54 protein-coding genes and 1 tRNA gene (2 of these 55 cut by a window edge) are annotated in these 55,174 nt (G+C 72.5%); 27 read left to right on the forward strand and 28 right to left on the reverse strand.

The window, feature by feature from the left end; genetic code table 11:
- The 3 genes in view from ACYVGN_RS04025 to paaZ are tightly spaced (each overlapping or abutting the next) and all read left to right on the forward strand, a layout consistent with a single transcriptional unit that may run on beyond the window.
- A protein-coding gene (locus tag ACYVGN_RS04025) for an enoyl-CoA hydratase/isomerase family protein (RefSeq protein WP_134745196.1) crosses the window boundary here: on the forward strand, window positions 1–370 show its end. Its footprint begins 371 nt before the window's first position; the window shows 370 of its 741 coding nt (coding positions 372–741); its start codon lies off the left edge, out of view; it ends in the stop codon at window positions 368–370.
- The gene (locus ACYVGN_RS04030; protein WP_460788922.1) at window positions 367–1,254 is read left to right on the forward strand and encodes a 3-hydroxyacyl-CoA dehydrogenase family protein; all 888 of its coding nucleotides are present in this window, start codon (window positions 367–369) and stop codon (window positions 1,252–1,254) included. Before ACYVGN_RS04025 ends, ACYVGN_RS04030 begins: the two co-directional genes overlap by 4 nt.
- Complete coding sequence (gene paaZ / locus ACYVGN_RS04035) at window positions 1,251–3,320, forward strand: phenylacetic acid degradation bifunctional protein PaaZ (RefSeq protein ID WP_460788924.1); 2,070 nt, start codon at window positions 1,251–1,253, stop codon at window positions 3,318–3,320. Before ACYVGN_RS04030 ends, paaZ begins: the two co-directional genes overlap by 4 nt.
- Before the next feature lie 184 nt (window positions 3,321–3,504).
- On the opposite strand, the gene ACYVGN_RS04040 is transcribed toward paaZ, so the two are convergent.
- From ACYVGN_RS04040 to paaI, 3 genes are read right to left on the reverse strand one after another with little or no spacing between them, the layout of a single operon-like run.
- Window positions 3,505–4,131: a TetR/AcrR family transcriptional regulator gene (locus tag ACYVGN_RS04040; protein ID WP_055991073.1), complete on the reverse strand. Its 627-nt coding sequence runs from the start codon at window positions 4,129–4,131 to the stop codon at window positions 3,505–3,507.
- 43 nt (window positions 4,132–4,174) lie between these two features.
- Complete coding sequence (gene paaK / locus ACYVGN_RS04045; protein ID WP_460788926.1) at window positions 4,175–5,521, reverse strand: phenylacetate--CoA ligase PaaK; 1,347 nt, start codon at window positions 5,519–5,521, stop codon at window positions 4,175–4,177.
- 35 nt (window positions 5,522–5,556) lie between these two features.
- On the reverse strand, window positions 5,557–6,009 hold the full coding sequence (paaI, locus tag ACYVGN_RS04050; protein WP_134745198.1) for a hydroxyphenylacetyl-CoA thioesterase PaaI: 453 nt from the start codon (window positions 6,007–6,009) through the stop codon (window positions 5,557–5,559).
- A 135-nt stretch (window positions 6,010–6,144) separates the two neighbouring features.
- Here paaI and paaA point away from each other — a divergent pair, with 135 nt between their 5' ends.
- The 11 genes from paaA to ACYVGN_RS04105 all read left to right on the forward strand — a co-directional run bounded on the left by paaA (window position 6,145) and on the right by ACYVGN_RS04105 (window position 16,335).
- The gene (gene paaA / locus ACYVGN_RS04055; protein ID WP_460788928.1) at window positions 6,145–7,113 is read left to right on the forward strand and encodes a 1,2-phenylacetyl-CoA epoxidase subunit PaaA; all 969 of its coding nucleotides are present in this window, start codon (window positions 6,145–6,147) and stop codon (window positions 7,111–7,113) included.
- A 30-nt stretch (window positions 7,114–7,143) separates the two neighbouring features.
- Window positions 7,144–7,449, forward strand: a complete 306-nt coding sequence (paaB, locus tag ACYVGN_RS04060; protein ID WP_460788929.1) for a 1,2-phenylacetyl-CoA epoxidase subunit PaaB — start codon at window positions 7,144–7,146, stop codon at window positions 7,447–7,449.
- Window positions 7,446–8,300 carry a 1,2-phenylacetyl-CoA epoxidase subunit PaaC gene (gene paaC / locus ACYVGN_RS04065; RefSeq protein WP_460788930.1) on the forward strand — a complete coding sequence of 285 codons (855 nt, stop codon included), beginning with the start codon at window positions 7,446–7,448 and terminating at the stop codon, window positions 8,298–8,300. The genes paaB and paaC overlap by 4 nt, the downstream gene beginning before the upstream one ends.
- A 20-nt stretch (window positions 8,301–8,320) precedes the next feature.
- Window positions 8,321–8,845, forward strand: a complete 525-nt coding sequence (paaD, locus tag ACYVGN_RS04070; protein WP_055991455.1) for a 1,2-phenylacetyl-CoA epoxidase subunit PaaD — start codon at window positions 8,321–8,323, stop codon at window positions 8,843–8,845.
- Window positions 8,845–9,957: a 1,2-phenylacetyl-CoA epoxidase subunit PaaE gene (paaE, locus tag ACYVGN_RS04075; RefSeq protein WP_055991061.1), complete on the forward strand. Its 1,113-nt coding sequence runs from the start codon at window positions 8,845–8,847 to the stop codon at window positions 9,955–9,957. Before paaD ends, paaE begins: the two co-directional genes overlap by 1 nt.
- Window positions 9,958–9,981: 24 nt before the next feature.
- On the forward strand, window positions 9,982–10,755 hold the full coding sequence (locus ACYVGN_RS04080; protein ID WP_134745201.1) for an enoyl-CoA hydratase/isomerase family protein: 774 nt from the start codon (window positions 9,982–9,984) through the stop codon (window positions 10,753–10,755).
- Between the two features lie 11 nt (window positions 10,756–10,766).
- On the forward strand, window positions 10,767–11,213 hold the full coding sequence (locus ACYVGN_RS04085; protein ID WP_055991055.1) for a PaaI family thioesterase: 447 nt from the start codon (window positions 10,767–10,769) through the stop codon (window positions 11,211–11,213).
- Between the two features lie 107 nt (window positions 11,214–11,320).
- Window positions 11,321–12,949, forward strand: coding sequence for an ABC transporter substrate-binding protein (locus ACYVGN_RS04090; protein WP_460788933.1), 1,629 nt, complete (start codon window positions 11,321–11,323; stop codon window positions 12,947–12,949).
- On the forward strand, window positions 12,930–13,988 hold the full coding sequence (locus ACYVGN_RS04095; protein WP_460788935.1) for an ABC transporter permease: 1,059 nt from the start codon (window positions 12,930–12,932) through the stop codon (window positions 13,986–13,988). Before ACYVGN_RS04090 ends, ACYVGN_RS04095 begins: the two co-directional genes overlap by 20 nt.
- Before the next feature lie 5 nt (window positions 13,989–13,993).
- The gene (locus ACYVGN_RS04100) at window positions 13,994–14,824 is read left to right on the forward strand and encodes an ABC transporter permease (protein ID WP_055991049.1); all 831 of its coding nucleotides are present in this window, start codon (window positions 13,994–13,996) and stop codon (window positions 14,822–14,824) included.
- Window positions 14,821–16,335 carry an ATP-binding cassette domain-containing protein gene (locus ACYVGN_RS04105; protein WP_460788938.1) on the forward strand — a complete coding sequence of 505 codons (1,515 nt, stop codon included), beginning with the start codon at window positions 14,821–14,823 and terminating at the stop codon, window positions 16,333–16,335. The genes ACYVGN_RS04100 and ACYVGN_RS04105 overlap by 4 nt, the downstream gene beginning before the upstream one ends.
- Here the strand turns inward: ACYVGN_RS04105 and ACYVGN_RS04110 are convergent.
- The 4 genes from ACYVGN_RS04110 to glgC all read right to left on the reverse strand — a co-directional run bounded on the left by ACYVGN_RS04110 (window position 16,332) and on the right by glgC (window position 20,048).
- Window positions 16,332–17,226 (reverse strand): IS5 family transposase gene (locus ACYVGN_RS04110; RefSeq protein WP_460788940.1). Its coding sequence is split into 2 segments (ribosomal slippage): window positions 16,332–16,874 and window positions 16,876–17,226, totalling 894 coding nucleotides; the frame shifts between segments, so codons are not numbered across the junction. The genes ACYVGN_RS04105 and ACYVGN_RS04110 overlap by 4 nt on opposite strands.
- Before the next feature lie 53 nt (window positions 17,227–17,279).
- On the reverse strand, window positions 17,280–17,780 hold the full coding sequence (locus tag ACYVGN_RS04115; protein WP_460788942.1) for a DUF2004 domain-containing protein: 501 nt from the start codon (window positions 17,778–17,780) through the stop codon (window positions 17,280–17,282).
- Window positions 17,781–17,888: 108 nt separating this feature from the next.
- Window positions 17,889–18,770 carry a signal recognition particle-docking protein FtsY gene (ftsY, locus tag ACYVGN_RS04120; RefSeq protein WP_055991040.1) on the reverse strand — a complete coding sequence of 294 codons (882 nt, stop codon included), beginning with the start codon at window positions 18,768–18,770 and terminating at the stop codon, window positions 17,889–17,891.
- A gap of 30 nt (window positions 18,771–18,800) precedes the next feature.
- Window positions 18,801–20,048, reverse strand: coding sequence for a glucose-1-phosphate adenylyltransferase (gene glgC / locus ACYVGN_RS04125; protein ID WP_460788944.1), 1,248 nt, complete (start codon window positions 20,046–20,048; stop codon window positions 18,801–18,803).
- Window positions 20,049–20,190: 142 nt separating this feature from the next.
- On the opposite strand from glgC, the gene glgA reads away from it, so the two are divergent.
- Window positions 20,191–21,393, forward strand: coding sequence for a glycogen synthase (gene glgA, locus ACYVGN_RS04130; RefSeq protein WP_460788946.1), 1,203 nt, complete (start codon window positions 20,191–20,193; stop codon window positions 21,391–21,393).
- A gap of 7 nt (window positions 21,394–21,400) precedes the next feature.
- Here glgA and ACYVGN_RS04135 read toward each other — a convergent pair whose 3' ends face one another.
- Both ACYVGN_RS04135 and smc read right to left on the reverse strand, forming a co-directional pair.
- The gene (locus ACYVGN_RS04135) at window positions 21,401–22,546 is read right to left on the reverse strand and encodes a class I SAM-dependent methyltransferase (RefSeq protein ID WP_460788948.1); all 1,146 of its coding nucleotides are present in this window, start codon (window positions 22,544–22,546) and stop codon (window positions 21,401–21,403) included.
- A complete protein-coding gene (smc, locus tag ACYVGN_RS04140) occupies window positions 22,543–26,100 on the reverse strand; it encodes a chromosome segregation protein SMC (RefSeq protein ID WP_460788950.1) in 3,558 nt (1,185 codons plus the stop codon). Before smc ends, ACYVGN_RS04135 begins: the two co-directional genes overlap by 4 nt.
- Window positions 26,101–26,648: 548 nt before the next feature.
- On the opposite strand from smc, the gene ACYVGN_RS04145 reads away from it, so the two are divergent.
- The 4 genes from ACYVGN_RS04145 to cofD all read left to right on the forward strand — a co-directional run bounded on the left by ACYVGN_RS04145 (window position 26,649) and on the right by cofD (window position 30,230).
- Window positions 26,649–26,987 (forward strand): hypothetical protein, encoded by a 339-nt coding sequence (locus tag ACYVGN_RS04145; protein ID WP_055991025.1) that lies wholly within the window; start codon window positions 26,649–26,651, stop codon window positions 26,985–26,987.
- 71 nt (window positions 26,988–27,058) lie between these two features.
- A complete protein-coding gene (locus ACYVGN_RS04150) occupies window positions 27,059–28,156 on the forward strand; it encodes a GNAT family N-acetyltransferase (protein WP_460788952.1) in 1,098 nt (365 codons plus the stop codon).
- Window positions 28,156–29,226: a GNAT family N-acetyltransferase gene (locus ACYVGN_RS04155; RefSeq protein WP_460788954.1), complete on the forward strand. Its 1,071-nt coding sequence runs from the start codon at window positions 28,156–28,158 to the stop codon at window positions 29,224–29,226. The genes ACYVGN_RS04150 and ACYVGN_RS04155 overlap by 1 nt, the downstream gene beginning before the upstream one ends.
- 35 nt (window positions 29,227–29,261) lie before the next feature.
- Window positions 29,262–30,230, forward strand: coding sequence for a 2-phospho-L-lactate transferase (gene cofD / locus ACYVGN_RS04160; protein ID WP_460788956.1), 969 nt, complete (start codon window positions 29,262–29,264; stop codon window positions 30,228–30,230).
- A 6-nt stretch (window positions 30,231–30,236) separates the two neighbouring features.
- On the opposite strand, the gene ACYVGN_RS04165 is transcribed toward cofD, so the two are convergent.
- From ACYVGN_RS04165 to ACYVGN_RS04195, 7 genes are all read right to left on the reverse strand, one after another.
- Complete coding sequence (locus ACYVGN_RS04165; RefSeq protein ID WP_460788958.1) at window positions 30,237–30,896, reverse strand: SatD family protein; 660 nt, start codon at window positions 30,894–30,896, stop codon at window positions 30,237–30,239.
- Window positions 30,897–30,941: 45 nt separating this feature from the next.
- A complete protein-coding gene (mutM, locus tag ACYVGN_RS04170) occupies window positions 30,942–31,871 on the reverse strand; it encodes a bifunctional DNA-formamidopyrimidine glycosylase/DNA-(apurinic or apyrimidinic site) lyase (protein ID WP_055991450.1) in 930 nt (309 codons plus the stop codon).
- Window positions 31,872–31,879: 8 nt separating this feature from the next.
- Window positions 31,880–32,578 carry a ribonuclease III gene (gene rnc / locus ACYVGN_RS04175; RefSeq protein ID WP_055991009.1) on the reverse strand — a complete coding sequence of 233 codons (699 nt, stop codon included), beginning with the start codon at window positions 32,576–32,578 and terminating at the stop codon, window positions 31,880–31,882.
- Window positions 32,579–32,588: 10 nt separating this feature from the next.
- Window positions 32,589–32,798, reverse strand: coding sequence for a 50S ribosomal protein L32 (gene rpmF, locus ACYVGN_RS04180; protein ID WP_050721097.1), 210 nt, complete (start codon window positions 32,796–32,798; stop codon window positions 32,589–32,591).
- A 3-nt stretch (window positions 32,799–32,801) separates the two neighbouring features.
- A complete protein-coding gene (locus tag ACYVGN_RS04185; protein ID WP_055991447.1) occupies window positions 32,802–33,290 on the reverse strand; it encodes a YceD family protein in 489 nt (162 codons plus the stop codon).
- A gap of 139 nt (window positions 33,291–33,429) precedes the next feature.
- The gene (gene coaD, locus ACYVGN_RS04190) at window positions 33,430–33,930 is read right to left on the reverse strand and encodes a pantetheine-phosphate adenylyltransferase (RefSeq protein ID WP_055991006.1); all 501 of its coding nucleotides are present in this window, start codon (window positions 33,928–33,930) and stop codon (window positions 33,430–33,432) included.
- 114 nt (window positions 33,931–34,044) lie between these two features.
- On the reverse strand, window positions 34,045–36,225 hold the full coding sequence (locus tag ACYVGN_RS04195) for an ATP-dependent DNA helicase RecG (RefSeq protein ID WP_460788960.1): 2,181 nt from the start codon (window positions 36,223–36,225) through the stop codon (window positions 34,045–34,047).
- 60 nt (window positions 36,226–36,285) lie between these two features.
- Here ACYVGN_RS04195 and ACYVGN_RS04200 point away from each other — a divergent pair, with 60 nt between their 5' ends.
- Complete coding sequence (locus tag ACYVGN_RS04200) at window positions 36,286–36,870, forward strand: RsmD family RNA methyltransferase (protein WP_460788962.1); 585 nt, start codon at window positions 36,286–36,288, stop codon at window positions 36,868–36,870.
- On the opposite strand, the gene thiL is transcribed toward ACYVGN_RS04200, so the two are convergent.
- On the reverse strand, window positions 36,840–37,844 hold the full coding sequence (gene thiL, locus ACYVGN_RS04205; protein ID WP_460788963.1) for a thiamine-phosphate kinase: 1,005 nt from the start codon (window positions 37,842–37,844) through the stop codon (window positions 36,840–36,842). The genes ACYVGN_RS04200 and thiL overlap by 31 nt on opposite strands.
- A gap of 156 nt (window positions 37,845–38,000) precedes the next feature.
- On the opposite strand from thiL, the gene ACYVGN_RS04210 reads away from it, so the two are divergent.
- Window positions 38,001–38,480 (forward strand): DUF3515 family protein, encoded by a 480-nt coding sequence (locus ACYVGN_RS04210; RefSeq protein WP_460788965.1) that lies wholly within the window; start codon window positions 38,001–38,003, stop codon window positions 38,478–38,480.
- A 30-nt stretch (window positions 38,481–38,510) separates the two neighbouring features.
- Here ACYVGN_RS04210 and ACYVGN_RS04215 read toward each other — a convergent pair whose 3' ends face one another.
- The 7 genes from ACYVGN_RS04215 to ACYVGN_RS04245 form a co-directional block, all read right to left on the reverse strand.
- Entirely contained in the window at window positions 38,511–39,605 is a 1,095-nt protein-coding gene (locus ACYVGN_RS04215) for a D-alanine--D-alanine ligase family protein (protein ID WP_460788966.1), read from the reverse strand.
- A complete protein-coding gene (locus ACYVGN_RS04220) occupies window positions 39,505–40,635 on the reverse strand; it encodes an NAD(P)H-dependent glycerol-3-phosphate dehydrogenase (protein ID WP_134745215.1) in 1,131 nt (376 codons plus the stop codon). Before ACYVGN_RS04220 ends, ACYVGN_RS04215 begins: the two co-directional genes overlap by 101 nt.
- On the reverse strand, window positions 40,632–41,375 hold the full coding sequence (locus ACYVGN_RS04225) for a lysophospholipid acyltransferase family protein (protein WP_055990986.1): 744 nt from the start codon (window positions 41,373–41,375) through the stop codon (window positions 40,632–40,634). The genes ACYVGN_RS04220 and ACYVGN_RS04225 overlap by 4 nt, the downstream gene beginning before the upstream one ends.
- A gap of 11 nt (window positions 41,376–41,386) precedes the next feature.
- Window positions 41,387–42,754, reverse strand: coding sequence for a UDP-N-acetylglucosamine 1-carboxyvinyltransferase (murA, locus tag ACYVGN_RS04230; RefSeq protein ID WP_055990983.1), 1,368 nt, complete (start codon window positions 42,752–42,754; stop codon window positions 41,387–41,389).
- Between the two features lie 113 nt (window positions 42,755–42,867).
- Window positions 42,868–43,464 (reverse strand): 3-isopropylmalate dehydratase small subunit, encoded by a 597-nt coding sequence (gene leuD / locus ACYVGN_RS04235; RefSeq protein WP_055990980.1) that lies wholly within the window; start codon window positions 43,462–43,464, stop codon window positions 42,868–42,870.
- A 1-nt stretch (window position 43,465) separates the two neighbouring features.
- Window positions 43,466–44,971: a 3-isopropylmalate dehydratase large subunit gene (gene leuC, locus ACYVGN_RS04240; RefSeq protein WP_134745217.1), complete on the reverse strand. Its 1,506-nt coding sequence runs from the start codon at window positions 44,969–44,971 to the stop codon at window positions 43,466–43,468.
- 257 nt (window positions 44,972–45,228) lie between these two features.
- A complete protein-coding gene (locus ACYVGN_RS04245) occupies window positions 45,229–46,227 on the reverse strand; it encodes a TerC family protein (RefSeq protein ID WP_055990973.1) in 999 nt (332 codons plus the stop codon).
- A gap of 292 nt (window positions 46,228–46,519) precedes the next feature.
- On the opposite strand from ACYVGN_RS04245, the gene ACYVGN_RS04250 reads away from it, so the two are divergent.
- The 3 genes from ACYVGN_RS04250 (at window position 46,520) to ACYVGN_RS04260 (ending at window position 50,058) form a co-directional block, all read left to right on the forward strand.
- Window positions 46,520–47,074 carry an RNA polymerase sigma factor gene (locus ACYVGN_RS04250; RefSeq protein WP_055990970.1) on the forward strand — a complete coding sequence of 185 codons (555 nt, stop codon included), beginning with the start codon at window positions 46,520–46,522 and terminating at the stop codon, window positions 47,072–47,074.
- Window positions 47,071–48,186 carry a DUF4349 domain-containing protein gene (locus ACYVGN_RS04255; protein WP_460788970.1) on the forward strand — a complete coding sequence of 372 codons (1,116 nt, stop codon included), beginning with the start codon at window positions 47,071–47,073 and terminating at the stop codon, window positions 48,184–48,186. The genes ACYVGN_RS04250 and ACYVGN_RS04255 overlap by 4 nt, the downstream gene beginning before the upstream one ends.
- Before the next feature lie 120 nt (window positions 48,187–48,306).
- Window positions 48,307–50,058, forward strand: coding sequence for a long-chain-fatty-acid--CoA ligase (locus ACYVGN_RS04260; RefSeq protein WP_460788971.1), 1,752 nt, complete (start codon window positions 48,307–48,309; stop codon window positions 50,056–50,058).
- 57 nt (window positions 50,059–50,115) lie between these two features.
- Here ACYVGN_RS04260 and ACYVGN_RS04265 read toward each other — a convergent pair.
- Window positions 50,116–50,188 (reverse strand) — tRNA-Glu (locus ACYVGN_RS04265).
- Between the two features lie 181 nt (window positions 50,189–50,369).
- On the opposite strand from ACYVGN_RS04265, the gene ACYVGN_RS04270 reads away from it, so the two are divergent.
- Window positions 50,370–51,008: an MBL fold metallo-hydrolase gene (locus ACYVGN_RS04270; RefSeq protein WP_055990962.1), complete on the forward strand. Its 639-nt coding sequence runs from the start codon at window positions 50,370–50,372 to the stop codon at window positions 51,006–51,008.
- A 1-nt stretch (window position 51,009) separates the two neighbouring features.
- Here ACYVGN_RS04270 and ACYVGN_RS04275 read toward each other — a convergent pair whose 3' ends face one another.
- Complete coding sequence (locus tag ACYVGN_RS04275; RefSeq protein WP_460788973.1) at window positions 51,010–51,765, reverse strand: hypothetical protein; 756 nt, start codon at window positions 51,763–51,765, stop codon at window positions 51,010–51,012.
- A gap of 135 nt (window positions 51,766–51,900) precedes the next feature.
- On the opposite strand from ACYVGN_RS04275, the gene ACYVGN_RS04280 reads away from it, so the two are divergent.
- Window positions 51,901–54,219: a zinc metalloprotease gene (locus ACYVGN_RS04280; protein WP_460788975.1), complete on the forward strand. Its 2,319-nt coding sequence runs from the start codon at window positions 51,901–51,903 to the stop codon at window positions 54,217–54,219.
- On the forward strand, window positions 54,216–54,506 hold the full coding sequence (locus tag ACYVGN_RS04285) for a hypothetical protein (protein ID WP_460788976.1): 291 nt from the start codon (window positions 54,216–54,218) through the stop codon (window positions 54,504–54,506). Before ACYVGN_RS04280 ends, ACYVGN_RS04285 begins: the two co-directional genes overlap by 4 nt.
- Before the next feature lie 26 nt (window positions 54,507–54,532).
- On the opposite strand, the gene ACYVGN_RS04290 is transcribed toward ACYVGN_RS04285, so the two are convergent.
- Both ACYVGN_RS04290 and ACYVGN_RS04295 read right to left on the reverse strand, forming a co-directional pair.
- A complete protein-coding gene (locus ACYVGN_RS04290) occupies window positions 54,533–54,883 on the reverse strand; it encodes a DUF7882 family protein (protein ID WP_460788978.1) in 351 nt (116 codons plus the stop codon).
- Window positions 54,884–54,975: 92 nt separating this feature from the next.
- Window positions 54,976–55,174 carry the 3' end of an acetyl-CoA C-acetyltransferase gene (locus ACYVGN_RS04295; RefSeq protein WP_460788980.1) on the reverse strand. Its footprint extends 986 nt past the window's final position, so the window shows 199 of its 1,185 coding nt (coding positions 987–1,185); its start codon lies beyond the right edge, outside the window; its stop codon occupies window positions 54,976–54,978.

Consider the following 55,174-nt stretch of genomic DNA (forward strand, 5'->3'; position numbering starts at 1 on the left):
CGGCAACCCCGAGACCGGACTCGGCATCATCGCCGCGGCCGGCGCGACCTGGCGCCTGCGGGAGATCGTCGGCGAGCCGCTCGCCGCCGAGATCCTGCTCACGGGACGCGTGCTCGACGCCGACGAGGCGCTCGCGGCGGGACTGGTGACGCGCGTGGCGGAGCCGACCGAGGCGATGGCCGAGGCGGAGGGCATCGCCCGGCGGATCGCCGCGCTCGACCCCGCCGCGACGCAGGCCACCAAGCGCGCGCTGCTCGCCCCGCGCGAGGCGCACCCCGACATCGACCTCGAGGAGCAGGCCGTGCTGTTCGAGAGCCCCGAGAAGGAGCGCCGGATGACCGCGTTCCTCGAGAGGAAGAAGGCCCGATGACCCCTCACACCCCCGCCCGCGTGGGCGTGCTCGGCGGCGGCCGCATGGGCGGCGGGATCGCCCACGCGTTCCTGCTGGCCGGATCCGACGTCACGGTCGTGGAGCGCGACCTCGACGCCGCGGACGCCGCACGCGCCCGGATCGAGGAGAGCATCGACCGCTCCATCGCCCGCGGCTTCGATGGCAACGCCGCCGAGCTGCGCGGCCGGCTCACGGTCACGACCGACGCGGCCGCGTTCGCGGCCCACGGGCTGGTGATCGAGGCGGTGCCGGAGGATCTCGACCTCAAGCTCGAGGCGCTCGCGCGCGTCGAGGCCGTGCTCGCGGCCGACGCCGTGCTCGCGTCGAACACGTCGTCGATCCCGCTCGCACGCCTGACCGACGGCCTGGAGCGTCCCGAGCGGCTGATCGGCCTGCACTTCTTCAACCCGGTGCCGGCGTCGTCTCTGGTCGAGATCGTGGTCGGCGCGCAGACCGCGCCCGAGCTCCCCGAGGCGGCGCGCAGCTGGATCGAGGCCCTCGGCAAGACGCCCATCACGGTGACCGACTCCCCCGGCTTCGCGTCGAGCCGCCTCGGGGTCGCGATCGCGCTGGAGGCCATCCGCATGGTCGAGGAGGGCGTGGCGAGCCCCGCCGACATCGACCTCGCCATGGAGCTCGGCTACCGCCACCCGACCGGGCCGCTGCGCACGACCGACATCGTGGGCCTCGACGTGCGGCTCGGCATCGCCGAGCAGCTCGAGCGCGAGCTCGGCCCCCGCTTCGCCCCGCCCCGGCTGCTGCGCGACATGGTCGCCGAGGGCAGGATCGGCCGCAAGGCCGGACGAGGGTTCTACGACTGGACCGAGGGCGGCGACGCCGCCGCGAAGGAGACGACACGATGAGCGCTTCGACGACCGCGACCCGGATGCTGCAGAGCTACGTGCAGGACGGCTGGTGGAGCCCCGCCGAGGGCGCCGCCGGCGCCGAGGTGCGGGACGCCTCGACGGGCGAGGTGGTCGCGGCGGTCTCGAGCGAGGGCCTGGACCTCGGCGCCGTGCTGGAGCACGGCCGCACCGTCGGTCAGGCGAGCCTCGGGGCCCTGACGTTCCACCAGCGCGCCGTGCTGCTGAAGAAGATGGCGCTCGCGCTGCAGGAGCGCAAGGACGAGCTGTACGACCTGTCGTACCGCACGGGCGCGACCAAGACGGACTCCTGGGTCGACGTCGAGGGCGGCATCGGCGTGCTGTTCACGTACTCGGGCAAGGGCCGCCGCGAGCTGCCCAACGCGACAGTCCAGCTCGACGGTCCGCTCGAGGTGCTCGCCAAGGACGGGTCGTTCCTCGGCCGCCACATCCGCACGACCCTGCCCGGCGTCGCCGTGCAGATCAACGCGTTCAACTTCCCGGTCTGGGGCCCGCTGGAGAAGCTCGCGCCTGCGTTCCTCGCCGGCATGCCGAGCGTGATCAAGCCCGCCACCCCGACCGCGTACGTCACCGAGCACCTGGTGCGGATCCTGGTGGAGTCGGGCCTGCTGCCGGCCGGATCCGTGCAGCTCGTGTCGGGATCCGTCCGCGAGCTGTTCGAGCACACGCGCCTGGGCGACGTGGTGTCGTTCACGGGATCGGCGTCGACCGCCGACTCGCTGCGCCGGCACGATGCGGTCCAGCGCGGCGGCGTGGTCTTCAACGCCGAGACCGACTCGATCAACGCGTCGGTGCTGGGGCCGGATGCCGCGCCCGGCACGCCGGAGTTCGACGCGTACGTGCGCCAGCTCGTGACGGAGATGACGGCGAAGGCCGGCCAGAAGTGCACCGCCATCCGCCGCGCGATCGTGCCGGCCGCCACCGCGGACGCCGTGATCGACGCGGTCCGCGCCCGGATCGACGAGAAGGTCGTCGTGGGCGACCCGCGCGCCGAGGGCGTGACGATGGGCGCGCTCGCCTCGGTCGAGCAGCGCGACGAGGTGCTGCGTCAGGTGCGCAGGCTCATCGAGGGCGGGGGCGAGGTCGTCGTGGGCGACGCCGACGGCGGGTCGGCGGGCGAGGGAGCTTTCCTCTCCCCCATCCTGCTGCGGTTCGCGGACCCGCTCGCCGAGCGCGTGCACGACACCGAGGCGTTCGGGCCGGTGTCGTCGATCATCGCGTACGAGACGCCCGAGCAGGCCGCCGATCTCGTGGTGCGCGGCGGCGGCTCGCTGGTCACCAGCGTGGCGTCGGCGGATCCGGCCTTCGTGGCGGCTCTCACACGCCGCGTGGCGTCGGCGAACGGCCGCATGCTGCTGCTCGACCGCGACGACGCCCGGTCGTCGACAGGCCACGGCTCGCCGCTGCCGATGCTGGTGCACGGCGGCCCGGGCCGCGCGGGCGGCGGTGAGGAGCTGGGCGGCATCCGGAGCGTCTTCCACTACATGCAGCGCACGGCCATCCAGGGATCGCCCGAGATGCTCACGGCCGTGACCGGGGTGTGGCACACCGGAGCGCGCGCCAACGCCGACGGGGTGCACCCGTTCCGCAAGTCTCTCGAGGAGCTGCGCATCGGCGACCAGGTCGTCTCGGCCGAGCGCGAGGTGACCCTGGCCGACATCGAGCACTTCGCGGAGTTCACGGGTGACACGTTCTACGCCCACATGGACGAGGAGGCCGCCGCCGCCAACCCGTTCTTCCCGGGCCGCGTCGCGCACGGCTACCTGCTGGTGTCCTTCGCCGCCGGCCTGTTCGTCGACCCCGAGCCGGGCCCGGTGCTCGCGAACTACGGGCTCGAGAACCTGCGCTTCCTCACGCCGGTCTCCCCCGGCGACCGCATCCGCGTCACGCTCACGGCCAAGCAGATCATCCCGCGCGAGACCGACGAGTACGGCGAGGTGCACTGGGACGCGGTCCTCACCAACCAGGACGGCGAGAGGGTCGCCACCTACGACGTGCTGACGCTGGTGTCGAAGTCTCCTGTTCTTTCGCCGCTTCGCGGGTAGTGCAGTGAACGTCATCGATCCTTCGCCCGACGCTTCGCGCCGGGACTCGGGATCGATCGCTGTCGCTGCGCTCCATCGACGAGGGACGTCGCGGATTCGAGGTGGTCGGCAGTCGCTGCGCTCCACGCTCGCTTCGCTCGCACGGCGGAACAGGTCCGCAGGCCGCAGCGTGTGACCCGAATATTCAGCGGAAGTCGCGGGTCTCGCTGACGCGGAGGCCGCTGCGGACGAACGCGACGACCGCGTCGGCGAGCTGGTCGGGGTTCATGGGGCCGTCGGGGCGATACCACTCGACGATCGAGTTCACGAGGCCGAACGTGAGCCGCTCCGCGACGCCCGGATCCATGTCGTCGCGCAGCGAGCCCTCCTCGCGGGCGAGCTCGAACAGGCGGCGCAGCCGGTGGTCGAGCTCGCGCCGGCGCTCCATCGCGCGCCGCTGCACGTCGGTGTTGCCGCGCAGGCGCAGCAGCAGCGTCAGATAGGGCAGCTGCTCGCACGCGACCGTGACGGCGCCGCGCAGCACGAACCGGATGCGCAGGTCGACCGGCCCCTCGTTCGCCTCGGGCGCCTCGAACACGGCCTGCAGCTCGCCGAGCGCCTTCTCGAGCGCGAGCTCGAGCATCTCCTCCTTCGAGGCGAAGTGGTGGTACACCGCCGACTTCGACAGGCCGAGGCGCTGGGCGATGATGCCGAGCGACGTGGCGTCGTAGCCGTGGTCGTTGAACGCCGCGACGATGACCTCAAGCATGCCGTCGCGGTCGTACCCCGGGCGCCCGCGGCGGGCGGGAGGGACATCCGTGGTCGTGCTCATCGTCCCATCCTGCCGCACATCGCCGCGGGCACCCGGGAGCCGCTCACGCCTGGTCGCGGAGGTCGTAGACGCGCTTGTACTTGCCCTCGGACCGCGGCAGCGATCCGGTCGACACGATCACGACGTCGACCGTCGTGCCGATGCGCTCCTTGACCCGCGCCTGCAGGATCTTCGCGGCCGCCTCGGACGTCTCCTTCTCGATGCCCGGCGTGCACTCGATCTTGACGGTGAGCTCGTCCATCCGGCCGCGCTTGGTCAGCTCCAGGATGAAGTGCGGCGTGAGGTGCTCGATCTCGAGCGCGATCTCCTCGATCTGCGTCGGGAACAGGTTCACGCCGCGGAGGATGATCATGTCGTCGTTGCGGCCGGTGATCTTCTCGATCCGCCGCATCGCCGGGTATGCCGAGCCCGGCATGAGGCGCGTCAGGTCGCGCGTGCGGTACCGGATGACGGGGAACGCCTGCTTCGTGAGCGTCGTGAACACCAGCTCGCCGCGCTCGCCGTCCGCGACCCGCTGCAGGTCGTCGCCGACGATCTCGGGCAGGAAGTGGTCCTCCCAGATGTGCGGACCGTCCTGCGTCTCGACGCTCTCCTGGCCGACGCCGGGGCCCATCACCTCGGACAGCCCGTAGATGTCGACGGCCTTCAGCCCCATGCGCTGCTCGAGCTCGCGGCGCATCTCGTTGGTCCACGGCTCGGCGCCGCACACGGCGACCTTGAGCGACGTCTCGCGCGGATCGAGCCCCTGCTCCTCGAACGCGTCGGCGATCGTGAGCAGGTAGCTCGGCGTGCACAGGATGGCGTCGGGCTCGAAGTCCCGGATGAGCTGCACCTGCCGCGCGGTCTGCCCGCCCGACACGGGGATCGCCACGCAGCCGAGGCGCTCGATGCCCCAGTGCGCGCCGAGCCCGCCCGTGAACAGGCCGTAGCCGTACGCGTTGTGCACCTTCCAGCCCGGCTGCACGCCCGCGGCACGCAGCGACCGCGCGATCAGGTCGGCCCATCGGTCGAGGTCGCCCTCGGTGTAGCCGACCACGGTCGGACGGCCGGTCGTGCCGGACGACGCGTGGATGCGGCGGACGTCCGTCATCGGCACCGCGAACATCCCGAACGGGTAGCTCCGTCGCAGGTCCTCTTTGGTCGTGAAGGGCAGCTTCTCGACGTCGGCGAGCGTCCGGATGTCGTCGGGGTGCACGCCTGCCGCGTCGAACTTCTCGCGGTACAGCGGCACGTTCTCGTAGGCATGGTGCACGGTCCACTGGAGGCGCTCGAGCTGGAGCGCCTCGAGCGCGGCGCGGTCGAGCGTCTCGGGCGCGGCCGGGCCGGCGGGCGCCTCGGTGTACGCGGGCGCCGCCTCGACCGGAGCAGGCGGGGTGATGGTGTCGGTCATCTCGGACTCCTTCGTCACTGGATGTCTTCGGTCGGTCAGTCGCCGCGGCCCGGCGCGAGCGCCCGGGAGCGGCCGCGGAACTCGGCGACGGGCTCGCCGGAGTCGTCGGTCACGGTGATGTCGTAGATGCCGTTGCGGCCGCCGACCCAGCGGCGCTCCGCCGTGGCGGTCAGCCGGTCGCCGGCGCGCGTCGCGCGCAGGAACGTGATGTCGGCCGCCTGCGCCACCACCATCGCCTCGCCCTCGTTGCACGCGTACGCGAAGGCCGTGTCCGCGAGCGTGAACACCATGCCGCCGTGGGTGATCCCGAAGCCGTTGGCCATCCAGTCGAGCACGGTCATCGACAGCACGGCCCGGCCGGGCTCCAGCGCCTCGATCTCGATGCCGAAGTGCTGCTTCGTGTAGTCCGTCGGCGCCATCGTGGTCGCACGCCAGGCCGGATCCGGCGTGATCGTGTCCTCGAACGTCTCCACCTGCTCGGCAGTCATGCACGCTCCTTCGCGTTCCGCACCCGCCGTGTTGCGGGCCGACCTGTGGCGAGTATACTCACTGAATGTTCGGTAAGTAATTACTGGAAGCGAACTTCCCGGATCCGATCCGGGACGACGGCGAGGAGGCCAGCGATGTCGACGACGACCGCACCGGAGCTGGACGCCCAGGAGGCGCAGGCGCAGTTCGACGCCCTGATCGAGGCGGACCAGCGAATCGAGCCCCGGGACTGGATGCCCGACGCGTACCGTCGCACGCTCATCCGCCAGATCTCGCAGCACGCGCACTCGGAGATCATCGGCATGCAGCCCGAGGCGAACTGGATCACCCGCGCCCCGAGCCTGAAGCGCAAGGCCATCCTGATGGCCAAGGTGCAGGACGAGGCCGGTCACGGGCTCTACCTCTACTCGGCCGCCCAGACGCTCGGCATCACGCGCGACGAGATGACGCAGCAGCTGATCGAGGGCCGCGCGCGCTACTCGTCGATCTTCAACTACCCGACCCCGACGTGGGCCGACATGGGTGCGATCGGCTGGCTGGTCGACGGCGCCGCGATCTGCAACCAGGTGCCGCTGTGCCGCGCGTCGTACGGACCGTACGGCCGCGCGATGGTGCGCATCTGCAAGGAGGAGTCGTTCCACCAGCGCCAGGGCTTCGAGATCCTGCTCGAGCTGTCGCAGGGGACCCCCGAGCAGAAGCAGATGGCGCAGGACGCCGTGAACCGCTGGTACTGGCCCTCGATCATGATGTTCGGCCCGCCGGACGACGACTCGCCCAACTCGGCGCAGTCCATGGCGTGGAAGATCAAGCGGTTCTCGAACGACGAGCTGCGCTCGCGCTTCGTCGGCATGCTCGTGCCCCAGTTCGAGGCGCTGGGCCTGGAGTGCCCCGACAAGGACGTGCGCTTCGACGAGGAGACCGGCCGCTGGATCTCGGGCCCGATCGACTGGGACGAGTTCCACGCCGTGCTCGACGGCCGCGGCCCCATGAACACCCACCGGCTGCGGCACCGCCGCGACGCCCACGAGGACGGCGCGTGGGTCCGCGAGGCCGCCGCCGAGTACGCCCGCAAGCAGCAGGAGAAGGCCCGCTTCGCGGCCTGATCCCCGCCACCCCGCTACGAGGAGACGACGATGTCCACCCCCGGTGACTCCCCCGCCGAGACCTGGCCCCTCTGGGAGGTCTTCGTCCGCGCGAACCGCGGCCTGAGCCACGTGCACGTCGGGTCGCTGCACGCGCCCGACGAGCAGATGGCGCTGCGCAACGCGCGCGACCTGTACACCCGGCGCGGCGAGGGCGTGTCGATCTGGGTCGTCCCCGCCGCCGCCATCACGACCAGCGACCCCGACGCGAAGGGCTCCTTCTTCGAGTCGCCCGCGGGCAAGAACTACCGGCACGCGGTGTACTACACGCGCGCCGAGGGGGTGAAGCACCTGTGACCGCCGAGGCGCCCGTCGACCACGGGCACGACGGGGAGTTCGACCACCACGGCGACGTGGCGGTCGACGCCCTGGACCTCGCCGACGAGCTCCCCGGGGCCGGCGGGATCGCGTCGCCCGACGTGGCCGAGTACGCCCTGCGGCTCGGCGACGACGCGCTCATCCTGTCCCAGCAGTTCGGGTGGTGGATCTCGCGCGCGCCGGAGCTGGAGGAGGACCTCGCGCTGGGCAACATCGGGCTGGATCTGCTCGGGCACGCCCGCGCCCTGCTCCGCTACGCCGGGACCGCGTCGGGCCGCACCGAGGACGACCTCGCGTACTGGCGGGACGAGCACGAGTTCCGCTGCTGCTGGCTCGTGCAGCAGCCCAACGGCGACTTCGCCGACACGATCGCGCGGCAGCTGCTGTTCTCGACCTATCAGGTCGAGCTCTACGACGCGCTCGAGCACAGCCCCGATCCCGGCCTGCAGGCGATCGCGGCCAAGGCGGCCCGAGAGGTCGCGTATCACCGGGACCACGCGGTGCAGTGGACGCTGCGCCTGGCGGGCGGCACGGACGAGTCGCGGCGCCGGATCGTCCGCGCGCTCGGCGACATCTGGGCGTACGCGGACGAGCCGTTCCAGGACGACGAGCTGATCGACCGCCTCGGCGACGTCGTGCCGCGGCCGTCGACGCTGCGCGCCGGCTTCGACGCCGCGATCGACGCCGTCTTCGCGGAGGCGGAGCTCGAGCGTCCGGCCGCCAAGCCCGCGATGGCACGCGGCCGCTCCGGCTCCCACACGTCGTACCTGGGCTACATCCTCGCCGAGATGCAGTGGCTCGCGCGGCGTCATCCCGGGGCGAAGTGGTGAAGGGCGAAGTGGTGAGCGCCGTGGTCACGCAGTCCGACGCCACGGGCGTCCGCCCGGCCGACCCCGCGTCGGCGGCCGCCTGGGACATCGCCGCGAAGGTGGCCGACCCCGAGGTCCCGGTCCTCACGATCGAGGACCTCGGCGTGCTCCGCTCGGTGCACTCCGACGGGCATCGGGTGCAGGTCGTGCTCACGCCGACGTACTCCGGATGCCCCGCGATCGAGCAGATGCGCGACGACGTCATCCTGCAGCTCACGGCGGCGGGCTACGACCGCGTGGACGTCGCGTTCACGCTCTCGCCGGCCTGGACCACGGACTGGATGAGCGAGGCCGGCCGGGTCAAGCTGGAGCGCTACGGCATCGCCCCGCCCAACGGCCGCGCGCCCGTCCGCCGGGGCCCGCTGCCCGTGCCGGTCGCGGTCAAATGCCCGCGATGCCACTCCCTCCGCACGCGCGAGGTCTCCCGCTACGGCTCGACCTCCTGCAAGGCCCTGTACGAGTGCCTGGAGTGCCAGGAGCCGTTCGACTTCTTCAAGGTGCACTGATGCCCGCCACCGACATCGGCGCGAAGAAGCGCGCCACGTTCCACCGCCTGCGCGTCCAGGACGTGCGCCCGCTGACCGAGTCCGCGGTCGAGGTCACGTTCGCCGTGCCGCCGGAGCTCGAGGGCGAGTACCGCTACCTGCCCGGCCAGTACCTGGCGCTGCGCGCGACCATCGACGGGCACGAGGTGCGCCGATCGTACTCGATCTGCCGCCCGCCGGCGCCCGGGCGCGTGTCGGTCGCGGTCAAGCGCGATGACCACGGCGTCTTCTCGCCGTGGGCCAACGAGCAGCTGCGGCCCGGCGACGAGCTCGACGTCATGAGCCCCCAGGGCACCTTCACGTCGAACCTCGCGGACCTCGAGGGCCGGCACGTCGTCGGCATCGCCGCCGGATCGGGCATCACGCCCGTGATCACGATGGCGCACCGCGTGCTCGAGGACAGCGCGACCGGGCGGTTCACCCTGCTCTACACGAACCGCTCGTCGCTCGACGTCATGTTCGTCGAGGAGCTCGCCGACCTGAAGGACCGCTTCCCCGACCGGCTGGCCCTGCACCACGTGCTCTCGCGCGAGCAGCGCACCGCTCCCCTGCTCTCCGGTCGCCTCGACGAGGCGAAGCTCCGGACGATCCTGGACGTGCTCATCCCCGTGCACACGGTCGACGAGTGGGCGCTGTGCGGGCCGTTCGAGCTCGTGCAGCTGTGCCGTGACCTGCTCGAGGAGCACGGCGTCGACCCGAAGCACATTCGGTACGAGCTCTTCACGACCGGCGAGCCGGGCCAGGCGCCGCCCGAGCGCGGACGCCCCGTGCAGGTGCGGGAGGGCGAGAAGACGTTCCGCATCGACTTCACACTCGACGGCACGTCGGCCTCGGTCGAGAGTCCCGTGAGCGCCAATGAGTCGATCCTCAACGCGGCGCTGCGCGTGCGGCCCGACGTCCCGTTCGCCTGCGCGGGCGGCGTGTGCGGCACGTGCCGGGCCCGCGTGCTCGACGGCAGCGTCACGATGCGCGAGAACTACGCGCTCGAGCCCGACGAGATCGAGCGCGGCTACGTGCTCACCTGTCAGTCCCACCCCACGTCCGACCGCGTCGTCGTCGACTACGACGTCTGACGGGCGCAGAACCGAGGAGTCCGGATGATCGACCTGACGATCGAGGGCGGCGTCGCCGAGGTCACGCTGAACGCGCCCGCGAAGCTCAACGCGCTGGGCCCCGAAGACCTCGACGCGCTCGGCGCCGCGTACAGCGAGGCCGAGGCGGCGGGCGTCCGCGCGCTCGTGCTGCGCGGCGAGGGCCGGGCGTTCTGCGCGGGCCGCGACATCGCGGGCGTGGATCCGCGCGAGGACGACGTGCTCGGGTACCTCGAGGGCCGGGTGGAGCCGGTGATGCGACGCATCGCGGAGTTCCCGGCCCCGACGTTCGCGGTGGCGCACGGTGCGTGCCTCGGCGTCGGCCTGGGCCTGCTGATCGCGAGCGACGTCGTCTACGTCGCCGAGTCGGCGAAGATCGGCAGCCCGTTCGTCAACCTCGGCGCGACGCTCGACTCCGGCGGGCACGCGCTGTTCTTCGAGCGGCTCGGCGCGCACCGCACGCTCGACCTGATCTACACGGGTCGCCTCATGACGGGCGCGGAGGCTGTGGCGCTGGGGCTGTTCTCGCAGGCGCTGCCCGACGACGACGTCCTGGCCGCGGCGCGCGCCGCCGCCGCGAAGGCCGCGGACGGGCCGACGCAGGCGTTCGTCGCATCCAAGCGGCTGATCGCCGCGCTGCGCGACGAGCGCGTGGGATTCTGGCGATCGATGACGGATGAGAACCGCGCGCAGGCTGCGCTGTGCGACACCGACGACTACCGGGAGGGCTTCGCGGCCTTCCAGCAGAAGCGCCGACCGGCATTCACGGGCCGGGCATGAGAGGAGCGGACATGACCGACGCCGACACCGGGACGACGACCGACGCCGCCGGCAACTTCGTGGCTCAGCAGGGCCCCGGCGAGCTGGCCGAGCGGATGGGCATCGAGTTCCTCGAGCTCACGGTCGAGCGCTCCGTGGCGCGCATGCCCGTGCTCGGCAACCGGCAGTCGGTCGGGTTCGTCCACGGCGGCGCGTACGTCGTGCTGGGCGAGTCGCTCGGATCGGTCGCGGCCAACCTGCACGCGGGCCCCGGCCGCCTCGCGGTCGGCGTCGACGTCAACGCGACGCACACCCGATCGGCGACGTCGGGCCACGTGCACGCGGTGTGCACGCCGCTGCACCTCGGGAGGACGGTCGCGGTTCACGAGATCGTGATCACCGACGACGAGGGCCGGCGCTGCTCGACCGTGCGCATCACGAACCACATCAAGGACATGCCCGCGCACGCGAGCGCGTGAGCCGGACCGCCGTCCTGCGGGCCGGAGCCCGCCCCTCCCCGCGGGACTATTCTTGGACGCGGTCCGGAATCCTCGGACCGCACAGCAGATCCCTCACGAAGGTCCCCATGCTCCGTCGCGCCCTGCCCCTGCTCGCCCTGTCGGCATCCGTCGTCCTGATCGCGACCGCCTGCTCCCCTGCCGGCCAGGAGGCGGCCGAGCCGGCGACGGGCGGCACGCTCGTGTACGCCACCGGCGACGCGGAGCCGACCTGCCTGGACCCGCACGTGGGCGGCAACTACCCCCAGGCTCTGATCAGCTCGCAGTACCTCGAGCCGCTCGTCGGCCGCACGGCCGACGGGGAGATCACGCCGTGGCTCGCCGAGGACTGGGAGGTGTCCGAGGACGGGCTGACCTGGGACCTCACGCTGCGCGAGGATGTGACCTTCACCGACGGCACGCCGTTCGACGCGGAGGCCGTCAAGGTCAACATCGAGCACCTGCAGGACCCCGAGACCGCGTCGTCGACCGGCTACCTCGCGGTGTCTAAGGTCGCCGAGGTCGAGGTCGTCGACGAGACCCACGCGCGCTTCCACCTCTCGGAGCCCGACTCCGCGCTGCTGGAGTCGCTGAGCATGCCGTGGACCGCCATCCAGTCGCCCGCCGGCATCGAGCGGGGCATGGAGGAGAACTGCGCCGCGCCCATCGGCACGGGCCCGTTCATCGTCGAGGAGTGGGTGCCCCAGCAGCAGATCACCCTGGTCCGCAACGACGACTACGCCTCGCCCGGCCCGCAGGGCGAGCACGAGGGGCCCGCCTACCTCGACGAGATCGTGTGGCGCTTCATCCCGGACGCCGCGACGCGCCAGGCTGCGCTCGCCTCGGGCGAGGTCCACGTGATCGACAACCCGCAGCCCGACGCGATCGTGTCGGCCGAGCAGGGGGACGAGATCGAGCACATCGACGCGCCGCGCCCCGGCTCGGTCAACCGCATCGAGCTCAACGCCGGCCAGACGCCGTTCGACGACGCCCGCGTGCGCGAGGCGTTCATCCGCGCGGCCGACCCGAACCCGGGCATCGAGTCGCTCTACCTCGGCACCGTCACGCGCTCGTACTCGCCGCTCGGCAGCACGGAGCCCATGGGCGTCTCGGACGAGTCGTTGTTCGGCACCGACCCGGATGCCGCGAACGCGCTGCTCGACGAGGCCGGGTGGACCGAGCGCGACGCGGACGGCACGCGCATGAAGGACGGGCAGCGCCTCACGGTGCGCTTCCCCGTGAGCACCAACCAGTCCGTCGCGGCCGAGCAGTCGCTGTTCGAGCAGATCCAGGCCAACACGGCCGCGGTCGGCTTCGACGTGCAGCTCTCCCCCGTCGACCTGTCCACCTGGTACGGCGCGCTCGGCGCGAACGAGTACGAGGCCGTGAGCGCGCCCTACACGCGCGTGGGTCCCGAGGTGCTCCGCGTGCTGTACCACTCGGACGGCATCGTGCCCGCGCCGTCCGGCTACTTCGCGAACCACGCCCAGCTGAGCGACCCCGAGCTCGACGCGCTGCTCGACCAGGCCTCGGCGACGCACAACGAGGCGGCCCGCGCCGACCTGTACGCGCAGGCGCAGCAGCGCATCCTGGAGAGCTTCACGATCCTGCCGCTGTACGACCAGCAGAACCACTTCCTCACGCGCGGCGTGACGGGCGTGACGACGCTCGGCACGGTCGCGACGCCGACCTTCGTCGATGCCCGACTCGTCGGCTGATCCCCTCCCCGCGCGACTGGCGCGCGGGCTCCCGGCCTGGCTGCGCTGGCTGCTGGGCCGGATCGGCTCCGCGCTGCTGGTGATCTGGGTCGTCGCGACCGCGGTGTTCTTCGCGCTGCGCGCCTCCGGCGACCCGCTCGAGGCGATCCTCGGCGGACCCGGCTCCCAGGCCGGGCCGGAGGCGGTCGCCCAGGCGCGCGCGGCGTACGGCCTCGACCATCCCCTGGTCGTGCAGTACCTCGCGCAGCTGTGGCGCGTCGCGACGTTCCAGCTCGGCGACTCGTATGCCCGCCGCCAGCCGGTCGCGGAGCTCATCGGCGCCCAGCTCCCGGGGACGCTGCTGCTCGCGGTCCTCGCGCTGCTGCTCGCGTGGGCGCTCGCGGTCGCCGGTTCGACGATCGCGGCGACCGCGGCCGCCGGATCGGGATGGCGGGGCCGGGCCGGTCGCGCCGCGGTGGGCGTGCTGCGGGGGCTCGAGCTGGTCGCGACCGTGATGCCGCAGTTCTGGCTCGGCGCGGTGCTCATCCTGGTGTTCGCGTCGTCGCTGCAGATTCTTCCCGCCACCAGCTCCGGCGCCGGCCCGGCCGGCCTGGTCCTCCCCGTCGTCACGCTCGCGATCCCGATCGCGGGCTTCCTGGCGCAGGTGTCCCGCGACGCCCTGCTGGAGGCCGACGCGTCGCCGTTCGCCGTCACCGCGCGGTCGCGCGGGGCGAGCGAGCCGCGCGTGCTGCTGCACCACACGCTGCGGCACGCGAGCCTTCCGGCCCTGTCCCTGTCGGGCTGGGCGTTCGGCCACCTGCTGAGCGGCGCGGTCGTGGTCGAGGCGCTGTTCGCGCGCCCCGGCCTCGGTCGCCTGCTGCTCGACGCCGCGATGTCGCGCGATGTTCCGCTCGTGATCGGGGCGGTCGTGGTGGTGGCGCTGCTCTACGTGGTCGTCGTCACGGTCGTCGACGCGGTCGAGCTCGTGGTGGATCCGCGGCTGCGCACGCCCCGTGCGCCGCACGCGATGCGCACGCCCGAGCTGGCGGTGGGATCGTGAGCGTCATGGCGGCCGATGCCGCGCGGATCCTCCGGCGCCTCGGTCCCGGCGGCGTCGTCGCGGCGCTCGGGCTCGCGGCCATCCTGCTCGCGGTCGTCGCGCCCGGCGTGCTCGCCCCCGGCGATCCGCTCGCGATCGCGCCCGCCGAGGCGTTCTCGCCGCCGTCGTGGACGCATCCGTTCGGCACCGACGAGTCCGGGCGCGACCTGTTCACGCGCGTGGTGCACGGCGCGGCCGCGTCGGCCGGCATCGGCCTGGCCGCCACCGGGATCGGCATCGGCGCGGGCCTCGTGCTCGGCTTCGCGGGCGCCCTGGGCCCGCGCTGGCTGGATGCCGCCATCGCCCGCGTCGTCGAGGTGCTCTTCGCGCTCCCCACGCTCGTGATGGCGCTGCTCCTGGTCGCCGTCATCGGGCCCGGCACGCAGGCGTCCGTCATCGCGATCGGCGCCGCGACCGCGCCCGGGTACGCGCGCATCCTGCGGGCCCGCGTGCGGGGCGTGGTCCGCAGCGACTACGTCGCGTATGCGCGGCACGAGGGCGTCGGACCCGTCGCGGTGTTCGCGCGCCACATCGCCCCGAACACGCTGTGGCCGCTGGTCGCGACCGCGACGCTCGGCGTCGGCCAGGCGATCGTGTGGGTGTCGGCCCTCAGCTTCCTGGGGCTGGGCGCGCTGCCGCCCTCGCCGGAGTGGGGCGCCATGCTCAACGCGGGTCGCGTGTACATCGGCACGGCGTGGTGGATGACCGTGCTGCCCGGCCTCGCGATCGTCGCGACCGCGACCGTCCTGACCGTGCTGGGCCGCCGGGCGTCCGGCGCCGGATCGGCGGGCTCATGACGACTCCCCTGCTCAGCGTCCGCGGGCTGCGCGTGCGGCTCGGCGGAGCCGACGTGCTCCGCGGCGTCGACCTGGAGGTCGCGCCCGGCGAATGCCTCGCCGTCGTGGGCGAGTCCGGAGCGGGCAAGTCCGTGCTCGCCCGCACCCTGCTCGGCCTCACGCGCCGCGACGGCGCGGGCGTCGCCGCCGACGTGTTCGACATCGCGGGGCGCGATGCGCGCCGGCTGCCCGAGCGCGCGTGGCGCGCGCTGCGCGGCGCCGACGTGTCCCTCGTGCTGCAGGACGCCCTGCAGTCCCTGGACCCGCTGCGCACGATCGGCGCGGAGGTCGGCGAGACCCTCGCGGTCCGCGGCGTCCCGCGCGCCGAGCGGCGATCCCGCGTGCTGGACGCGCTCGATGCGGCCGGCCTCCCGCTCGGCGGCCCGGCGCGCGTGGAGGCCGATGCGCGCCTGCGGCAGCGCCCGGGCCAGCTGTCGGGCGGGATGCGCCAGCGCGCGCTGATCGCGTCGGCGGTGGTCGGCGGGGCGCGGCTGATCGTCGCCGACGAGCCGACCACAGCCCTGGACGCGACGACCGCCGTCCGCGTCCTGGGCCTGCTGGGCCGCCTGCGCGACGAGGGCACGGGACTGCTGCTCATCACGCACGACCTGTCCACCGTCGCGCGCGTCGCCGACCGGATCGCGGTGATCGACGGCGGGCGCATCGTCGAGCACGGGTCCGCGGAACAGGTGCTCCACGCGCCCGCGCATCCCGCGACGCGCGCGCTGCTCGCGGCGGCCCCCACCGGCCCGAAGCCCACGGCGGCAGCACCCGGCGAGCCCGTGATCGAGGCCACCGGACTGGTGCGCCGCTACCCGGGCCCGTCGGGAGCGTTCGCGGCGGTCGACGGCGTCGACGTGTCGGTGCGGCGCGGCGAGGTGCTCGGGGTGGTCGGAGAGTCGGGCTCGGGAAAGACCACGCTCGCCCGGCTGCTCACGGGCCTCGAGCGCCCCGACGCCGGCGAGGTGCACCGGGCGGAGGGCGCGCGGATGCGGCTCGTGCCGCAGGATCCGCTCGGCTCGTTCGATCCGCGGCACACGGTCGAGCGCATCCTGCGCCTCGCACGGCGCGGCGCCGCGCCCTCGCCCGCCGCGCTGCTCGAGCGCGTCGGGCTCGACCCGGCCGCGGTGCTGCGGCGCCGCCCGGCGAGCCTGTCGGGAGGCCAGCGCCAGCGCGTCGCGATCGCGCGCGCCCTCGCGGCGGACCCGGACGTGCTGGTCTGCGACGAGCCGGTGTCGGCGCTGGACGTCACGACGCAGTCGGGCATCCTCGACCTGCTGCTGGACCTGCAGCGGACGGAGGGCCTGGCGATCGTGTTCATCTCGCACGACCTCGCGGTCGTCCGGAGGGTGAGCGACCGCGTCGCGGTCATGCGGCACGGCGTCGTGGTCGAGGAGGGCGGCACCGAGTCCGTGTTCGGCGATCCGCAGCACGCGTTCACCCGCGACCTGGTGGCCGCCGCGCTCGGCTAGGGCATGTCTGACAATTGCCGGGTCCAGGCGATGACGGCGTTGAGGATGACAGCGGCCCGGTAGGTGATCGCGAGTTTGTCGTAGCGGGTGGCGAGTCCTCGCCATTGCTTGATGTGGCAGTAGCGGCGCTCGATGACGTTGCGGCCCTTGTAGTCGGCGGCGTCGAGGCCGACGGGGCGTCCGCCGCGTGAGCCGCGGCGCTTGCGGTGGCCTTGCTGGTCGGACGGCTCGGGGATCACGGCCTTGATCCCGCGGGCGCGTAGATGCCCGCGGATCGCGCGGGATGAGTACGCCTTGTCACCCCGGACCGCGTCCGGACGAGTGCGGGGCCGGCCGACGGGGCGGGCGACACGCAGGTGTCCCATCAGCGGCAGGAACATCGGCGAGTCCCCGGCCTGGCCTGCTGTCAGCAGCGCGACCAGCGGGAGCCCGTTGCCGTCGACGAGCTGGTGGATCTTCGTCGACAGGCCGCCTCGGGAGCGGCCGACCGCGTGATCAGGCGGCTCGACGCCCGGATTCGTGCAATTCGATCCAGCCCCCTGTGAGGCGCTTCGTGTTCGTCGCGTGCTGATGCGCGCGGGCGATCGTGGAGTCCACCGACAGCGACCACTCCACCAGCCCCGCCTCGTCCGCGGCGGCGGTGAGTGTGGCGAGCACCTTGTCCCAGGTGCCATCCGTGGCCATGCGGTGATGCCAGGTCCATACCGTCTGCCACGGCCCGAACACCTCCGGCAGATCCCGCCACGCGATCCCGCACCGATACCGGTAGACGATGCCCTCGACCATCAACCGCGCGTCCGCGAAGGGCCGTCCCCTGCGCCCGGTCGGGCGCGGCAGCATCTCCTCGAGCAACGACCACTGAGCATCCGAGAGCACCTGAAACCGCGTCACGACCTCAGACTCTCAGCGCGCCGCCGAACTATTTGTCAGACACGCCCTAGGCGTCAGTCGGCGCTGGTGACCGACAGCACGGAGCCGGCCGAGTCCAGGTTCACGAGAAGCACGTCGTCGGCCGCATCCGGGTCGAGCGCGTACTCGAGCACCGCGAACGGGTCGTCGCCGCCGTGCTCGTCGGCGAGGATCGTCATGCTCATCAGCTGCAGCGACCGGATGATGTCCACCGCGGGCTCGCCGCTGATGTCCACGAGGTAGTCCTCGAGCTCGTCGCCCAGGGTCTCCTGCTGCATCAGGATGTACTCGGTCACCTCGCTCGCGCGGTTGTCCACCTCCGCGAGCATCGCGACGCGGGCGCGGCGATCCAGCTCCTCCAGCGCCGACACCATGGCGGCCGCCGCGTCGAGGGCGGCCGGGGACACGTCGTCCTGGTCGGGCGCGGTCAGGTCGACCGTCACGTTCTGGTCGCCCAGATCGACGTTCTCCGACCAGAAGATCGAGCCGTCGGGACCGGACTCCAGAAGACCGAAGAAGTCGTGTTCGATCGTCATAGACCTATGTAAGCAGTCGCACCGCCGCGGCGGTAGGTTGCGCATCTCGAGCGTGTCCCGCGCCTCACGGCACCGCGACCGCGCCGGCCGCCGCGACGCTCCGCGCCGTCAGTCGACGGCGCCCTCGACCAGCGACTGGACGAACACGTGCGGGGTGAAACCGGTGAGATCGCCGATGCCCTCGCCCTGGCCGACGAGCTTGACCGGGATGCCCGTGCGCTCCTGGACGGCGAGGACGAAGCCGCCCTTGGCCGAGCCGTCGAGCTTCGAGATCACGAGGCCCGTGACGCCCGCGTGCTGCAGGAACGCCTCGGCCTGCATCACGCCGTTCTGACCCGTCGTGGCGTCCAGCACGAGCAGCACCTCGCTGATCGGCGCCTGCTTCTCGATCACCCGGCGGATCTTGGTGAGCTCGTCCATGAGCCCGCCCTTGGTGTGCAGGCGCCCGGCCGTGTCCACGAGCACGATCTCGGTGCCCGTGCGCTTGGCGTGGTCGATCGTCTGGAACGCGACGGACGCCGGATCCTGGCCCTCGCGCTCCGGGCGGACGATGGCGGCGCCCCCGCGCTCGGCCCACGTCGCCAGCTGGTCGACGGCGGCGGCGCGGAACGTGTCGGCGGCCCCGACCACGACCGAGCGCCCGTAGCGGCGGAGGAAGTGCGCGAACTTGCCGATCGTCGTGGTCTTGCCGACGCCGTTGACGCCCACCACGAGCACCACGGCGGGTCGCTCGGTGAGCTTCAGGGTCGTGTCGTACTTCGCGAAGCGCTCCTCGAGCGTCTCCTGGAGCATGCGGTTCAGGTCGCGCGGGTCCGTCGTGCGGTATCGCTCGACGTCCGCGCGCAGCTGCTCGACGACGCGCTCCGTGATGTCCGGGCCGAAGTCCGCCTGGATGAGGGCGGTCTCGAGCCCGTCCCAGGTGTCCTCGTCGATCGTCGGACGCACGAACACGCCGCGCAGGGCACGACCCAGGGACCACTTCTCCGCCATGGGTCCAGCCTATGCGGATGCGCGCGGGGCTCAGTCGCGCGTGACGCGCACGCCCTTGCCGACGACCGTGATGCCGCTGTCGGTGACCGTGAAGCCGCGCGAGCGGTCCAGCTCGGGGTCGACGCCCACGGTCGCCCCGGACTCCACGATCGCGCTCTTGTCGACGATCGCGCGGCGCACGGTGGCCCCGGCCGCGATGCGCGACTGCTCGAACACGATGGAGTCGCTCAGCATGGCCCCCGACTCGACGACCGTCCGCGCTCCCAGCACGCTGCGCTCGATGTGCGCGCCCGAGATCACGGATCCGAGCGACACGATCGAGTCGATGACCGTGCTGAGCGTGCCGCGCGCGTCGCGCGTGAACTTCGCGGGAGGCATGTTGTCCTGCCGGCTGAAGATCGGCCACTCGTCGTTGTACAGGTTGAACACCGGCAGCACCGAGATCAGGTCCTGGTGCGCGTCGAAGTACGAGTCGATCGTCCCCACGTCGCGCCAGTAGTACCGGTCGCGCGCCGTGCTGCCCGGCACGTCGTTGTGCTTCATGTCGTAGACCCCGGCCGTGCCGCGCTCCACGAAGTAGGGCACGATGTCGCCGCCCATGTCGTGCTTCGAGTCGGCGCGCTCGCCGTCCGCGAGCACCGCGTCCACCAGCGCATCCGCCGTGAAGACGTAGTTGCCCATCGATGCGAGGACCTCCCCAGGCGAGTCGGGAAGGCCCTGCGGGTGCTCGGGCTTCTCGAGGAACTCGCGGATGCTGTCCGGCTTCTCGGGGTCGACGTCGATCACGCCGAACTGGTTGGCGAGCGAGATCGGCTGCCGGATGGCCGCCACGGTGCACTCCGCGCCCGAGGCGATGTGCGCCTCGATCATCTGCTCGAAGTCCATGCGGTACACGTGGTCGGCGCCGACCACGACGATGTAGTCCGGCTTCTCGTCGTAGACGAGGTTGAGGCTCTGCAGGATCGCGTCGGCCGAGCCGAGGTACCAGCGCTTGCCGAGGCGCTGCTGCGCCGGCACCGACGTGACGTACGAGTTGAACAGACCGCTCAGGCGCCACAGCGTCGAGATGTGCCGGTCGAGGCTGTGGGACTTGTACTGGGTCAGCACGACGACCTGGCGCAGACCTGAGTTCATCAGGTTCGACAGCGCGAAGTCGATCAGGCGGTAGTGCCCACCGAACGGCACTGCCGGTTTCGCCCGGTCCAGCGTCAAGGGCATCAATCGCTTGCCCTCACCGCCCGCCAGGACGATACCGAGAACCTTCTTCGTCGCCGCCATGCGGTCACCTGCCCTTCGTCGGACCTCGAGCCCGACACTACTGTCGTATGCGCCCCCAGCGGGAGTGCGACTTGGCCGATCACTCGAAGGATCCGATTGTCATGGGGCGTCACGGAGGGCCGCGACGCAGTACGGTGACTGCATGCGCGTCGATCTGCTCACCCGCGAGTACCCGCCGGAGATCTACGGAGGCGCGGGCGTCCACGTCGCCGAGCTCGCGAAGGCGCTGCGCCTGCCGCGGCCGGGCGTCGACCTGGAGGTCCTGGTGCGGTGCTTCGGCGCCGCCCGCGACGAGCCGGGCACGTTCGCGTACGGCATCCCGTCGGGACTCGCGTCGGCCAACGGCGCGCTCCAGACCATGGGCGTCGACCTCGAGATCGCCTCGGATGCGGCGGGCGCCGACCTGGTGCACTCGCACACCTGGTACGCGAACTTCGCGGGCCACGTCGCGAAGATGCTGCACGGCATCCCGCACATCGCCACGGCGCACAGCCTCGAGCCCCTGCGTCCGTGGAAGGCCGAGCAGCTCGGAGGCGGCTACCGCCTGTCGAGCTGGATCGAGCGGGACGCGCTGACGCGGGCGGACGCGGTCGTCGCCGTGAGCGAGGGCATGCGGCGCGACCTGCTGCGCGTCTACCCGGACCTCGAGCCGGACCGCGTCAAGGTCGTCTACAACGGCATCGACCTCAGCGCCTGGCAGCGCGTCGACGACCCCGACACGGTCCGTGCGCTGGGGGTCGACCCGGATCGCCCGTCCGTCGTGTTCGTCGGTCGCATCACGCGCCAGAAGGGCCTGCCGTACCTGCTGCGCGCGGCGCGCCTGCTGCCGCCCGAGGTGCAGCTGGTGCTGTGCGCCGGCGCCCCGGACACCCCCGAGATCATGGCGGAGGTCGAGGGCCTGGTCGCCGGGCTGCGCCAGGAGCGCTCCGGCGTCGTGTGGATCGACCGCCACCTGCCGCGCCCCGAGCTGTGCGCCCTGCTGAGCGCCGCGACGACGTTCGTGTGTCCCTCCGTGTACGAGCCGCTCGGCATCGTGAACCTCGAGGCCATGGCGTGCGGCGCCCCGGTCGTCGGGACCCGCACCGGCGGCATCCCCGAGGTCGTGGCCGACGGCGTCACGGGCACGATCGTTCCGATCGACCAGCTGGACGACGGCACCGGCACCCCGACCGACCCGGACCGCTTCGTCGCGGATCTCGCCGCGGCCCTGACCGACATGGTCTCGGACCCCGACCGCGCCCGCGCGCTGGGCGAGGCCGGCCGCGAGCGGGCCGAGCGCGAGTTCTCGTGGCTGTCGATCGCGGACCGCACGCGCGCGCTGTACGCCGAGGTGCTCGGCCGCTGACGCGCGCTCAGTCCGCGCGACGCACGCTCTCGGTCACCGTGAACTTCGGGTTGCGGCCGGCCTGACGGGTCGGGCCGACGAGGCGCTCGAGGATCGGGCGGTAGCCGAGGTGCGAGTTGTACACGCACCAGAGCTCCCCGCCGGGGCGCAGCACGCGCGCCGCGTCGGCGAACAGCCGCGGGGCGATCGCGTCGGTGACCGCGGCGCCGGAATGGAACGGCGGGTTGAGCAGGATGAGGTCGGCCGACGCACCGGGCTGCGATCCGAGCCCGTCGTCGCGCACGACGTCGACGCGGTCGGCGACGGCGTTCGCCGCTGCGGTGGCGCGGGCGGAGGCGACTGCGGCGGCGGACTGGTCCGTCGCGACGACCCGGATGCCGGGCCGCTCGCGCGCCAGCATGGTCGCCAGGACGCCGGTGCCGCACGCGAGGTCGATCGCCGAGGCCGCCTCCCGCATGTCCGGCAGGAACCGCAGCAGGAAGCGCGTGCCGATGTCGATCGACGTCCCGGCGAACGCGGCGCCGTGCGCGCAGACCGTGATGCGCGGATCGGAGTGCTCCTGACGCCGGGGCCATGACGGCTCCGTCGGGATCGGGCCCGACGCGTGCAGCACGCGCGACTTGCTCGCCGCCCGGCTGGCGGTCACCTCCTCGAAGTGGCGCGCGAGCACGTCGTTCATCGCGAGCGTCATGTGCTTGACGCGCCCGCCCGCGACGAGGCGGGCACCGGGCGCCGCGGACGCCGCGACGACCTGGGCGATCTCGTCGAGCGCGTCCAGAGAGCGCGGCAGCTGCATGAGCACGGTCGCGGCTCCCTCCGCCAGCTCCGGGCCGAGGTCTTGCCAGGCGACCCGATCGAGCGGGAGCCCGAGCTCCTCGGCGTTGAGCCGCAGGGCCCGCTCCCCCGTGATCGCATCCTGATGCACGCGGATCCGGATGTCCGGCTGGGCGGCCAGCAGCGAGAGCGTGATCGCGCCGTATCGGTCGCCGATCACCACGACCTCGTCGCCGAGATCGCCCGCCTCGCTCAGGATGAGCCGGTCGCTCGCGTCGGCGGCCACGAGATCGTGCGCCTCGACGTCGGGGCGCCGGCGCAGGCGCGGCGCGAGCCGGTCGAACGCCTCGAGTCGATCGGGCGCGGGCGCGGCGCTCACGAGGCCGCGCGCTCGGAGATCCGCTGGCCGACGACGGCCGAGACGCCGTCCTGGCGCATCGAGACGCCGTACAGCGCGTCCGCGATCTCCATCGTGCGCTTCTGGTGCGTGATCACGATCAGCTGGCTGGACTCGCGCAGCTGCTCGAACACGCCCAGCAGGCGCCCGAGGTTGGCGTCGTCAAGCGCCGCCTCGACCTCGTCCAGGATGTAGAACGGGCTGGGCCGCGCCTTGAAGATCGCGGTGAGGAACGCCACAGCGGCGAGCGACCGCTCGCCTCCGGACAGCAGGGAGAGCCGCTCGATCTTCTTGCCCACCGGCCGCACCGAGACCTCGATGCCCGTCGTGAGCATGTTCTCGGGGTCGGTGAGCGCGATGGATCCCGTGCCGCCGGGGAACAGGATCGGGAAGACCTCGGCGAACGCGGTCTTCGTGTCCTCGAACGCGGCCTCGAAGATCACCTGCATGCGCTCGTCCAGGTCCGCGATGATCGTCATCAGGTCCTTGCGGGTCTGCAGGAGGTCGTCCAGCTGCTCCGTGAGGAACCTGTGCCGCTGCTCCAGCGCGGCGAACTCCTCGAGCGCCAGCGGGTTCACCCGCCCCAGCTGCGCGAGCTTGCGCTCCGCGTCGCGGAGGCGGCGCTCCTGCATGCGCCGGTCGTACGGCAGCGTGGCGGGCATGTCGTCCGCGGCATGTTCCGCGCTCTCGGCGTGCGCGTCGTCCGGGGTGCCGATGTCGGCAACATCGCGCGGAACCGGCTGGTCCGGACCGTATTCCGAAACCAGCACGTCCTCGTTCAGGCCGAGCTCGCTCGACACCCGCTCGAGCAGGCTCGTGACGTGCAGCTTCTTCTCGTGGATCTGGAGCTCGAGGCCGTGCACGCTCTCGGTCAGCCCGGTGAGGCGCTCGCGCAGGGCGGCCTCCTGGCCGCGCAGCTCACGCAGCTCGCTCGATACCGCGCTGCGCGCGCTCTCGGCCTCGGCCAGCGCCAGGCGGGCCTCCGCGACCGACCGGTCCACGGAGTCCAGCAGGTGCGGCAGCTCGGCCGCGACGCCCTCCGCGATCTCGCGCTGGGCGCGGCGGATCACGGCACGGCGGGCCGCCTGAGCGGCCGCCTCGCGCTCCCGCTCGCGCTGGCGCTCCAGGCTCGCCGCGCGCGCCTCGGCGGCCCGGACGCGCTCGCGGAGCGTCTCGACCTCCAGGCGCGCGCGCATCTCCTCCTCGCGGGCCGCGTCGAGGGCCGCGAGATACCCGTCGCGCGCCGAGGCGTCGAGGATGGGACGGGGCTTCTCGAGCGCCCGGTTGAGCTCGTCCGCGGCGGCCTTGGCCTTGGTCTCGGCGTCGGCGACCGCCCCCTGCGCCTGGGCGAGTCCCGCCTCGAGCCGCTCGCACTCCGCGACGGCCGACTCGTGGCGCACCGTGGCGCGGTTGAGCTTCTCGGCGTGCTGCGCGAGCTGCGCATCGTGCTCGCGCAGCGCCTGCAGCGCCTCCTTGCCGACGCGCCGTGCGGTCTGCAGGCGCTCGTTCGCCTCGCTGCGCTCGACGGTCAGGGCCTCGACCTGCACGCGGACCTCGTCAAGCCGCGCGGCGGCCGCGTCGCGCTCCGCCTGCAGCTCGAGCCGCGATCGCTCCCCCGTGCCCGCGCGCAGTGTCTGCGCCGTGCACACCTCGCCCGCACGGGTCACCACGACGAGCCGGCCGCCGACGTCCGCGCCCGCGGCGTCGAACGCGGCGCGGGCCGCTGCGAGGTCGTCCGCGATGGCCACGTGGTCCAGGATGCGCAGCACGCCCTCGGGCGCGCGCACGACGTCGCGCGCCCGGACGACGCCTGCGACCGACGGAAGCGCGGCGGCATCGACGTCCGCCTCGGCGATCACGATGTCGAGCACGCCGAACTCCGCGGCGCCCTCGGCGACGGCGTACGCCGCGGCGCGCGAGTCCACGAGCACGCCCTCGGCGAGGGGGCCGAGCACCGCCGCGACGGCGGCCTCGTAGCCCGCGTCGACGTGCACCGCGTCGCCCACGAGCCCGCGCACGCCCTCGCCTCCGCGCGCCACGAGCGCCGCCGCGCCGTTCTGGACGTCGAGCGCGCTCGACAGCGCCGCGACCTTCGCCGTCAGGGCGTCGGCCTCGCGCTCGGCCGTGCGGTGGGCCTCGCGGATCCGCTCCAGCTCGGCCTCGGCGTCGGCGGTCTCGCGCTGCGCGGCCTCGTACGCCGCCTGGTGCTCGGCGGCGGTGCCCTCGGACACCACGGCGGGGTCGATCTGCTCGAGCGCCTCGGCCGCCTCGATCCGGCGCTGATCGGCGGCGTCGAGCGCGTTCTGCTGACGCAGCACCGCGCCGCGGACGGCTGCCAGAGCCGACTGGGCCGCCTCCGCCGAGCCGCGCAGGGCGGTCAGCCGCATGTCGTGCTCCGACACGAGCGCGCTCTGCTCGGCGATGTCGGCGTCGAGCGCGTCGAGCTCGGCCCGCGCGCGCATCACGGCGCGCGCGGCCTCCTGGACGGCGTCCTGCGCATCGCCCAGACCGTCGGAGATCTGCGTGATCTCCGCACGCGCCTCGTCGATCGCGGCCTGCGTGACCGTGACGGCCACCGTGCTCGGGTCCTCGTCGGCGCCGAGCAGCGCCAGGCGCTGGTTGGCCAGCGTGTACAGGCCGCGCAGCCGCTCCTGCACCTGCTCGAGCGCGAACGCCACGCGCCGGGCCTCGTCGACCGCCTCGGCGTTCTGCTCGCGCTCGAGCTGCGCGATGCGGGCGCGCACGCCGTCGGCCTGCTCCTGCAGCACCAGGCGCTCGGTGTGACGCTCCTGCTCGCTGCGCGCGTGGTCCGCGAGCGCGGCGCGCAGCTGCACGACCTCGTCGGCCAGCAGGCGCGCCTTGGCGTCGCGCACGATCGCCGCGATGGTCTGCGCCTCGCGCGCGATCTCGGCCTGCTTGCCGAGGGGCTTGAGCTGCCGGCGGATCTCCCCCGCCAGGTCGCTCAGGCGCGTCAGGTTCTGCTCCATCGCCTCGAGCTTGCGGAGGGCCTTCTCCTTGCGGCGGCGGTGCTTCAGGATGCCCGCGGCCTCCTCGATGAACCCGCGCCGGTCCTCGGGGGTCGCCTGCAGGACCGCGTCGAGGCGGCCCTGGCCGACGATCACGTGCATCTCCCGGCCGAGGCCCGAATCGCTCAGGAGCTCCTGGACGTCGAGCAGGCGGCAGGACTCGCCGTTGATCGCGTACTCGCTCGAGCCGTTGCGGAACAGCGTGCGGCTGATCGTCACCTCGCTGTACTCGATCGGCAGGGCGCCGTCCGAGTTGTCGATCGTGAGCTGCACCTCCGCGCGGCCGAGCGGCCCGCGCGTCGCCGTGCCGGCGAAGATGACGTCCTCCATCTTGCCGCCGCGCAGGGTCTTGGCGCCCTGCTCGCCCATCACCCACGCGAGCGCGTCGACGACGTTGGACTTGCCGGATCCGTTGGGCCCCACGATCGCGGTCACGCCCGGCTCGAGCGCGAACGTGGTGGGCTGCGCGAACGACTTGAAGCCCTTGAGCGTCACGCTCTTCAGGTGCATCCGCGGTCCTCTCGATTCCGGTGCCCGCACGGGGCCGCGATCCCTGGAAATCGCCGGGATTCACGCTACCGGACGGGCCTCGCCGCACCGCGCAGCGCGCACGCGGTTCGCATCGAATCTGAGAATCCGCTTGACGACGACGTCCACGCCGCTATAGCGTCATTCTCCGCAAGCCCGCGAGATCGAGAGGAGGGCGTCATGTTCATGATCACTGCACCAGTGACCCGGTTCACCGGAAAGGCGTCCGGCCCCATCCGCGCGCTCGATGCGGCGCACCGCGCCGCGCGCATCCTCGGCTGACGCCCGCCGTCGCCCGCCCCGGGCGACCCGGCCCCGCCTCCGGACCTCCGCCGCGCCTCCGCCGGTCGTCATGACCGCCCGCGCCGCATCGTCCCCGCGCCGACTCCGTCGGTTCCGCGCCTGACCCGGCCTCCGCGGTCCGCGCCTTCCGCGATCCCGCTTCTCCGCGAGGGTCGCCGCAATCCCCGTCCCCCGAGCCGTGGGGACGTCCATCCGCCCCTGTCCGGGGCGCTCCTGAGGAGAACACCATGTCGAACACGCTCATCACCGGTCGCCGCGACAACCGCCACGAGGCCGAGAGCCTCGCGGCGCGCACGTCGCATCCGCCGGGGCCTCCCCAACAGGCCGCGCAGGCGCTGCAGAACCGCTCTGCACGCACCGCGCTTCCCGACCGGGTGGCCATGTGGATCGGTCTCAAGCTGCTGCTGTGGGGCACCCGCCCCGAGCCGCGCGACGCCGAGACGATCGAACGCCGCGACCTGCGCGAGGCCCTCGCCGAGCGCGCGATCCGCGAACACCGCGCGGCCCTCGAACGGGCCCGCGCCGCCAGCGGCCTGATCGCCTACACCGGCCAGTTCGGCCGCTGACGAACCCCACCCCGGCCGGGCGGGGCGATCCCCCGCCCGGCCGAACCTCCATCCGGAAGGAAAGCTCCACCATGTCCCCCACGACGGGATCCCTTCTCGCCGGCCTGCGCATCGACGCGCTCCGGCTCCCCTCCTCGGTCGACGCCCCCGAGGCCGCCGACCTCCTCGCCGCGGCGCGCGTCATGACCGACGCCCTGCGGCACGACAGCGGCACGACGCTGTTCGACGCCGAGCCCGCGGAGTGGCTCGCCGGCCTGCGCGCCACCCGGTACGTCGACCGCCGGGTCCGCCTGGCGCGGCTCGAGGACCGCGTGGTCGGCGTCCTCGAGCTCGACGTCCCGCTCGACGGCGAGCGCTCCGCGAACGCGGGCTTCCACGTCGCGCCCGACGCCCGCGGCGCGGGCATCGAGGATGCGCTGATCGAGGAGGCCGAGCGCCTCGCGCGCGAAGCAGGCCGCTCGGTGCTGTACACCTGGAACCTCACCACGATCGACGTGCCGGGCGAACGCCTCCCGTCGCCGGCGGGCAGCGGCTCCGTCCCGCTCGAGGCGGACAGCACGCGGCGTCTGCTTCGGCACGGGTACACGCTGGGTCAGGTCGAGCGCGTCAGCACGTTCGAGTTCGCGGCGTCGCTGACGCGCGCCGAGCGGATGCTCGAGACCGCGCTGGCCGCGGCCGGGCCCGAGTACCGCCCGGTGTGGTGGCCGTCGCCGGCCGCCGACGAGCTCGTAGACGGCTACGCCTACGCCGTGGGCAGGATGGCCACGGATGTGCCGAGCGGAGAGCTCGACTGGGAGCCCGAGGCCTGGGACGCGGAGCGCATCCGCTACCGCGAGCGGCTCCAGGCCGACGCCGGCCAGCTCATGGCGGTCGCGGCGGTCGTCCACGAGCCGACCGGCGCCGTCGCCGCGTTCAACGAGCTCGTGATCGGACGTGACCGCTCGCGCCCGACGCAGAACTACGGAACGCTCGTGCTGCCGGAGCACCGCGGGCACCGCCTCGGCACGATCGTGAAGTGCCTCGGCCTGATCCGCTGGCACGAGCTCGTGCCGACCTCGCCGCGGGTCATGACGTTCAACGCCGAGGAGAACAGGTTCATGCTCGACGTGAACGAGGCCGTCGGGTTCGCTCCCGCGGCCACGTCGGGCGAGTGGAAGAAGGAACTGTGATGGACATCCGGATCGAGCCGGTCGCCGTGCCCGAGACGCTCGACGCCCCGGAGGCGGCGGAGTTCGTCGCCCTCGCGGAGCTGTCGAACCAGGCGTGGCGGCGCGAGTCCGGCACCGACCTGCACGACGACGATCCGCGGGAGCTGATCGTCCGGTGGCGCGAGACGCCGTACCGCGCGACGCGCGTGATCGCCGCGCGGGTGGACGGCGAGCCGGCCGGCATGGCCTACCTGGAGCTCGACAAGACCACCCAGGAGTCGGCCGAGATCGACGTGTCGCTCGCCGCGGAGCACGACGACGGTCCCGTCGCCGACGCGCTGTTCGCCGAGCTCGAGCGCATCGCGCGCGAGTCGGGCCGCCGCATCCTGCAGTCGTGGACCATCCACCGCGCGGAGCCCGTCGAGGACCGCGTGATCCCGCCGACGGGAGCCGGATGGATTCCCCTCGACGCCGGGTACCGGCGCATGGTGCGCAACGGCTACGCGCTGGGGCAGGTCGAGCGCAACAGCGTGTTCGACCTGCAGGGCTCCTACGACGCGGTCGACCGGCTGCTCGAGCAGGCGCTCGCCAAGGCCGGACCGGACTACCGCGCGGTCTGGTGGTCGGGGGCCACCCCACCCGAGTACGCCGCCGGCTACGCCGCCGCGATCGCGCGGATGAGCTCCGACGTCCCCGTCGGCGAGCTGTCGGCCGAGCAGTCGGTCTGGGACGCGGAGCGCGTGTTCGAGCGCGACGGGCGGTTCGCCGAGGCGGGGACGCTCATGGGCGTGACCCTGGTCATCCACGAGCCGACGGGCGAGGTCGCCGCGTTCAACGAGCTGCAGATCGGCCCCGATCGCACGCGACCCACGTCGCAATGGGGCACGCTCGTGATGCCGGAGCACCGCGGTCGCCGGCTCGGCGCGATCGTCAAGTGCGTCGGGCTGAGGCGCTGGCACGAGATCGTGCCCGAGTCGCCGTGCGTCTCGACGTTCAACGCCGAGGAGAACCGGTACATGCTCGACGTGAACGAGGCCGTGGGCTTCGTGCCGGCGTCGTACGCGGGCGCGTGGGAGAAGAAGCTCGCATAGCTCCCGGCCGGCGCCGCCGCTGGTTGACTGGTGACATGAGATTCACCGTGATCGGCGGCGGCGTCGGCTGCGCCCGGTTCGTCAAGGGGCTGCGCGAGCACGTGCGGCGGACCGGCGGCGAGGACCGGATCGACGTGGTCGTCAACACCGCGGACGACTGGTGGGTGTCGGGGCTGCGGATCGCCCCCGACCACGACAGCCTGCTGTACGCGCTGGCCGGCGTGAACGACGCCGAGCGGGGCTGGGGCCGCGCGGGCGAGACCGAGCGCGTCTCGGCCGAGCTGGCGGCCTGGGGCACGGCGCCGGAGTGGTTCACGCTCGGCGACCTGGATCTCGGCACGCACATCGCGCGCACGGCGTGGCTGCGCGCGGGCCTCACGGTGTCGGAGGTCTACCGGCGGCTCGGCTCCCGGTGGGACCTCGGCGTGACGCTGCATCCCGCGACCGACAGCGAGATCGACACCCACGTGCTGCTGGCCGACCGGGAGCCGATCCACTTCCAGGAGTGGTGGGTGCGCCACCGCGCGGCCCTGCCCGCGACCGGCTTCGTGCAGCGCGGCATCGAGCGGGCCGTCCCCTCCGACGGCGCGCTGGAGGCGATCTCTGGGGCCGATGTCATCCTGATCGCGCCGTCGAACCCCGTCGTGTCGGTGGGCCCGGTGCTCGCCGTGCCGGAGATGCGCGAGGCGCTCGCGGTCGCGGATGCGCCGATCGTCGGGGTGTCGGGGATCATCTCGGGCGCCGTGGTGCGCGGGATGGCCGACGCGTGCCTGGCCGCGATCGGCGTGGAGACCTCGGCCGAGGCCGTCGCCGAGCACTACGGCGCGAGGGCGTCGGGCGGGCTGCTCGACGGCTGGCTCGTCGACGAGGCGGATGCCGGCGCGGTCGAGCCGCTCGAGCGGATCGGCATCCGCACGCGCGCGGTGCCGCTGTGGATGCGCGACGCCGACACGTCGGCCCGCCTCGCGGCGGACGGCGTGGCGCTCGCGCTCGCGCCGCGCTGACGCGGGTCAGCCCTTCGGCCGGCCGCCCGCCTCGCCCAGCTCGGTTGCGCCGAGGCGCAGGGCCCGGACGAGCGGCTTGTTGATCGACTGCGACACCGCGGCCTGCGTGATCCCCTCGCGCGCCGCGATGTCCTTCTGCTGCTGCCCGCGCCAGCTCTCGAACGCCACGCGCCGGGCGCGCGGGCTCATGTCGGCCACGACCTGGTCGCGCAGCACCAGGTAGGCGTTGACCACGGCCTCCTGGGCGCGCGCCTCGGCCGGCTGGGTCTCATGCACCACGAAGCGCGAGCGCGTGCCGGGCAGCCTGCCGCGCTCGAGCGCCTCTGCGCGCTCCACGGCCTCGCGCGCGGCCCACCATCCGGGTCCGTCCTGGATCGCGTCGGCGAGCATCGACTCGACCGGCTTGATGTCGCCGAGGCCGAGCCCGAAGCGGCACGCGACGCCCTCGGGCAGCGCGAGCTGCAGGTACAGCGTCGCGACCAGGGCGTCCTCGACGGTGCCGTACACGGCCTGGAACTCGTCGGCGACCGTGGGCCACCAGCGCTGCACCGCGCGCGCGCGCGCCTCCTCGATCGCGAGAGCCGCGGACTCGATCTCGCGCTGCAGCACGTCGCGGTCGGGGGCCTCCCGCGAGGCCACGATGTCTGCGATGACGGCTACGACCATGCCTTCACCGTATCACTGATATCGAAACCACATAAGCGAATCCGCTTAATCGGTGCCGGATATCACCGATCGGGCGCGGCGCTGGCACGCGGGACAGTAGTGACTCGAGCGGTTCGCGAAGGAGACACGGACGATCGCGCGCCCGCAACGTGGGCACGGCTTCCCGTGCCGCCCGTAGGCGTTGAGGCTGTGCGCGAAGTACCCCGCCTCGCCGTTCACGTTGACGTACTGCGCGTCGAAGCTGGTGCCGCCCTCGGCCAGCGCCTTCGCGAGCACGGCGCGCACCTCGGCGAGCAGGCGGTTCATCGCGCGCGTCGACAGGTCGCGCGCCAGGGTCTCCGGGTGCACGCGCGCGGCCCACAGCGCCTCGTCGGCGTAGATGTTGCCGATGCCGCTCACCACCGTCTGGTCGAGCAGCACCCGCTTGATCGCCGACGACTTGCCCGCGATCCGGCGCCGGAACAGAGCATCGTCGAACGCCGGGTCCATCGGATCCCGCGCGATGTGCGCGGCCTGTGCCGGCACGAGCGGCGCGGCGTCGCCGAAGCCGCCCGGATGCCCGTCGGGCGTCGGGATCAGCGCGTCGATCGCGAGCGATCCGAACGTGCGCTGATCCGCGAACACGACCGCGAGCTCGCCGTGCTCGGGGTGCTCGATCGCGAGCCGCACGCGCTCGTGCCGCTCGGCCGGCGCCCCCGGCGCGCGCAGCAGCATCTGGCCGCTCATGCCGAGGTGGACCATGACGGCCTCGGGCCCCGCGGCGGGATCGTCGCCGAGCGGCAGCCACAGGAACTTGCCGCGACGCGCGGTGCCGGTGATCCGGCGCCCCGTCAGGCGGCGCTCGAAGTCGTCCGGTGCGCCGAGGTGCCGCGTGAGCGCGCGCGCATCGTGCGCCTCGACGCCGAGCACGCGTGCTCCGGTGACGGCGGGAGCCAGGCCCGCGCGCACCACCTCGACCTCGGGCAGCTCCGGCATCGGCGGCGTCAGGCCGTGACGCGGTCGCTGAGCCGGCGCCACGCCTCGAGCGCGGCGGCCATCTCGGCGGTCTTCTTGCTGGTGCCCTCGCCCGTGGTGGTGAGCTCCCCCACCGCGACCGTGGCGACGAAGCGGCGGTCGTGGTCCGGGCCGCTGGCCTCGACGGCGTACACGGGCGGCGTGAGCCCCTGACGCGCGGCGATCTCCTGCAGCGCGGTCTTCGGGTCCATCGCGGCGCCGTAGCGCTCGGGGTCCTTCAGCAGCGGCTCGATGAGGCGGAGCACCATCGCGGTCGCCGCCTCGCTCCCGGCCGACAGGTAGGTGGCGCCGATCACGGCTTCCATGGCGTCGGCGAGGATCGAGTCCTTGTCGCGGCCCCCGGTGAGCTCCTCGCCGCGGCCGAGGCGCAGGTGATCGCCCAGCCCGATGCCGCGGGCGATCTCCGCGAGGGCGACGGTCGACACGACGCTGGCGCGGCGCTTGGCGAGCGCTCCCTCCTCGAGCTCGGGATGACGCGAGTACAGCATCGTCGTCACGGCCAGCCCCAGCACCGAGTCGCCCAGGAACTCCAGGCGCTCGTTGTGCGGGATGCCGCCGTTCTCGTAGGCGAAGGAGCGGTGCGTCAGCGCCAAACCGAGAAGCTCGGCGTCGATGTCGACGCCGAGCTTCTCGGTCAGGTGCTGAGGTCCGCGAACGGAATCCGTCACGGCAGCCGGATCAGACGTCGGCGACCTTGCGGCCCTTGTACTCCAGGAACAGCTCGGTGCCCTGCGAGTCGGTGACGACCTTCGCCTGGTGCGGACGGCTGTAGACGACCTTGCCGTTCTCGACGGTCTTGACGAGCGCGGGGGCCTCGGCCTTCCACTGCGCGCGGCGCGAACGGGTGTTGGAACGGGAGACCTTCCGCTTCGGAGGGTTACCAGCCATGATTCAGCTCTCTTCTGTGTCGCGGGCGGCGTCAGACGCCGATCCGTGGTCGGTGAGGTTCTGGAGCGCGGCCCATCGAGGGTCGACGGGCGCCTGCTGCGCGCTTCCCGATTCGGTCAGTCGCTCGCCCGTGTTCGGGTCGAGCCCGGGGCAATCCGGCTGACAGACCGGTTGAAACGGGAGCGCCAGAACGGTCGCGTCCCTGACCAGAGTTTCAAGATCCACGTGGTCGTCTTGAACCTCGAAGTCAGCCGCTTCCTCCCCAGGATACTCGAAAAGCTCCTGAAACTCGACTTCGAGCGGCGCGACGATCTCGCGCAGGCAGCGCCCGCACTCGCCCTCGTACTCGGTGTCGAGCGTGCCGGAGACGAGGATGCCCTCGTGCACGGACTCCAGGCGCGCGTCGAGCTCGAGGTCCTTGCCCTGAGGCACGGCGACGAGACCCTCGCCCCATTTCTCGGGCGCGGGGATGGTCAGGCGGTGCTCGCGCATCTCGCCCGGCGTGCGCACGATGTCGCGCGCAGGCAGGACGAACGGGCCGGAAAGTCGGGATCTCACGCTTCGATGCTACTCGCGAGGTCGTTCCGGGAGGCCGCGACGGGCCGGTGCCCGGCGGACGCCCAGGCGCGGGTCAGAAGTCCCGGGCGCTCGCCTTGGCGAGGAAGCGCGCGACCGCCGGCGGCACGAACGGCGACACGTCGCCGCCGAGCCCCGCGACCTGGCGGACGAGTGAGCTCGACACCAGCGCGTGAGACGGCTCGGGCAGCAGGAACACGGTCTCGATGCCGGCCAGGTGCCGGTTGACGACCGCCATCGGCGTCTCGTAGGCGACGTCCACCTGCGACCGGATGCCCTTGACGAGCACGCCCGCGCCGACCTCCTGCGCGTAGTCGACCAGCAGGCCGACGCTCCACGAGCCCACGATCACGTTGCCGTCCATGCCATCCTCGGCGATCGACTGCTCGATGAGCGAGACGCGCTGGGCGATCGGCAGCATGCCGGCCTTGTCGGGGTTGTGCACCACGAGCACGTGCAGCTCGTCGTACAGGGCCGCGGCCCGGCGGATGACGTCGAGATGCCCCAGCGTCGGCGGGTCGAAGGATCCGGGGACGACGGCGATCCGGCTGCTCATACGCGTCAGCCTATCCACGAGTCTCGGGAGGACCGGGTTTCGGCTCGCTCCGCTCGCTCGACCTTGACCCGGCGCGCATCAACGCCTCCTTCGTCGGCATTGCCCCGCGCCGCGTCAATTCTTCGCCAGGGCGGCGCGCTCCTCCTGCGTGATGCGGCGCGCGAGCGCCTCCGCGAGCCCTCGGTGGCGGTCGAGCGTCGGGTCGCCCTCGAGGATGCGCTCGGCCTCGCCGCGCGCGCGGGCGATCAGGTCGGCGTCCTTGACCACGCGCAGCAGCCGCAGCGACGAGCGCGCGCCGGACTGCGCATCGCCCAGCACGTCGCCCTCTCCGCGGAGCTCGAGGTCGACCTCCGCGAGCGCGAAGCCGTCGAGCGTCGCCGCCACGGCGTCGACGCGCTCGCGCGCGGTCGTTCCCTGCTCGGCCTCGGTCACGAGCAGGCACAGGCCGGGCACGCCGCCGCGGCCCACGCGGCCGCGCAGCTGGTGCAGCTGGGAGACGCCGAACCGGTCCGCGTCCAGGATGACCATGGTCGACGCGTTCGGGACGTCGACGCCGACCTCGATCACGGTCGTCGCCACGAGCACGTCGATGTCGCCGCGCGCGAAGTCCTGCATGATGCGGTCCTTCTCGTCCGAGGGCATCCGGCCGTGCAGGGTCGCGATGCGCAGCTCGCCCACGCGCGGATGGCGGGCGAGCATGTCCGCGACCTGCACGACGCCCCAGTGCGGGCGGGCGGCCTCCCCCTCGACGGGAGGCGCGAACTCCCCCGAGCCGTCGTCCTCGCCCGGTGCGACGGCCTTCGCGTTCTCGGCGTCGATCGCCGAGCAGACCACGAAGACCTGGTGCCCGCGCTCGACCTCCTCGGCCACGCGCTCCCAGACCCTGCCGAACCAGCCGGGCTTCTCGGCGATGGGCGCGACGAACGTCTGGATACCGGCGCGCCCGGCCGGCATCGTGCGGATGGTCGAGACGTCGAGGTCGCCGAACACCGTCATCGCGACCGTGCGCGGGATGGGCGTCGCCGTCAGGACGAGCGCGTGCGGGCTGGTGCCCTTCGCCCGCAGCATCTCGCGCTGCTCGACCCCGAAGCGGTGCTGCTCGTCCACGACGACCAGCCCGAGGTCGGCGAACGTGGTGCCCTCGCTGAGCAGCGCGTGCGTGCCCACCACGATGCGCGCCTGACCGGAGGCGACGCGCAGCGCGGCCTTGCGCCGGTCGGCGGCGGGCATCTGGCCCGTGAGCAGCGTCGGCATGAGCTCCGGCGCGAGCTTCGGACCGAGCATCCGGGTGATCGAGCGGAGGTGCTGCCCGGCGAGGACCTCGGTCGGCGCGATGAGGGCCGACTGCCCGCCTGACTCGGCGACCTGCAGCATGGCGCGCAGCGCCACGAGCGTCTTGCCGGAGCCGACCTCGCCCTGCACGAGCCGGTTCATGGGCCAGTCGGCCGTGAGGTCCGTCGCGATCGACCGGCCGACCGCCGCCTGGTCGGGCGTGAGCTCGAACGGCATGGCGGCGTCGAAGCGCTCCAGCAGGCCGCCGGGCCGCGCCGGGCGCTGCGTGGCCGACATCATCCGCACGAACTGCCGCTGCTGCGCGAGCGCGGTCTGCAGCACGAGCGCCTCGTGCATGCGGAGCGTCTGGCGGGCGGCGTCGATCTGCGCCCGCGTCTCGGGGCGGTGGATCCACTCGAGCGCCTCGCGCGCCGTCAGCAGCGCCTCGCGGAACCGCAGCTCGTCGGGCACCGGATCCGGGATGTCCTCGAGCCGGTCGAGCACCTCGCCGATCCAGGTCTGGAGCTTCCAGCTCGTCACGGCGGCGGTCGCGGGATAGATCGGGATGGGCGTGCGCACGATCTCGTCGGCCTTCGCGAGCGCGGCCGTGTCGTCCTCGAACAGCTGGTAGTCCGGGTTCGCGAACTGCAGCACGCCCTTGAAGGCGCCGACCTTGCCCGAGAACACGCCGCGTCGGCCCCGCTTGAGCTCCTTCTCGCGCCACGCCTGGCCGAAGAAGGTGAGCGTGAGCTCGCCCACGCCGTCGCCGATCACGACCTCGAGCAGCTCGCCGCGGCGGTTGCGCATCCGCCGGCGGCGCACGCTTCTGACCTCGGCGACGACGGTCGCGAGCTCGCCGAGCGGCAGGTCCAGGATGGGCGTGAGCTCGCCGCGCACGGCGTAGCGGCGCGGGTAGTGCGCCACCAGGTCGCCCACGACGGCCATGCCGAACGCGCGCGAGAGCGTGTTGGCCGCCTTGTCGCCGAGCGCGAGGCTCAGCGGCGTGTCGAGCGTGAACGACATGCCCCGAGTCTAGGTCGGGGTGCCGACAGCGCCGGGCCGGCGAGCGGATACCGTGGACGGGTGACGAGGATCATCGCCGGGGCCGCGGGCGGCGTGCGGCTGGACGTGCCGTCGGCGGGGACGCGCCCGACGAGCGACCGCGTGCGGGAGTCGCTGTTCGCCGCGCTCGAGGTGGCCGGCGCGCTCGACGGCGCGCGCGTGCTCGACCTCTACGCGGGGTCCGGCGCGCTGGGACTCGAGGCGGCCAGCCGCGGCGCCGCGGCGGTCGACCTCGTGGAGCGCGCCAAGCCGGCCGCCGCGATCGCGCGCCGCAACGCGGAGGGCGTGCGGCGCTCGATCGGCGGGGGCGCGCCGCCCGTGCGCGTGCACGCCGCCGCGGTCGGCACGTGGCTCCGCGGTGCGACCGGCCCGTTCGACCTGGCGTTCCTGGATCCGCCCTACGACCTTCCCGGCGCCGAGCTCGACGCGGTGCTCGCGGCGCTCGCGCCGCTGCTGTCGGCGGATGCCGTCGTGGTCGTGGAGCGCTCCTCGCGCTCGGGCGCCCCTGACTGGGCCGCGGCCGGCCTCGAGCCGCTGCGCGACCGCGCGTACGGCGACACCGCGCTGTGGTGGGGTCAGCCGGCGGCCGAGTCCCAGTCGCGGTAGGGGTCCCAGCCGCCCGGGCCCGCGTACGGCAGCCCGCCCACGAGCACAGGCGCCTCGCCGCGCTCGACGACCCGTCCGATCGGGCGGAATCCGGGCGCGATCGCGTCGCCCGCGAAGGTCGCGAGCAGCGCGTGGTCCTCGCCGCCCTCGAGCGCCGTCACCGGGTCGTCCCCGAGCGCGGCGCGATCGAGGTCGATCGAGACCCCTGAGGCGTCGGCCATGCGGCGGGCGTCGAGCCCCAGGCCGTCCGAGACGTCCATCATCGCGGTGGCCCCGGCGACGGCGGCCATGGGGCCGAGCCCGATGGGCGGCACGGGTCGCAGCTGGGCGGCGAGGGCGTCCGACTCCCCCGCGGCGACCCGGGCCGGATCGATCCGAACGGGCGATCCTGCGGCGTCGCGGAAACGCCCGAACAGCACGGCGAGGCCGCGGGCCGCCATCCCGAGCTCGCCCGCGAGCGCGACCACGTCGCCGGGACGCGCGCCCGAGCGCAGCACGGGGTCGCGTCCCTCGAGGTCGCCGAGCGCCGTGACGGCGACGGTCAGCGTGGCGGACACCGTGAGGTCGCCGCCCACGACCGCGCAGCCGGGGGCGAGCGCGTCGCACGCCTCGCGCAGGCCGTCGGCGAGCCGCTCCACGAACGAGATCCGAGTGTCGTTGGGCATCGCGAGGGCCACCAGGAGCGCGGTCGGACGGGCGCCCATCGCGGCGACGTCGGCCAGGTTCACCGCCGCCGCCTTCCAGCCGAGGTCGTAGCCGCTCGACCACGCGAGCCGGAAGTCCGGCCCGTGCACGAGCGTGTCGGTGGTCGCCACGACGGATCCGCTGGGCGCCGCGACCACCGCGGCGTCGTCACCGGGCCCGACGTGCGCGGCCGCCGCACGTCCGGTGCGGGCGGCGATGCGACGCAGCACCTCGGCCTCGCTGAGCTCGCCGACCGTGGGATCCGTCTCGGGCGCGGGAGCGTCGTGCATCCCCTCAGCGTATGCGCGGCGGTCCCCGACACTGCAACTCCGCGCTGAGAGTGCAGTGGCCCGCGGCGGTCTCAGCGCGGCGTTGCAGTCTCGGCGCGGCGTTGCGGTTTCGAGGCCCCGACCGGACGCCCAGGATGCCGGATCTAGACTCTTCGGGTGATCCGTCGATTCGCCGCAGCGGCCGCGCTCGTGCTCACCCTCGGCCTGTCCGGATGCGCCGCGACCGTCCATCTCGAGGCGGCGCAGGATGCGAACGACCCGCTGTGCGCGGACGTCACCGTGCGCCTGCCCGACGCGATCCAGCACCTGGAGCGCCGCTGGACCGACGCCCAGTCGACCGGCGCGTGGGCGGACGAGGAGGGCACGGCGGTCATCCTGAGCTGCGGCGTCACTCCCCCCGGACCCACGACCCTGCAGTGCGTGACCTTCGACGGCGTGGACTGGATCGTCGATCCCGAGGCCCTGCCGATGCAGCGCATCACGAGCTACGGCCGCACGCCGGCGACGCAGGTCTACGTCGACACGAGCCGCATCAGCCCCGATCAGGTGCTGGCCGCCGTCAGCCGCCTGGTGTCGTCCATCCCCGCCGAGAGCCGGTGCGTCGACCCCGACGAGGCCACGAAGGTCGACGAGTAGCCGACGCCGCGCGGCCGCGCCCCGCCCGGGTCAGGCGGCGCGGGCCAGGCCGAGCTCGATGAGCTCGGTGATGAGCTCCCCGTAGGTCATCCCGGAGGCGATCCAGCACTTGGGGTACATCGAGATCGGCGTGAAGCCCGGCATGGTGTTGAGCTCGTTGATGACGACCTCGCCGTCCGCGGTGAGGAACACGTCCACGCGCGCGAGCCCACGGCCGTCGACCGCCTCGAACGCCCGGCGGCCGGTCTCGCGGATGCGCTCGGTCTCGTCCTCGGTGAGCGTCGCGGGGCACACGACCTCGGCGCCGTCGCCGCCCAGGTACTTGCCCTCGAAGTCGTAGAACTCGCGCGTGGTCAGCACGATCTCCCCCGGCAGCGACGCGCGCGGGCGGCGCCCGTCGCGGCCCTCGAGGATCGCGACCTCGATCTCGCGGCCGACGATCCCCGTCTCGATCAGCACCTTGTCGTCCTCGGCCAGGGCGACGCGCATGGCGTCGTCGAGCTCGCTCTCGTCATGGGCCTTCGACACGCCCACGCTCGAGCCCGCGCGGGCCGGCTTCACGAACACGGGGTAGCCCAGCGCCTCGATGTCGGCGCGCACGCCATCGGCGTCGGCCGCCCAGCGCGCGCCGCGCACCGTGACCCACGGCGCGACAGGCAGGCCCTCGGCCTGAAGGGCGACCTTCATGAAGTGCTTGTCCATGCACAGCGCCGAGTCGAGCACGCCGCCGCCCGCGTAGGGCAGCTCGAGGATGTCGAGGAAGCCCTGGATGGTGCCGTCCTCGCCGTGCAGGCCGTGCAGGATGGGCAGGACCACGTCGACCTCGCCGAGGTCCTCGACCGCGCCGTCCGCGCGCACCACGCGCAGCGTGCGGTCGCCCGCCGACGAGGGCCACAGGATGCGCGTTCCGTTGTCCACGACCTCGGGCAGCTTGGCGGCGTCCAGCGCGAAGCGAGCCGGTTCGTCCTGCTCCAGCACGAAGAGGCCGTCGCGCGTGATCCCGACCGGGATCACGCGGAAGCGGTCACGGTCGATCGCTCCGAGGACCCCGCCCGCCGTCGCGGAGGAGATCGAGTGCTCGCTCGATCGCCCTCCGAAGAGCACCGCCACGGTCGTGCTGGCCATTCTGCGTCCCTTCGCCCTGCGGCGTGTCGTCGTCTGTCGTGAGATGAGGCGCGATCTCGCGCGGGTTCATGGTGCCGTCCAGCACCATCTTGACCTGCTGCACGATCGGCATCTCGACGCCCGCCTCCTTGGCGAGCTGAAGGATCGGCGCGACCGATCCGAGTCCCTCGGCCGTCTGGTCCATCTGGCGAACGACGTCCTGGAACGTGTACCCCTGGCCCAGCAGGCGCCCGGCGGTGTTGTTGCGGCTGAGCGGCGACTGGCACGTGGCGATGAGGTCGCCCAGTCCGGCCAGCCCTTGCAGGGTGCCGGGCTGCGCGCCGTACGCGACGGCGAAGTCGGTCATCTCCACCAGGCCGCGCGTGATGATCGACGCCTTCGTGTTCTCGCCGTAGCCGACGCCGTCCACGATGCCGATCGCGACCGCGATGAGGTTCTTGAGCACGCCGCCGAACTCGGTGCCGATCACGTCGGTGTTGACGAAGGACCGGAAGTAGGTGTTGCGCGCGCGGCGTGCGACGGCGTCCGCGGTCTCCTGGCTGCTGGACGCGATGACGGCGGCCGTCGGCTGCTCCCGCGCGATCTCGAGCGCCAGGTTCGGCCCGCTCGCCACCGCGATGCGCAGCGGGTCGCAGTGCAGCTCCTGCTCGATGACCTGGCTCATCCGCAGCCCGGTCTTCTTCTCGACGCCTTTCATCAGGCTCACGATCGGCACGGACTCGTCGCGCACGTGCGGGCGGAGGGCCCGCAGCGTCTCGCGCGCGGACTGGCTCGGCACCGAGAGGTACACCTGGGTGGCGCCGTCGAGCGCCCTGCGCAGGTCGTGCGTGGCGTGCAGCGTGCGCGGCAGGTTGATGCCCGGCAGGTACTTCGAGTTGCGCTTGGCCTCGTCGATCTCGTGCGCGAGCTCGGCGCGGCGCGCCCACATCATGACCTGGGCGCCGCCGTCGGCCAGCACCTTGCCGAAAGTGGTGCCCCAGCTGCCGGCGCCGACCACGACGACCTTGGGGGCGTCGACGCGGCGGCTCACAGGCGGCCCGTCTCGGACTGGCCGTGCGAGGACGGGTCCCAGCGCTCGTCGGGAGCCTTCTCGCCGCGGATGCCCTCGAGCAGCGCGGTGATCGCCGCCATGAGGCGCGACGTCGCCTCCGCGATGGCCGCCGGGTCCGTCGGGCGGTCCTTCAGATCGGACAGGTCCACGGGGTCGCCGACGGCCATGCGCACGAGCTTGCGCGGCGGCCAGAGGCTGAGACCCTTCGCGTAGCGGCCCATGATGTCCTGGACCCCCCAGTGCGCGACGGGGATGAGCGGGAGGTCGCCCGCGAGCGCGAGGCGCGCGGCGCCGGACTTGCCGCGCATGGGCCACAGGTGCGGGTCGCGCGTGAGCGTGCCCTCGGGGTACACGATCACGCCGCGGCCGTCCTTCACGAGCGCGGTCGCCTGCGCCATGGTCTGCGCGGCGCCGTCACGCGACGACGTGCGCGCCACGGGAACCATGCCGGTCGCCCGAAGGGCGGCGCCGAGCACGGGCACGCGGAACAGGCTGTCCTTGGCCATGAACCGCGGCGCGCGGCCCATCCGCCACACGGCGACCGCGACCATCAGCGGATCCAGCTCGCTGACGTGGTTGGGCGCGAGGATGTACGCGCCGTCGCGCGGCATCTTCTCCGCGCCGGCGATCCGGATCCGCGCCATCAGGCCGACGGCCGGGATCACGATCGCCGCGAGCGGCCAGAACCAGCTCGGCCGGCTCTTCTCCGAGGAGCTCATCCCCGCCCCGCTCAGCCGACGACGTCGAAGTCGGCGCCGAGCGCCGTGAGCTTGTCGAAGAACTTCTCGTAGCCGCGGCTGATGATGCCGACGCCCGAGACACGCGACGTCCCCTCGGCCGCGAGGGCCGCGATGACGTACGCGTAGCCGCCGCGCAGGTCGGGCACGACGATGTCCGCGGCGTGCAGCGGCGTCGGGCCGTTGATGACGGCCGCCTGCTCGAGCTCGCGGCGCGGCACACGACGGTAGGGGCCGTCGAGGCCCTTGGGGTGCACGACGATGTCGGCGCCCATCTGGTTCAGCGCGTGCGTGAAGCCCAGGCGGTTCTCGTACACGGTCTCGTGGACGATCGACTGGCCGTTGGCCTGCGTCAGGGCGACGATGAGCGGCTGCTGCCAGTCGGTCATGAAGCCGGGGTGCACGTCGGTCTCGACGATCACGGGCTTGAGCGGCGCGCTGCCGCGACGGAAGCGGATGCCGTCGTCGGTGATGTCGAAGTCGCCGCCGACCTTGCGGTACACGTTGAGGAACGTGAGCATCTCGTACTGGCGGGCGCCCTTGACGAAGATGTCGCCGTCGGTGGCCAGCGCCGCGCACGCCCACGACGCGGCCTCGTTGCGGTCGAACAGCGAGCGGTGGTCGTAGCCGCGCAGCTCGTCCACGCCCTCGATGAAGATGACCCGGTTGGGCTCGTAGGAGATGATCGCGCCCATCTTCTGCAGCACGCCGATCAGGTCCATGATCTCGGGCTCGATCGCGGCGTTGCGCAGCTCGGTGACGCCCTTGGCGCGCACGGCCGTGAGCAGCACCTGCTCCGTGGCGCCGACGCTCGGGTACGGCAGCTCGATGTTCGCGCCGTGCAGACCCTCGGGCGCCGACAGGCGGATGCCGCTGGGCTGCTTGTCGACGATCGCGCCGAAGCGGCGCAGCGCGTCGAGGTGGAAGTCGATCGGGCGGTCGCCGATGCGGCACCCGCCGAGGTCGGGGATGAACGCCTGACCCAGCAGGTGCAGCAGCGGGCCGCAGAACAGGATCGGGATGCGCGACGAGCCGGCGTGCGCGTCGATCTCCTCGAAGTTCGCCGACTTGGCGTCGGCGGGGTCGAGCACGAGCGAGCCGGGCTCCTCGCCCTCGCTCACGTGCACGCCGTGCACCTCGAGCAGCGAGCGCACCACCTCGACGTCGCGGATCGCGGGCACGTCGCGCAGCACGCTGGGCGTCTCGCCCAGGAGCGACGCGACCATGGCCTTGGTCGCGAGGTTCTTGGCCCCGCGCACGTCGACCTGACCCTTCAGAGGCCGGCCGCCGCGGATCTCGAGCACTTCACCGGCCAGAGGGGCCGGGGTTCCGGGAGTATGCGCGTCGCCGAGAAGTGTCATGTGGTGGTGCCTCACTAGGGTCTTCGCGGCACGAGCCGCATTCGGTCACGAGGCGGGCCGGATCCTCGGCGCCCGGGGGTGCTGACGATCGTCGCGGGGCGGTTGCCCCGAGGTCACAGGACCGGGATGGTCCGGGGCCTCCACGCCTCGCGGCGGGCCTCGAACTGCGCGATCCTGTCCTCGTTGCGCAGCGTGAGCCCGATGTCGTCGAGCCCTTCGAGGAGCCGCCACCTAGTGTAATCGTCGATGTCGAAACCGGCCGTGAAGTCCCCGACAGTGGCGGTTCGCGCCACCAGGTCGACCGTCATCTCGACGCCCGGCTGCGCGTCGATCGCGGCCCAGAAGCGCTCCAGGTCGTCCTCGGCGATCACGCCCGTCAGCAGGCCCTGCTTGCCCGAGTTGCCGCGGAAGATGTCCGCGAAGCGGGGGCTCAGCACGACCTTGAAGCCGTAGTCGCGCAGCGCCCACACGGCGTGCTCGCGGCTCGAGCCGGTGCCGAAGTCCGGGCCGGCCACCAGGATGGACGCCGCGCGGAACGGCTCCTGGTTCAGGACGAACTCGGGGTCCTGCCGCCAGCCCGCGAACAGCGCGTCCTCGAAGCCCGTCTTGGTGACGCGCTTCAGGTAGACGGCCGGGATGATCTGGTCGGTGTCGACGTTCGAGCGCTTCAGGGGCGCGGCGACACCGGTGTGCGTCGTGAACTTCTCCATGTCAGGCCTCCGCCCCGGTCTGCGCGAACTGCGTCGTGGCGACCTCGGCGCCGTCGACCGGCTCCAGGTCGGAGGGGCTGGACAGCGTGCCCCGCACCGCGGTGGCCGCGGCGACGAGCGGGGACACCAGGTGGGTGCGGCCGCCCTTGCCCTGCCGGCCCTCGAAGTTTCGGTTGCTGGTCGAGGCGCAGCGCTCCCCCGGAGCCAGCTGGTCGGGGTTCATGCCCAGGCACATCGAGCAGCCGGCGAAGCGCCACTCCCCGCCGAACTCCGTGACGATCTTGTCGATGCCCTCGGCCTCCGCCTCCAGGCGCACGCGGGCCGAGCCCGGCACGACCATGACGCGCACGCCCTCGGCCTTCCTGCGGCCCTTGATGACCGACGCGAACGCGCGCAGGTCCTCGATCCGGCTGTTGGTGCACGAGCCCATGAAGACCGCGTCGACCGGCACCTCCTTCATGGGGGTGCCCGGAGTCAGGTCCATGTACTGCAGCGCCCGCTCGGCGGCCGCGCGCTCGTTCGGGTCGGTGAACGACTCGGGAGCCGGCACGGCGTCGCTCAGCGACACGCCCTGCCCCGGGTTGGTGCCCCACGTGACGAACGGCTCCAGCTCGTTCGCGTCGATGAACACCTCGGCGTCGAACACGGCGCCCTCGTCGGTGGGCAGCGTGCGCCAGTACGCGACCGCGTCGTCCCAGTCCTGACCCTGCGGGGCGTGCGGGCGGCCCTTCAGGTACTCGAACGTGATGTCGTCGGGCGCGACCATGCCCGCACGGGCGCCGGCCTCGATCGACATGTTGCAGATCGTCATCCGGCCCTCCATCGAGAGCGAGCGGATGGCGCTGCCGCGGTACTCCAGGACGTAGCCCTGGCCGCCGCCCGTGCCGATCTTCGCGATCACGGCCAGGATGATGTCCTTGGCCGTCACACCGGGCTTCAGCTCGCCCTCGACCGTGATCGCCATGGTCTTGAACGGCTTCAGCGGCAGCGTCTGCGTCGCCAGGACGTGCTCGACCTCGCTCGTGCCGATGCCGAACGCCATGGCGCCGAACGCGCCGTGCGTCGAGGTGTGGCTGTCGCCGCACACGACCGTGATGCCCGGCATCGTCAGCCCCAGCTGCGGGCCGACGACGTGGACGATGCCCTGCTCCTTGTCGCCCAGCGAGTGGATGCGGACGCCGAACTCCTCGGCGTTGCGGCGCAGCGTCTCGATCTGGGTGCGGCTGGTGAGGTCGGCGATCGGCTTGTCGATGTCGATCGTCGGGGTGTTGTGGTCCTCGGTCGCGATCGTCAGGTCGAGACGGCGCACGGGGCGCCCCTCGGCGCGCAGGCCGTCGAACGCCTGCGGGCTCGTGACCTCGTGGACCAGGTGCAGGTCGATGTAGATCAGATCGGGCTGGCCGTCCTCGCCCTTGACGACCAGGTGGTCGTCCCACACCTTCTCGGCGAGCGTGCGAGGGCGGTCCGGGATGGCGGCCGGATCGGCGGGGAATTCGGTGGTGCTCATGGGGTCTTTCTCCTTGCGTCGTCGGATGTCGGCCTCGACGAACTCCGCGACGGGGAAGGCCTAGAGCAGATTCCCGTCGCGGCGCAGAAGAAGAAGGAGGCCCGCGAACCGCATGTCTCCAGCGTAACATCCTGCACGCAGAGGGGACGTTTCGCGCGCAGAGTGCACAGACGGACGCGGCGCGGAGATCCGCTCTCTCAGCAGATCCCCGCGCCGCGTGTCAGATCGCTCATGCGACCGGCTCGAGCCGGCCGACGTCAGCGCTGGATCGACTCCGTGCGCTTCTCGCGCGACGAGGCGATGAGGCTCGCGACGGTGGCCACGGCCATGGACGCGACGATCACGCCGAGCGAGACCCAGTTGTTGATCTCGGGCGCCCACTCGATGTGGTGGCCGCCGTTGATGAACGGGAGCTCGTTGACGTGCATCGCGTGCAGGAACAGCTTCACGCCGATGAACGCCAGGATGAACGCCACGCCGTAGTGCAGGTAGCGCAGCTTCTCGAGCAGGTCGCCCAGCAGGAAGTAGAGCTGGCGGAGGCCCATGAGGGCGAAGATGTTCGCCGTGAACACGATGAACGGGCTCTGCGTGAGGCCGTAGATCGCCGGGATCGAGTCGATCGCGAACATCAGGTCGGTCACGCCGATCGCGACGAAGACGAGCAGCATCGGGGTGAAGTGGCGCTTGCCGTCCACCACGGTGCGCAGCTTGGCGCCGTCGTAGTGGTCGCTGATGTCGACGAAGCGGCGGAGGAACCGGACGATCACGGTCTCCTGCTTCTCGTCCTCCTCGAGCTTCTCGGGCATCGCCTGGCGGATCGCCGTGTACACGAGGAACGCGCCGAAGACGTAGAAGATCCAGGAGAAGTTCTCGATCAGGGCCGCACCCAGCAGGATGAACGCACCGCGCAGCACGAGCGCGATGATGATGCCCACCATCAGCACCTCCTGCTGGAGCTTCCGGGGCACCGCGAACTGGGTCATGATCAGCACGAAGACGAACAGGTTGTCGATCGACAGGCTGTACTCGGTCATCCAGCCGAGCAGGAACTCCTGCGCGGGCGTCGCGCCGGCGAACACCCACATCAGCACCGCGAAGATCAGCGCGAGCACGATGTAGAAGACGACCCAGAGGGTCGACTCCTTCGTGGAGGGGATGTGCGGCCGCTTCAGGATGAGAAGCAGGTCGAGGATCAGGATCGCGGTCAGCACGACGAGCGAGCCGACCTCGAACCACACGGGCAGAGCGAGGTCCATTCAGGGCCTTTCGATACGGCCTTCAGCAGGCACGGGGATGCGTCGAGAGTCTCTCCCCCGCGCTGCGCCCGAGGCGCGTGCGGTGCGGGCCCGGGATCCCACCGTCGAGATCCGTGATGACGAGCGCGCGTTGTCGGGATACTCCCTCTCGCGTCTCCAGGATACCCGGCCGCCCGCGCCGCCGATGCGCGCCGATCCGATACGGAACCGAGACGATCGGCGGCATCCGGACACTGACATGGTGAGAGACGACACAGGCGCCCGCCGGGCGCCGGGACCGGATGGCGGTGCGATGAGCGACACCATGAGCGACGCCGAGCTCGTCGCGCGGGCGGCGGACGGGATGGAGCACGCGTTCCGGCTGCTGTACCGGCGGCACGCGCGGCCCGTCTACTGGATCGCGCACGGCCTGCTGCGCTCCGCGGCCGACGCCGAGGACGTCACGCAGGAGACGTTCGTGGTGGCGTGGCGCAAGCTCCGCGGCCTCGAGCTCGCGGGCGACTCGCTGCTGCCGTGGCTCGCGACCATCTGCCGCTTCCAGGCCGCCAACCGGCTGCGGGCGCGGCGCCGGGCCGAGGCCGACGCGCTCGACGAGCGCCAGCCCGACCTCGACGCCGACGTGCTGCAGCAGGTGATCGACGCCGACCTCGCCGACCGGATCCTCCGCGAGGTCGAGGGCCTGAGCCCCATCGACCAGCGCATCTTCCGGCTCTGCATCGGCGAGGGCTACGCGTATCAGGCGGCCGCCGACGAGCTCGGCGTCGCGCACGGGGTCGTCCGGAATCGTCTCTCCCGCATCCGCAGCAGACTGCGGGGCGTCGCCAGAGAGACGGAGGAAGCGCGATGAGCGAGAACGAGACCCGGCGGGACGACGTCCTGCCCGAGGTGTCCGACGAGACGCTCGCGCGGATCGAGACCCGCGTGTTCGACGCGATCGGCCGCGAGCGGCGCGAGGTGCGCTCCGGCGCGCGTCGGAGGCGCCGCGTGTGGCAGGGCGTGGGCGCGGCGGCGGCCATCGTGGCGGTGGCGGCCGTGATCTCCCCCGCCGTGCTGCAGGGCATCGGCGGGGCCGGGAGCGGCGCGGACTCCGGCGTGACCCTGTCGCGCGACGGCGCCGAGTCCGGCGGTGGCGAGTCGGGCGCTGTCCCCGAGGGCGCGCCCGCACCGGACGCCGGGACGGCCGAGGACAGCGCGGTCCAGCCGGGCGCCGCGGACGACGCCGGCGAGGTCGCGCGCGAGGTCATCCGCACCGGCAGCGCGACGATCGTGGTCGACGACGCGTCGGCCGCGGCCGACGAGATCTCGGCGCTCGCGACCGAGTTCGACGGCTGGGTCGAGAGCCTGTCGATCGGCGAGGACGCGACGCGCACGACCGAGGACGGCGTCGTGACCGAGTACATCCCGGTGCCGCCGAACGGCGGCTGGGTGTCCATCCGGGTCCCGGCGGATCGGCTCGACGCCGTCATGGCGCGGCTCGACGACGTGGGCGAGGTGACCGGCACCCGCGTCGGCACCGAGGACGTGTCGACCGTCACGCGCGACCTGCGCGCCCGGATCGATGCCGCACGGGCGTCCGTCGAGCGGCTCACCGCGCTGCTGGAGCAGTCCGGCAGCGTGGCCGACCTCGTCGAGGTCGAGGCGCAGCTCTCGGCCCGTCAGGCCGAGCTCGAGTCGCTCGAGCAGCAGCTCGAGTACTACGAGAGCCAGGTGGCGATGTCGACGCTCTCGGTCACCCTGACCGAGGAGGCGCCGCCGGTCGAGCCCGACCCGGCCGGCTTCGGGGACGGCCTGGAGGCCGGCTGGAACGGCCTGCTCGCCACGCTGAACGGCATCGTGATCGCGCTGGGCTTCCTGCTCCCCTGGCTCGCCGTGATCGGCCTGGCGTGGCTGATCGTGTGGGCGATCCTGCGCGCGGCGCGGCGTCGCCGGGGCGCGCGGGTCGAGGAGGCCGGAGACTAGGACGCCGCCGAGCGAGGAGGAATCCACCGATTCGGAGGTTCCGAGGCGGAAGCATCCGGATCGGTGGAGATCTCCTCCGCTGAGGTCGGGCCGCGCGTCAACCCCCTCACGAGCGATCGCATGAGGCGGCACCGTAGTGTGTGCCACCCGCCCCCGATCCGAGGAGGACCCGTGACCGCATCCCACCCGTACGCGTCGAAGCCCTGGCTCGCCGCCTACCCGCCGGAGGTGCCGGCCGAGATCGGCGAGGTCACCCAGACGCTGCCGGAGATGCTCGACGCGAGCGTGCGGCGGTACCGGGGCGCCACCGCACTGGAGTTCTTCGGCGCGACCACGACCTACCGGGAGCTCGGGCGGGAGGTCGCGCTGGCGGCCGAGGGGCTGCGCCGGCGCGGGGTGACGAAGGGCGACCGCGTGGCGATCGTCCTGCCGAACTGCCCGCAGCACGTCGTCGCGTTCTACGCCGTGCTGCGGCTGGGCGCGATCGTCGTCGAGCACAACCCGCTCTACACGGCGCGCGAGCTGCGCCATCAGTTCGAGGACCACGGCGCCCGCCACGCGATCGTGTGGGACAAGGCCTACGACACCGTCGCGGAGTTCCCGTCGGACGTGCGCCCGGACGTGATCGTGAGCGTCGATCTCACCGAGGCCCTGCCGTTCGGCAAGCGGCTCGCCCTGCGGCTGCCGATCCGCAGGGCGCGCGACGCGCGAGCGAAGCTGACCGCGAAGCCGAAGGCCCGCCGCGTGCTGACCTGGGCGGACCTCACGGGCGGCCGGCGCCTGTCGCGCCGCGTGTCCGGCCCGGGCCTGGACGACATCGCGCTGCTGCAGTACACGAGCGGCACGACGGGCACCCCGAAGGGCGCCATGCTCACGCACCGCAACCTCCGTGCGAACGCGATGCAGGGCGAGGCGTGGGTGCCCGGGCTGCGGCAGGGCGCCGAGACGTTCTACGGCGTGCTGCCGCTCTTCCACGCGTACGGCATGACGCTGTGCCTGACGTTCGCCCTGAGCATCGGGGCGAGGCTCGTCCTGTTCCCGACCTTCGACGTCGACCTCGTCGCCGAGGCTGCGCGCAAGAGCCCGCCCACGTTCCTCCCGGCCGTCCCCCCGATCTACGACGCGCTGGCGCGAGCCGCGGCGCACGGCAGGATCGACGTCACGAGCATCCGGTTCGCGATCTCGGGCGCGATGAGCCTGCCGGTGGCCACCGTGGACCGCTGGGAGGACGCGTCGGGCGGCCTGCTGGTCGAGGGGTACGGGATGACCGAGAGCTCGCCGGTCGCGCTCGGCAATCCCATGGGGCCGACCCGCCGGCCCGGCACGGTCGGCGTCCCGTTCCCGAGCACCGAGATCCGGGTGGTCGACACCGACGATCCCGCGAAGGACGTGCCTCCGGGCGAGCCGGGTGAGCTGCTCGTGCGCGGCCCGCAGGTGTTCCGGGGCTACTGGCGGCGTCCCGACGAGACGGCCGCCGCGCTCCTGCCGGACGGCTGGCTGCGCACCGGCGACGTCGCGACCGTGTCGCCGGACGGGTTCGTGACGATCGTCGACCGGCTCAAGGAGCTGATCATCACGGGCGGGTTCAACGTCTCGCCGACCGAGGTGGAGCAGACCCTCGAGTCCCACCCCGACGTCTCCGCGGCCGCGGTCGTGGCCGTGCCCCGCGGCGAGGGCGGCGAGGCCGTGGCGGCGGCCGTGGTCCTGCGGGACGGCGCGGCCATCGAGCCCGACGCGCTCCGCGACTTCTGCCGCCTGCACCTGGCCGCGTACAAGGTGCCGCGACGGATCGTCGTGATGGATGACCTGCCGCGCTCGCTGATCGGCAAGGTGCTGCGTCGCCAGGTGCGCGACCGCATCCTCGGGCGCTGATGCTACGCCGAACGCAGGAAGCCCGGTCCATTCGGACCGGGCTTCCTGCGTTGTGTGTGACCCCAGCGGGATTCGAACCCGCGTTACCGCCGTGAGAGGGCGGCGTACTAGGCCGCTATACGATGGGGCCGTACTTCGGACCCTTTCGGATCCCGTTCCCGTTTCCGGCAACTAGAAGAGTATGGCACGAGGTCCGGGCGGTGAACAAATCGAGGCGGCCCGGAGACGCATCCCGCGCGTGTCGCGCCCTCCCGACGCGTCATCCCCACCGATCCGCGCCGGCCGCGGACCTCGGATGGTTGACTTCTGACATGCGCATCACGAAGCACGAGCACGCCCTCCTCCGCATCGAGGCAGAGGGGCGCACGCTGCTGATCGACCCCGGGTCGTTCACGACGGCCCTGGGCGATCTGCACGCCCTCGACGCGATCGTGATCACGCACGAGCACGCCGACCACTGGACCGCCGACAACCTCGCGCGCATCTTCACGGCCGCGCCGGACGTGCCGATCTACACGACCGCCGCGGTCGCGGCCCAGATCGAGGATCGTCATCCGGCCGTCGTGCTGCCCGGCGACGAGCTCACGATCGGCGCGTTCTCGCTGCGGTTCTTCGGCGGCGTGCACGAGCCCATCCACTCGAGCATCCCCGTGATCGACAACGTGGGGGTGCTCGTCAACGACGAGCTGTACTACCCGGGCGACTCGTTCACCGTGCCGGACGGCGTGGAGGTCGGAACGCTGGCCGCGCCGACCGGCGCCCCGTGGCTGCGGCTCGGCGACGCCATGGACTTCATCCTCGACGTCAAGCCGCGCCGCGCCTTCGGCACGCACGACATGACCCTGTCCGTCACGGGCCGGAAGATGCACCTGAGCCGGATGCAGTGGGCCACCGAGCAGAACGGCGGCGTGTTCCACGCGCTCGAGCCCGGGCAGAGCCTCGACGTCTGACCTACGTCGCGCCGTCTGCCGGGTCCTGGGCCGGGCTGGGGGTCGCCGGTTCGGCGAGGCGCACGATCACGACGTCGTCGCGCAGCGAGAACTCCAGGGACGACCCCGCGGGGACATCCGGGAACGCGTCGGCCGTCACGGGGAAGGTGGAGCCCCAGCCGCCGTTCATCGCGCCCACCGTCAGCCGCAGGCGAGGGATGAACGGCTCCGGCGCGCAGTCCGCGAACTCGATCGGCTCGGTCATCTCGTCCCCGAAGAAGCCGTCGGCGAACTCGATCGGCACGCGGAGCCAGAGGCACGGCTCGCCGGCCTGGACGGACGTGCCGACCTCGATCTCGCCGACCGTCCCGTACGGGATGCCCGAGCCGAACGGCCCGCGGTCCGAGGGCTCGGCGTCGGCGGGGGCGGTGAGCGTCGCGTAGGGCCGGTCGAACTGGGACGCCCCGGCGCCCACCGCGCCCGCGAGGACGGCGCCCCCGAGCGCACCGGCCAGGAGCAGGGGCCAGCCGATCCGCACGCGGTCGCGCAGGGTGGGCGCGCTCGCCGGCGCTGGATCGGACGCCGCGGCCGCGGGCGCCGCGGCCGCCTCCGCTTCCGGAACCGGGCGGAGCTCGGCGGGAACGGCCTCGACCAGGTCGGGCATGTCGTGCGATCGGCTCTGGAGCTCCGTCAGCCTGGCGAGCCCGGCCGCGTCGATGTCCGCGTCCGGCCCGTAGGCCCGGCGGCGCAGCGCGGCCAGCTCGACGTCTTCGTCCACGCGCTCATTCAACCGCATCGACGCCGCGAAGGGGGACGTCGCGGAGGAGGTCGCCCCGCCGTATCACCCCGCTCGGACCGCCCCTCCTCCCCCTCAACGAGGACGACCGCCGTCTTCGCCGCTCGAGGAGGAGTCATGACCATCATCGATGCCGAAGGAACGGAGCCGGCCGACCTCGACCGGCTTCTCGTCGGCGACCTTCCGCTGGGGAGGATCCCGTTCCCGCTGAGGCTGCGCGTGAGCGGCACGTACACGTGGCGGCGGTTCGGCCCGCCGCTCCAGCCCGAGCGGCTCCCCATCAAGTTCCCGCCGCGCATCCCCATCGAGGGGCCGCTCCCCACGCCGGGCGGCGGCGTCGAGGTGGAGGAGGACGTGCCGGACGTCGACCACGGATCGGCGTTCATCCCGGCGCTGCTGTTCGAGGAGCTCCGGCTCGACGTCGACGGGTCCTTCCCGCAGATGACGGCCAGCGGCCGCAGCACCGCGCTGCTGTCGACGCCGCGCACCTGGATCGCGAGCATCGCCCGGATCGGCAGCTGGCGGTACGCCGGTCCGATCACGTACACCGACGGCTACGGGCCCGCGGGATTCGCGTTCGACCACGTCGACATCAAGGCGACGCCGTCGCTGCTGGCGGGCGGCGGCAAGGCCGTCGTCGTCTACAGCAGCAGGAGCGGAGCCAGCCTGACCCGGGTGTACTCCTTCACGACGCCGTACTTCCACCGCGTCGAGTTCGAGTTCGACTCCACGAGCGACGCCGAGCCGGTGTTCGAGATCGGCACGCACGACCACCCGAACCGCCCCGCGTCGCTCGCGAACGAGTCGCTGTCGATCGACGACGTCTTCCGTCGCGCGGGATTCGATGTGAAGCGGGCCCCGGACGGCACGGTGCCGGTGAGCGGCGCGGGGGCGAACAGCACCTGGAGCGACGCCGAGATGCACGACGCGATGCAGACCTACTGGTCGCGCTTCGCGAACGCGCCGCAGTGGTCCCTGTGGACGTTCTGGGCACGGCAGCACGACCGGGGTCACAGCCTCGGGGGCATCATGTTCGACGACATCGGGCCGAATCACCGGCAGGGCACCGCGATCTTCACGGACTCGTTCATCCGCGACATCCCCGCCGGAGATGCGGCCCCGGACGCCTGGGATCGCCGCATGCGGTTCTGGACGGCCGTGCACGAGATGGGGCACGCGTTCAACCTCGCGCACTCGTGGCAGAAGTCCCTCGGCACGCCGTGGATCCCGCTCTCCGACCAGCCGGAGGCGCGCTCGTTCATGAACTACCCGTACTTCGTGTCGGGAGGTCAGGCGGCGTTCTTCTCCGACTTCGCGTACCGGTTCTCGAACGAGGAGCTGCTGTTCCTGCGCCACGCGCCGTCGCGGTTCGTGCAGATGGGCAATGCGGACTGGTTCGACCACCACGCGTTCGAGCAGGCGTTCGGCATGCTGCCTCCCGCCGAGTACCGCTTCGAGGTGCGCGCCAACCGCGAGAGGGCCGTGTTCGACTTCCTCGAGCCCGTCGTGCTCGAGGTGAAGCTGACCAACACGAGCGGCGCCCCGAAGATCGTGCCCGGCGACGTCCTGAACCCCCAGCACATCCTGACCATCGTGTCGGCGCACGGGAAGGACGCGCGGCAGTGGGTGCCGTTCGCCCGCACCTGCACCGAGTCGAAGGCCACCGTGCTGAACCCCGGCGAGTCGCTGTACGCGTCTCTGCCGGTGTTCGCGGGCCTGAACGGCTGGGATGTGTCGGAGCCCGGCGAGTACCGCGTGGTGGCGGTCGTCGAGATCGACGGGCATCCCGTGCGGTCCGAGCCGTTCTCGCTCAAGGTCGCGCCGCCGCGGTCGTTCGAGGAGGCGCAGCTCGCGGGAGACTTCCTCAGCGAGGGCGTCGGCCGGGCGCTGGCGTTCGCGGGCACCGAGATCGACGCCTCCGCGAAGGACACCCTCCGCGAGACGATCGACCGCCTGCCGGGCTCGCGCGCCGCGATCCATGCGGCGGTCGCGATCGCGCGTCCGCTCGCGCGCGACTACAAGCTGCTCGAGATCCCGGAAGGCGGATCGGCCGCGTCGCTCGCGGAGGCCGGCGGCCGGGTGCGCACGCGCAAGGCCGACGTCGACGAGGCGCTGCAGGTCGCTTCCGCGACCCTCGCGAGCGCCGAGGCGGCCGAGTCGCTCGGTCACATCCGCGTGCACGACCTGGTCGACGCGTTCACGCAGGACGTGGCCCGCGAGGGCGCGACCGGCGAGGCCGCCGAGCTGCAGATGTCGATGCACGACGTGTTCGCCGCCCGCGGGGTGCTCCCCCGCGTCCTGGACGAGGTCGCGGCCACGGCGGCGTCGCTCGCGCCGTCGGGGCGATCCCGGTCATCCGCGTCGCGCACCGCGTCGAAGCCGGCCGCGAGCCGGCGCCGGACGGGCGGATCATCGAAGGGGACGACGAAGAAGTGACCGCACTCCACGTGGAGCTGCAGAACGGCTGGGAGGGCCAGCCCGTCGAGGTCCGCCTCGACGGGTCCCTCCTGGCCGACCTGCGCCCCAGGACGCGCTACCAGATCGGGCTCGCCGAGGCGCTCGAGTTCGAGGTCGAGCCCGGGGCGCACGTGCTCGAGATCGTCGAGGGCGATCTGGTCGCGCGCGAGGAGCTGGCCATCGAGGCCGAGACGTGGGTCGGCGCCTCGCACGCGGCCGGCGGGATCGAGCTGCGGGTGCAGTCGGCGCCGTTCATGTACATGTGAGCGGCGCGACGCCGCTCGGCCGCGCCTCAGGCCGCGGTGACGACATCGCCGGCGCGCGCGGTCGGCTCGGGCTCGGAGTTGACGTGCTCGGAGACGAGCGCGATCCCGCCCAGCGCGTTGGCCGAGTGAGCCAGCTCCTCCAGCCACTCGCGGTTCAGCTCCACCGACACGGCGTCGTCGAACTCGAAGCGGACCGGGATCGACGGGTGCACCCAGATCGTGCTGCGCCCGGCACCGTCCTCCTCCGGGTGCTGCCACGAGACGGTGAAGCTCTCCTGGCGACGCAGCTTGCTGACGATGACGACCTTCAGGTGCGCGAGCGCTCGGTCGTCGATGTGGATCGGTGAAGACTCGGTTCCATAGTGAAGTACCCCCATGATGTCAAGGTTACGGGAACATTAGGTCCACTAACGACTCAGCGCTAGGATCCGCGCTGTCCCGAAAGAATCGATCGGAGGAGCGCCACTGGTCAGCGCACCAGGATGAGCGCGTCGCCCTGTCCCCCGCCGCCGCACAGCGACACCGCGGCCATCCCGGAGCCGCGCCGTGCGAGCTCGTGGGCGGCGTGGACGACGAGGCGCGCGCCGGAGGCGCCGATCGGATGTCCGAGCGCGATGCCTCCGCCGTGCGGATTGACGACCTCGCTCGAGACGCCGAGCTCCGCCTGC

This window comes from Microbacterium lacusdiani (assembly GCF_054779895.1).

Coding starts and splice junctions, on each gene's coding strand:
- ACYVGN_RS04080 (WP_134745201.1), top strand. CDS start 9,982: ATGATCGACCTGACGATCGAGGGCGGCGTCGCCGAGGTCACGCTGAAC.
- ACYVGN_RS04040 (WP_055991073.1), bottom strand. CDS start 4,131: ATGAGCACGACCACGGATGTCCCTCCCGCCCGCCGCGGGCGCCCGGGG.
- rpmF (WP_050721097.1), bottom strand. CDS start 32,798: ATGGCTGGTAACCCTCCGAAGCGGAAGGTCTCCCGTTCCAACACCCGT.
- ACYVGN_RS04150 (WP_460788952.1), top strand. CDS start 27,059: ATGTCCCCCACGACGGGATCCCTTCTCGCCGGCCTGCGCATCGACGCG.
- paaB (WP_460788929.1), top strand. CDS start 7,144: ATGTCCACCCCCGGTGACTCCCCCGCCGAGACCTGGCCCCTCTGGGAG.
- ACYVGN_RS04090 (WP_460788933.1), top strand. CDS start 11,321: ATGCTCCGTCGCGCCCTGCCCCTGCTCGCCCTGTCGGCATCCGTCGTC.
- paaK (WP_460788926.1), bottom strand. CDS start 5,521: ATGACCGACACCATCACCCCGCCTGCTCCGGTCGAGGCGGCGCCCGCG.
- paaE (WP_055991061.1), top strand. CDS start 8,845: ATGCCCGCCACCGACATCGGCGCGAAGAAGCGCGCCACGTTCCACCGC.
- ACYVGN_RS04105 (WP_460788938.1), top strand. CDS start 14,821: ATGACGACTCCCCTGCTCAGCGTCCGCGGGCTGCGCGTGCGGCTCGGC.
- ACYVGN_RS04225 (WP_055990986.1), bottom strand. CDS start 41,375: ATGAGCTCCTCGGAGAAGAGCCGGCCGAGCTGGTTCTGGCCGCTCGCG.
- ACYVGN_RS04155 (WP_460788954.1), top strand. CDS start 28,156: ATGGACATCCGGATCGAGCCGGTCGCCGTGCCCGAGACGCTCGACGCC.
- paaI (WP_134745198.1), bottom strand. CDS start 6,009: ATGACTGCCGAGCAGGTGGAGACGTTCGAGGACACGATCACGCCGGAT.
- cofD (WP_460788956.1), top strand. CDS start 29,262: ATGAGATTCACCGTGATCGGCGGCGGCGTCGGCTGCGCCCGGTTCGTC.
- ACYVGN_RS04145 (WP_055991025.1), top strand. CDS start 26,649: ATGTCGAACACGCTCATCACCGGTCGCCGCGACAACCGCCACGAGGCC.
- glgC (WP_460788944.1), bottom strand. CDS start 20,048: ATGGCGGCGACGAAGAAGGTTCTCGGTATCGTCCTGGCGGGCGGTGAG.
- ACYVGN_RS04290 (WP_460788978.1), bottom strand. CDS start 54,883: ATGGGGGTACTTCACTATGGAACCGAGTCTTCACCGATCCACATCGAC.
- ACYVGN_RS04215 (WP_460788966.1), bottom strand. CDS start 39,605: ATGGCCAGCACGACCGTGGCGGTGCTCTTCGGAGGGCGATCGAGCGAG.
- paaA (WP_460788928.1), top strand. CDS start 6,145: ATGTCGACGACGACCGCACCGGAGCTGGACGCCCAGGAGGCGCAGGCG.
- ACYVGN_RS04270 (WP_055990962.1), top strand. CDS start 50,370: ATGCGCATCACGAAGCACGAGCACGCCCTCCTCCGCATCGAGGCAGAG.
- thiL (WP_460788963.1), bottom strand. CDS start 37,844: ATGCACGACGCTCCCGCGCCCGAGACGGATCCCACGGTCGGCGAGCTC.
- ACYVGN_RS04255 (WP_460788970.1), top strand. CDS start 47,071: ATGAGCGAGAACGAGACCCGGCGGGACGACGTCCTGCCCGAGGTGTCC.
- paaZ (WP_460788924.1), top strand. CDS start 1,251: ATGAGCGCTTCGACGACCGCGACCCGGATGCTGCAGAGCTACGTGCAG.
- coaD (WP_055991006.1), bottom strand. CDS start 33,930: ATGAGCAGCCGGATCGCCGTCGTCCCCGGATCCTTCGACCCGCCGACG.
- ACYVGN_RS04245 (WP_055990973.1), bottom strand. CDS start 46,227: ATGGACCTCGCTCTGCCCGTGTGGTTCGAGGTCGGCTCGCTCGTCGTG.
- murA (WP_055990983.1), bottom strand. CDS start 42,754: ATGACACTTCTCGGCGACGCGCATACTCCCGGAACCCCGGCCCCTCTG.
- glgA (WP_460788946.1), top strand. CDS start 20,191: ATGCGCGTCGATCTGCTCACCCGCGAGTACCCGCCGGAGATCTACGGA.
- leuC (WP_134745217.1), bottom strand. CDS start 44,971: ATGAGCACCACCGAATTCCCCGCCGATCCGGCCGCCATCCCGGACCGC.
- ACYVGN_RS04260 (WP_460788971.1), top strand. CDS start 48,307: ATGAGGCGGCACCGTAGTGTGTGCCACCCGCCCCCGATCCGAGGAGGA.
- ACYVGN_RS04030 (WP_460788922.1), top strand. CDS start 367: ATGACCCCTCACACCCCCGCCCGCGTGGGCGTGCTCGGCGGCGGCCGC.
- ACYVGN_RS04280 (WP_460788975.1), top strand. CDS start 51,901: ATGACCATCATCGATGCCGAAGGAACGGAGCCGGCCGACCTCGACCGG.
- leuD (WP_055990980.1), bottom strand. CDS start 43,464: ATGGAGAAGTTCACGACGCACACCGGTGTCGCCGCGCCCCTGAAGCGC.
- mutM (WP_055991450.1), bottom strand. CDS start 31,871: ATGCCGGAGCTGCCCGAGGTCGAGGTGGTGCGCGCGGGCCTGGCTCCC.
- smc (WP_460788950.1), bottom strand. CDS start 26,100: ATGCACCTGAAGAGCGTGACGCTCAAGGGCTTCAAGTCGTTCGCGCAG.
- ACYVGN_RS04250 (WP_055990970.1), top strand. CDS start 46,520: ATGAGCGACACCATGAGCGACGCCGAGCTCGTCGCGCGGGCGGCGGAC.
- ACYVGN_RS04095 (WP_460788935.1), top strand. CDS start 12,930: ATGCCCGACTCGTCGGCTGATCCCCTCCCCGCGCGACTGGCGCGCGGG.
- ACYVGN_RS04100 (WP_055991049.1), top strand. CDS start 13,994: ATGGCGGCCGATGCCGCGCGGATCCTCCGGCGCCTCGGTCCCGGCGGC.
- ACYVGN_RS04185 (WP_055991447.1), bottom strand. CDS start 33,290: ATGCGCGAGCACCGCCTGACCATCCCCGCGCCCGAGAAATGGGGCGAG.
- ACYVGN_RS04085 (WP_055991055.1), top strand. CDS start 10,767: ATGACCGACGCCGACACCGGGACGACGACCGACGCCGCCGGCAACTTC.
- ACYVGN_RS04165 (WP_460788958.1), bottom strand. CDS start 30,896: ATGGTCGTAGCCGTCATCGCAGACATCGTGGCCTCGCGGGAGGCCCCC.
- ftsY (WP_055991040.1), bottom strand. CDS start 18,770: ATGGCGGAGAAGTGGTCCCTGGGTCGTGCCCTGCGCGGCGTGTTCGTG.
- ACYVGN_RS04195 (WP_460788960.1), bottom strand. CDS start 36,225: ATGTCGTTCACGCTCGACACGCCGCTGAGCCTCGCGCTCGGCGACAAG.
- ACYVGN_RS04115 (WP_460788942.1), bottom strand. CDS start 17,780: ATGACGATCGAACACGACTTCTTCGGTCTTCTGGAGTCCGGTCCCGAC.